The 56,394-nt window shown below is 71.4% G+C and carries 53 protein-coding genes, 2 pseudogenes and 1 riboswitch (2 of these 56 cut by a window edge); of the genes and pseudogenes, 24 read left to right on the forward strand and 31 right to left on the reverse strand.

Translation table 11 applies throughout. The features are described 5' to 3' along the window. On the forward strand, window positions 1–487 hold the final stretch of the coding sequence (locus QFZ58_RS25610) for a HEPN domain-containing protein (protein ID WP_307127241.1). Its footprint begins 893 nt before the window's first position; the window shows 487 of its 1,380 coding nt (coding positions 894–1,380); its start codon lies off the left edge, out of view; it ends in the stop codon at window positions 485–487. A 101-nt stretch (window positions 488–588) separates the two neighbouring features. On the opposite strand, the pseudogene QFZ58_RS25615 reads toward QFZ58_RS25610, so the two are convergent. Further along, window positions 589–1,263: pseudogene (locus tag QFZ58_RS25615) on the reverse strand (tyrosine-type recombinase/integrase); the annotation flags it as partial. 265 nt (window positions 1,264–1,528) lie between these two features. Between QFZ58_RS25615 and QFZ58_RS25620 the strand changes: the two are divergent. Then, a complete protein-coding gene (locus tag QFZ58_RS25620) occupies window positions 1,529–2,653 on the forward strand; it encodes a ParA family protein (protein ID WP_307127242.1) in 1,125 nt (374 codons plus the stop codon). Window positions 2,654–2,656: 3 nt separating this feature from the next. After that, on the forward strand, window positions 2,657–3,292 hold the full coding sequence (locus QFZ58_RS25625) for a HEPN domain-containing protein (RefSeq protein WP_307127243.1): 636 nt from the start codon (window positions 2,657–2,659) through the stop codon (window positions 3,290–3,292). A gap of 41 nt (window positions 3,293–3,333) precedes the next feature. Here the strand turns inward: QFZ58_RS25625 and QFZ58_RS25630 are convergent, their stop codons facing one another. After that, the gene (locus QFZ58_RS25630) at window positions 3,334–3,882 is read right to left on the reverse strand and encodes a flavoprotein (protein ID WP_307127244.1); all 549 of its coding nucleotides are present in this window, start codon (window positions 3,880–3,882) and stop codon (window positions 3,334–3,336) included. A gap of 475 nt (window positions 3,883–4,357) precedes the next feature. Between QFZ58_RS25630 and QFZ58_RS25635 the strand changes: the two genes are divergently transcribed. From QFZ58_RS25635 to QFZ58_RS25645, 3 genes are all read left to right on the forward strand, one after another. Further along, window positions 4,358–4,807, forward strand: coding sequence for a hypothetical protein (locus QFZ58_RS25635; protein WP_307127245.1), 450 nt, complete (start codon window positions 4,358–4,360; stop codon window positions 4,805–4,807). A 252-nt stretch (window positions 4,808–5,059) separates the two neighbouring features. Continuing rightward, window positions 5,060–5,551 (forward strand): DUF4265 domain-containing protein, encoded by a 492-nt coding sequence (locus QFZ58_RS25640; RefSeq protein ID WP_307127246.1) that lies wholly within the window; start codon window positions 5,060–5,062, stop codon window positions 5,549–5,551. A 617-nt stretch (window positions 5,552–6,168) separates the two neighbouring features. Further along, a complete protein-coding gene (locus QFZ58_RS25645; protein ID WP_307127247.1) occupies window positions 6,169–6,513 on the forward strand; it encodes a hypothetical protein in 345 nt (114 codons plus the stop codon). Between the two features lie 580 nt (window positions 6,514–7,093). On the opposite strand, the gene QFZ58_RS25650 is transcribed toward QFZ58_RS25645, so the two are convergent. Then, window positions 7,094–7,738 carry a LysE family translocator gene (locus QFZ58_RS25650; protein WP_307127248.1) on the reverse strand — a complete coding sequence of 215 codons (645 nt, stop codon included), beginning with the start codon at window positions 7,736–7,738 and terminating at the stop codon, window positions 7,094–7,096. A gap of 899 nt (window positions 7,739–8,637) precedes the next feature. Further along, complete coding sequence (locus QFZ58_RS25660; protein ID WP_307127250.1) at window positions 8,638–9,024, reverse strand: SHOCT domain-containing protein; 387 nt, start codon at window positions 9,022–9,024, stop codon at window positions 8,638–8,640. 88 nt (window positions 9,025–9,112) lie between these two features. Between QFZ58_RS25660 and QFZ58_RS25665 the strand changes: the two genes are divergently transcribed. From QFZ58_RS25665 to QFZ58_RS25695, 6 genes are all read left to right on the forward strand, one after another. Continuing rightward, window positions 9,113–9,487, forward strand: coding sequence for a hypothetical protein (locus QFZ58_RS25665; RefSeq protein WP_307127251.1), 375 nt, complete (start codon window positions 9,113–9,115; stop codon window positions 9,485–9,487). Window positions 9,488–9,941: 454 nt separating this feature from the next. Beyond that, window positions 9,942–10,385, forward strand: a complete 444-nt coding sequence (locus tag QFZ58_RS25675) for an SRPBCC family protein (RefSeq protein WP_307127252.1) — start codon at window positions 9,942–9,944, stop codon at window positions 10,383–10,385. A gap of 353 nt (window positions 10,386–10,738) precedes the next feature. Continuing rightward, window positions 10,739–10,954, forward strand: a complete 216-nt coding sequence (locus QFZ58_RS25680; RefSeq protein ID WP_307127253.1) for a hypothetical protein — start codon at window positions 10,739–10,741, stop codon at window positions 10,952–10,954. Between the two features lie 545 nt (window positions 10,955–11,499). Next, window positions 11,500–11,934 (forward strand): hypothetical protein, encoded by a 435-nt coding sequence (locus tag QFZ58_RS25685; RefSeq protein ID WP_307127254.1) that lies wholly within the window; start codon window positions 11,500–11,502, stop codon window positions 11,932–11,934. A 1-nt stretch (window position 11,935) separates the two neighbouring features. After that, window positions 11,936–13,321 carry a DUF1254 domain-containing protein gene (locus QFZ58_RS25690; RefSeq protein WP_307127255.1) on the forward strand — a complete coding sequence of 462 codons (1,386 nt, stop codon included), beginning with the start codon at window positions 11,936–11,938 and terminating at the stop codon, window positions 13,319–13,321. A gap of 42 nt (window positions 13,322–13,363) precedes the next feature. Beyond that, window positions 13,364–13,585 (forward strand): DUF2277 domain-containing protein, encoded by a 222-nt coding sequence (locus tag QFZ58_RS25695; RefSeq protein ID WP_307127256.1) that lies wholly within the window; start codon window positions 13,364–13,366, stop codon window positions 13,583–13,585. A gap of 36 nt (window positions 13,586–13,621) precedes the next feature. On the opposite strand, the gene QFZ58_RS25700 is transcribed toward QFZ58_RS25695, so the two are convergent. The 4 genes from QFZ58_RS25700 to QFZ58_RS25715 form a co-directional block, all read right to left on the reverse strand. Continuing rightward, window positions 13,622–14,281, reverse strand: a complete 660-nt coding sequence (locus QFZ58_RS25700) for a DedA family protein (RefSeq protein WP_307127257.1) — start codon at window positions 14,279–14,281, stop codon at window positions 13,622–13,624. 218 nt (window positions 14,282–14,499) lie between these two features. Then, a complete protein-coding gene (locus QFZ58_RS25705) occupies window positions 14,500–14,958 on the reverse strand; it encodes a DoxX family protein (protein ID WP_307127258.1) in 459 nt (152 codons plus the stop codon). Between the two features lie 107 nt (window positions 14,959–15,065). Beyond that, the gene (locus QFZ58_RS25710) at window positions 15,066–16,754 is read right to left on the reverse strand and encodes an alkaline phosphatase D family protein (RefSeq protein ID WP_307127259.1); all 1,689 of its coding nucleotides are present in this window, start codon (window positions 16,752–16,754) and stop codon (window positions 15,066–15,068) included. A 193-nt stretch (window positions 16,755–16,947) separates the two neighbouring features. Beyond that, complete coding sequence (locus tag QFZ58_RS25715; protein ID WP_307127260.1) at window positions 16,948–17,592, reverse strand: HNH endonuclease family protein; 645 nt, start codon at window positions 17,590–17,592, stop codon at window positions 16,948–16,950. 274 nt (window positions 17,593–17,866) lie between these two features. Between QFZ58_RS25715 and QFZ58_RS25720 the strand changes: the two genes are divergently transcribed. After that, a complete protein-coding gene (locus QFZ58_RS25720) occupies window positions 17,867–18,601 on the forward strand; it encodes an ABC transporter permease (RefSeq protein ID WP_307127261.1) in 735 nt (244 codons plus the stop codon). Window positions 18,602–18,766: 165 nt separating this feature from the next. Here the strand turns inward: QFZ58_RS25720 and QFZ58_RS25725 are convergent, their stop codons facing one another. Next, window positions 18,767–19,429 (reverse strand): HAD-IA family hydrolase, encoded by a 663-nt coding sequence (locus QFZ58_RS25725; protein ID WP_307127262.1) that lies wholly within the window; start codon window positions 19,427–19,429, stop codon window positions 18,767–18,769. A 215-nt stretch (window positions 19,430–19,644) separates the two neighbouring features. Next, window positions 19,645–20,736 carry a peptidoglycan-binding protein gene (locus QFZ58_RS25730; protein ID WP_307127263.1) on the reverse strand — a complete coding sequence of 364 codons (1,092 nt, stop codon included), beginning with the start codon at window positions 20,734–20,736 and terminating at the stop codon, window positions 19,645–19,647. A gap of 138 nt (window positions 20,737–20,874) precedes the next feature. Here QFZ58_RS25730 and QFZ58_RS25735 point away from each other — a divergent pair. Then, window positions 20,875–22,918, forward strand: a pseudogene (locus tag QFZ58_RS25735) (DHA2 family efflux MFS transporter permease subunit). Between the two features lie 193 nt (window positions 22,919–23,111). Here the strand turns inward: QFZ58_RS25735 and QFZ58_RS25740 are convergent. Together QFZ58_RS25740 and QFZ58_RS25745 are read right to left on the reverse strand one after the other, a co-directional pair. Next, window positions 23,112–23,588: a GNAT family N-acetyltransferase gene (locus QFZ58_RS25740; protein ID WP_307127264.1), complete on the reverse strand. Its 477-nt coding sequence runs from the start codon at window positions 23,586–23,588 to the stop codon at window positions 23,112–23,114. A 124-nt stretch (window positions 23,589–23,712) separates the two neighbouring features. Beyond that, window positions 23,713–24,816 (reverse strand): DUF2330 domain-containing protein, encoded by a 1,104-nt coding sequence (locus tag QFZ58_RS25745; protein WP_307127265.1) that lies wholly within the window; start codon window positions 24,814–24,816, stop codon window positions 23,713–23,715. Window positions 24,817–25,062: 246 nt separating this feature from the next. On the opposite strand from QFZ58_RS25745, the gene QFZ58_RS25750 reads away from it, so the two are divergent. Beyond that, window positions 25,063–27,129, forward strand: coding sequence for a bifunctional glycosyltransferase 87/phosphatase PAP2 family protein (locus QFZ58_RS25750; protein ID WP_307127266.1), 2,067 nt, complete (start codon window positions 25,063–25,065; stop codon window positions 27,127–27,129). Window positions 27,130–27,257: 128 nt separating this feature from the next. Here the strand turns inward: QFZ58_RS25750 and QFZ58_RS25755 are convergent, their stop codons facing one another. The 6 genes from QFZ58_RS25755 to QFZ58_RS25780 form a co-directional block, all read right to left on the reverse strand. Continuing rightward, entirely contained in the window at window positions 27,258–27,962 is a 705-nt protein-coding gene (locus QFZ58_RS25755) for a hypothetical protein (RefSeq protein WP_307127267.1), read from the reverse strand. An 84-nt stretch (window positions 27,963–28,046) separates the two neighbouring features. Further along, window positions 28,047–28,892, reverse strand: a complete 846-nt coding sequence (locus QFZ58_RS25760; RefSeq protein ID WP_307127268.1) for an ECF transporter S component — start codon at window positions 28,890–28,892, stop codon at window positions 28,047–28,049. Then, entirely contained in the window at window positions 28,889–30,619 is a 1,731-nt protein-coding gene (locus QFZ58_RS25765; protein ID WP_307127269.1) for an ABC transporter ATP-binding protein, read from the reverse strand. The genes QFZ58_RS25760 and QFZ58_RS25765 overlap by 4 nt, the downstream gene beginning before the upstream one ends. Beyond that, window positions 30,616–31,755: an energy-coupling factor transporter transmembrane component T gene (locus tag QFZ58_RS25770; protein WP_307127270.1), complete on the reverse strand. Its 1,140-nt coding sequence runs from the start codon at window positions 31,753–31,755 to the stop codon at window positions 30,616–30,618. Before QFZ58_RS25770 ends, QFZ58_RS25765 begins: the two co-directional genes overlap by 4 nt. Beyond that, window positions 31,752–32,450: an SCO2322 family protein gene (locus tag QFZ58_RS25775; RefSeq protein WP_307127271.1), complete on the reverse strand. Its 699-nt coding sequence runs from the start codon at window positions 32,448–32,450 to the stop codon at window positions 31,752–31,754. Before QFZ58_RS25775 ends, QFZ58_RS25770 begins: the two co-directional genes overlap by 4 nt. Further along, window positions 32,447–33,700, reverse strand: a complete 1,254-nt coding sequence (locus QFZ58_RS25780) for a prenyltransferase/squalene oxidase repeat-containing protein (RefSeq protein ID WP_307127272.1) — start codon at window positions 33,698–33,700, stop codon at window positions 32,447–32,449. The genes QFZ58_RS25775 and QFZ58_RS25780 overlap by 4 nt, the downstream gene beginning before the upstream one ends. 127 nt (window positions 33,701–33,827) lie before the next feature. Continuing rightward, a riboswitch (cobalamin riboswitch) is annotated at window positions 33,828–33,902 on the reverse strand. Between the two features lie 213 nt (window positions 33,903–34,115). Between QFZ58_RS25780 and QFZ58_RS25785 the strand changes: the two genes are divergently transcribed. Next, window positions 34,116–34,607 carry a hypothetical protein gene (locus QFZ58_RS25785; RefSeq protein WP_307127273.1) on the forward strand — a complete coding sequence of 164 codons (492 nt, stop codon included), beginning with the start codon at window positions 34,116–34,118 and terminating at the stop codon, window positions 34,605–34,607. Here the strand turns inward: QFZ58_RS25785 and QFZ58_RS25790 are convergent. Next, entirely contained in the window at window positions 34,589–36,073 is a 1,485-nt protein-coding gene (locus tag QFZ58_RS25790) for a PHB depolymerase family esterase (protein ID WP_307127274.1), read from the reverse strand. The genes QFZ58_RS25785 and QFZ58_RS25790 overlap by 19 nt on opposite strands. 263 nt (window positions 36,074–36,336) lie before the next feature. Between QFZ58_RS25790 and QFZ58_RS25795 the strand changes: the two genes are divergently transcribed. Together QFZ58_RS25795 and QFZ58_RS25800 are read left to right on the forward strand one after the other, a co-directional pair. Beyond that, entirely contained in the window at window positions 36,337–37,122 is a 786-nt protein-coding gene (locus tag QFZ58_RS25795; RefSeq protein ID WP_307127275.1) for a 3-hydroxybutyrate dehydrogenase, read from the forward strand. 45 nt (window positions 37,123–37,167) lie between these two features. Next, entirely contained in the window at window positions 37,168–39,156 is a 1,989-nt protein-coding gene (locus QFZ58_RS25800; RefSeq protein WP_307127276.1) for a GAF domain-containing protein, read from the forward strand. A 26-nt stretch (window positions 39,157–39,182) separates the two neighbouring features. Here the strand turns inward: QFZ58_RS25800 and QFZ58_RS25805 are convergent, their stop codons facing one another. From QFZ58_RS25805 to QFZ58_RS25835, 7 genes are all read right to left on the reverse strand, one after another. Then, entirely contained in the window at window positions 39,183–40,067 is an 885-nt protein-coding gene (locus tag QFZ58_RS25805; RefSeq protein ID WP_307127277.1) for an alpha/beta fold hydrolase, read from the reverse strand. Beyond that, the gene (locus QFZ58_RS25810; protein ID WP_307127278.1) at window positions 40,064–41,170 is read right to left on the reverse strand and encodes a branched-chain amino acid ABC transporter permease; all 1,107 of its coding nucleotides are present in this window, start codon (window positions 41,168–41,170) and stop codon (window positions 40,064–40,066) included. The genes QFZ58_RS25805 and QFZ58_RS25810 overlap by 4 nt, the downstream gene beginning before the upstream one ends. Further along, window positions 41,167–42,054, reverse strand: coding sequence for a branched-chain amino acid ABC transporter permease (locus QFZ58_RS25815; RefSeq protein WP_307127279.1), 888 nt, complete (start codon window positions 42,052–42,054; stop codon window positions 41,167–41,169). Before QFZ58_RS25815 ends, QFZ58_RS25810 begins: the two co-directional genes overlap by 4 nt. Next, complete coding sequence (locus QFZ58_RS25820) at window positions 42,054–42,803, reverse strand: ABC transporter ATP-binding protein (protein ID WP_307127280.1); 750 nt, start codon at window positions 42,801–42,803, stop codon at window positions 42,054–42,056. Before QFZ58_RS25820 ends, QFZ58_RS25815 begins: the two co-directional genes overlap by 1 nt. Next, the gene (locus tag QFZ58_RS25825) at window positions 42,800–43,591 is read right to left on the reverse strand and encodes an ABC transporter ATP-binding protein (RefSeq protein WP_307127281.1); all 792 of its coding nucleotides are present in this window, start codon (window positions 43,589–43,591) and stop codon (window positions 42,800–42,802) included. The genes QFZ58_RS25820 and QFZ58_RS25825 overlap by 4 nt, the downstream gene beginning before the upstream one ends. Window positions 43,592–43,594: 3 nt before the next feature. Next, window positions 43,595–44,830: a substrate-binding domain-containing protein gene (locus QFZ58_RS25830; protein ID WP_307127282.1), complete on the reverse strand. Its 1,236-nt coding sequence runs from the start codon at window positions 44,828–44,830 to the stop codon at window positions 43,595–43,597. Window positions 44,831–44,957: 127 nt separating this feature from the next. Beyond that, the gene (locus tag QFZ58_RS25835; protein ID WP_307127283.1) at window positions 44,958–45,563 is read right to left on the reverse strand and encodes a TetR family transcriptional regulator; all 606 of its coding nucleotides are present in this window, start codon (window positions 45,561–45,563) and stop codon (window positions 44,958–44,960) included. Between the two features lie 326 nt (window positions 45,564–45,889). Here QFZ58_RS25835 and QFZ58_RS25840 point away from each other — a divergent pair, with 326 nt between their 5' ends. Genes QFZ58_RS25840 through QFZ58_RS25850 form a run of 3 tightly spaced genes read left to right on the forward strand, consistent with a single transcriptional unit; the run spans window position 45,890 to window position 49,057 of the window. Further along, a complete protein-coding gene (locus QFZ58_RS25840) occupies window positions 45,890–47,203 on the forward strand; it encodes a glycosyltransferase family 4 protein (protein ID WP_307127284.1) in 1,314 nt (437 codons plus the stop codon). 52 nt (window positions 47,204–47,255) lie between these two features. After that, window positions 47,256–47,987 carry a class I SAM-dependent methyltransferase gene (locus QFZ58_RS25845; RefSeq protein ID WP_307127285.1) on the forward strand — a complete coding sequence of 244 codons (732 nt, stop codon included), beginning with the start codon at window positions 47,256–47,258 and terminating at the stop codon, window positions 47,985–47,987. Next, entirely contained in the window at window positions 47,984–49,057 is a 1,074-nt protein-coding gene (locus tag QFZ58_RS25850; protein WP_307127286.1) for a prenyltransferase, read from the forward strand. Before QFZ58_RS25845 ends, QFZ58_RS25850 begins: the two co-directional genes overlap by 4 nt. 55 nt (window positions 49,058–49,112) lie before the next feature. On the opposite strand, the gene QFZ58_RS25855 is transcribed toward QFZ58_RS25850, so the two are convergent. Then, the gene (locus QFZ58_RS25855; protein WP_307127287.1) at window positions 49,113–49,406 is read right to left on the reverse strand and encodes a hypothetical protein; all 294 of its coding nucleotides are present in this window, start codon (window positions 49,404–49,406) and stop codon (window positions 49,113–49,115) included. A gap of 140 nt (window positions 49,407–49,546) precedes the next feature. On the opposite strand from QFZ58_RS25855, the gene QFZ58_RS25860 reads away from it, so the two are divergent. Together QFZ58_RS25860 and QFZ58_RS25865 are read left to right on the forward strand one after the other, a co-directional pair. Next, the gene (locus QFZ58_RS25860) at window positions 49,547–50,101 is read left to right on the forward strand and encodes a hypothetical protein (RefSeq protein WP_307127288.1); all 555 of its coding nucleotides are present in this window, start codon (window positions 49,547–49,549) and stop codon (window positions 50,099–50,101) included. Window positions 50,102–50,164: 63 nt separating this feature from the next. After that, window positions 50,165–50,944: a maleylpyruvate isomerase family mycothiol-dependent enzyme gene (locus QFZ58_RS25865; protein ID WP_307127289.1), complete on the forward strand. Its 780-nt coding sequence runs from the start codon at window positions 50,165–50,167 to the stop codon at window positions 50,942–50,944. Between the two features lie 96 nt (window positions 50,945–51,040). Here the strand turns inward: QFZ58_RS25865 and QFZ58_RS25870 are convergent, their stop codons facing one another. The 4 genes from QFZ58_RS25870 to QFZ58_RS25885 form a co-directional block, all read right to left on the reverse strand. Continuing rightward, window positions 51,041–51,865: a DUF5336 domain-containing protein gene (locus tag QFZ58_RS25870; RefSeq protein ID WP_307127290.1), complete on the reverse strand. Its 825-nt coding sequence runs from the start codon at window positions 51,863–51,865 to the stop codon at window positions 51,041–51,043. 186 nt (window positions 51,866–52,051) lie between these two features. Beyond that, complete coding sequence (locus tag QFZ58_RS25875) at window positions 52,052–53,005, reverse strand: N-acetylmuramoyl-L-alanine amidase (RefSeq protein ID WP_373428588.1); 954 nt, start codon at window positions 53,003–53,005, stop codon at window positions 52,052–52,054. A 22-nt stretch (window positions 53,006–53,027) separates the two neighbouring features. Beyond that, a complete protein-coding gene (locus tag QFZ58_RS25880) occupies window positions 53,028–53,615 on the reverse strand; it encodes a class I SAM-dependent methyltransferase (RefSeq protein WP_307128990.1) in 588 nt (195 codons plus the stop codon). Between the two features lie 436 nt (window positions 53,616–54,051). Then, entirely contained in the window at window positions 54,052–55,596 is a 1,545-nt protein-coding gene (locus QFZ58_RS25885) for an MFS transporter (RefSeq protein ID WP_307127291.1), read from the reverse strand. 289 nt (window positions 55,597–55,885) lie between these two features. Between QFZ58_RS25885 and QFZ58_RS25890 the strand changes: the two genes are divergently transcribed. Next, window positions 55,886–56,394, forward strand: partial view of an MFS transporter gene (locus tag QFZ58_RS25890; RefSeq protein WP_307127292.1) — the start only. 925 nt of this gene lie beyond the right edge of the window; 509 of the gene's 1,434 nt are visible here — the first part of the coding sequence; the start codon lies at window positions 55,886–55,888; its stop codon lies off the right edge, out of view.

Here is a 56,394-nt window from a genome sequence, read left to right on the forward strand (position 1 = left end):
TATCGAAAATCAGTTCTTCAATAGGGTGTCGGCTGCGGAAACGCTCCACAGGATGGAATTCTCGAACGAGCTTCGCCCGGCGGATGAGTACAAACATTTCCGTAAGATGCTCGTTCGCTACGTGCCCAAGAACTACAGAGGATGGCTGAGTCAGCAGATCGTTTATTCCAACGAGCCGAGGTTGCGTGATCGCCTCAGGGAACTCGCGGAGTTCGCTGGGATCGTAGATCTCCTTGGATGTGATGCTCGTCGGTGGGCGTTGGAAATTACTAACGCTCGAAACCGGATGGTGCATCACGATAAAGGGAAAGGTGAGGGTGCTTCGACCGTAGAGCTTTATTGGCTGGGGGAGTCACTCAAGGTCGTAGTGCTTGCCTCTCTTGCTAAGTTTTCCAACTTTTCAGAAGGGTCGCAACGGCGCCTGAGGGAGTCAGAGGATATGCGTTTCCTTGCAGAGAAGATGCGAGAGATCTTCTCTGCGAAATGACCTGCCCAACTGTTTCGAGCGATATCTACTTGACTCCGAAGGTAAGGGTGGCCGTGGCTCCGAACCTAGGACTGATTCGAAGCCACGGCGTCCCGCTGCAACTAAATGCGACGTTTTAGGAGCCGGTCCATGTGGCTCATCGCTTCACGTCGGTTCTGGTCGGAGACGTGTGTGTAGATGTTCATCGTGACGGCGATCTGCGAGTGACCCAGGATCTCCATCACGACCCGCGCCGGCACACCTGCGGCGAACAGGAGCGTCGCGCAGCCGTGCCGAGCGTCGTGCAGACGAATGCGGCGCAGTCCCGCATCCTCCGTGAGCCGCTCGAACGACCTGCTGAGGTTTCTCGGCTCGATCGTTCGCCCAGTCCTGGTCGTGAACACGTAGTCGCTGTCATGCCAGGCCTGCCCTGCGTGGCGGCGCTGCGCGGCTTGACGGAGACGCTGCCAGCGCAGCGGCGCCACGCACATGAGCGGTACGGGGATGGCGCGCGTGCGGCGGTTCTTCGTGGAGTCCGCGTACAGCTCCTTCTGCACCCGCTGAATCTGATTCCGCACGGTGAGCGTGCGGCGCTCCAGGTCGATGTCTGACCAGCGGAGTCCAAGGACCTCACCCCGCCGCAGTCCCAAAGCCACGGCGAGCACGAACGCCGCGTACAGAGGATCTTTCCTCGCAGCCTCCAGGAAGGTCGTCGTCTCCTCCAGGTCCCACGGCTTCAGCTCCCGCGACTGCACCCGAGGGGCAGGAACGAGCTTGACCACGTTTCTGGTGATCAGAGCGTTGTGGGCTCCCATCCCGACCACCTTCGACCCAGGCAAAGCCGAGCAGGCGAGGCCCAGGGCGTCAAGGTCGTTCGTACAGTGGCGCGCTCCACCTTGACGCCCTGAACCACGCCTGCTCCACGGTGTGTGGGTCGAAGGCGGACGGGATGGGAGCTGGGGTGAGTGGTGGGTGGGCCTGACCAGAGCGGGTTCATCCTCCGCCGGTCGTCTCTGTAAGAAGTCGGGACTAACGCAGCCTCCTTCTGCCATGCTGTGCCACATGACAACCAATCAGAACAGTCTTACCAGAATTGCCTTTTTCAACCACAAAGGGGGTGTCAGTAAGACAACAAGCGTGTTCCACGTTGGGTGGATGCTCGCTGAACGCGGCCACACAGTGCTGATGGTCGACACTGACCCCCAATGCAACCTAACGGGCATGGTAATGGGGTTCAGGGGGGCCGGAGAACTTGAGGAGTTCTACAGAAATCACGGCGACGCTACCGTCCGTTCTGCAGTTGCTCCGGCGTTTGAAGGACGACCGCGGCCGATCGAACCTGTCACGACAGTGAAGGTGCCAGGAAGAGAGGGCCTCCATCTTATGGCTGGCGACATCAGGCTAGCGGAATATGAGGTGACCCTCGGAATTGCGCAGGAGCTTTCTGGGTCAATCCAGGCACTACAGAATGTCCCCGGAAGCCTTTCCTATGCAATTGACGTCACGGCTAACTCTATTGGGGCAGACTATGTCCTAATCGACATGAGCCCCGGATTGGGTGCGATCAATCAAAACCTTGTAGGCATTAGCGACTACGTAATCGTCCCCGTGGCTCCTGACTTCTTTTCTCTTATGGCAATTGATTCACTTTCACGCGTTCTTCCGCGTTGGAAGAAGTGGGCTTCCCAAGCATCAAATATGGGGATTTTGGCAGAAGCGGCTTACCCATTCCCCGATCGTCAAGTAAAGGTTCTCGGAACCATCGTTCAACGTTTCCGCCCTCGCGCCGGAAAGCCTGCATCTGCGTTCCAACGATGGATCAATGAGATCGGCCAGGCATTTGATTCAAACCTGCGTCCGGCGCTCCTAAAGACCGACCAGCTCCTGCCCGCCGCAACCTACAGGGCTGCAGGAATTGGTCAAGACATGGCATTGGCCTACATCGCTGACTTCAACAGTCTCATCGGCGTATCTCAAGAGCGCAGCACTCCAGTTTTTGCCCTAACTGAGGATCAGATTCCCAACGTCGGCGTCGTCCTAGAGACGAATATCGAGTCCACCGAACGATTCCATGCCGAATTTTCCGAATTGGCGCTAAGGATTGAAAAGTTGGTAACCGCGGCAGAGGGGAACGTTATCGAAGCCTTGCCGCCAGTGGTGGCACCTACGGAAGAGCCCGGGGCGTAGGAAGTGCAGAGTGTTGCTTTCGCAGAATTCGGTAGGCATATCACCGCGGCCCGTCACTCGCTGGGAACCGCTGCCGTCTTGCGCGCGCAAGTTACCAGCGCCCTGCAACTTGACGATCTAGTTCGTGGCGCTCTGGTACAGGGTGTCAGTGCTCTGGATAGGTATGTCCATGAGGAAGTTCGGATACGACTGCTTCGTCTATTTGATTCGGATTCCTTCCCGGCGGCAATGCTTCGATTCCAAGTTCCGCTATCAGCGGTCTTGAAATACAAGGACGAGGGAGGTGTGGGGTGGCTAGAAGACGTAGTGCGTTCACGGCATTCGTTTCTCTCATTCCAGGCTCCTGATAAGATCGCTGATGCGATACGCCTAGTGAGTGACGGCGAGCTATGGAGTGAAGTTGCCGTATTTACAGGTAAGCCCGTCAAGGGCATTAAGCAAGAATTGAAGCTTATCGTGACGCGAAGAAATGCAATCGCACACGAATCCGATATTAGTCCCATCCCTCCATTTGAGCAAAATGAGATTTACGCAGACGATGTAAATGCCGCCTTGGACTTCATCGAAAGCATCGTATCTGCGATACATCACTTCCTCCATCAAGGCGGTCATTCATCCGGCAGTGGGCAAACTGCTTGATTTGTCGCCCGGATCGGTTAGCCGTTGTATCGGCGTGCCCGCTACGAGCCCGCCCCAGCGGGCAGCCGCGGTGAATGGACAGACTGCAAAATTGCGGTCCAGGGGAGTTCTCGATCTGCGGGCCCCTCGCGGGGTTCGTACAGCGGCCAGACGTCAGGTCCATAAACCAGCTTCACGTTTGCCTTCCGCAGGCTCGCGATATGACGCCCCCACGCCGGGTGCCGGGCATGCGCTGCGTTGACTTGAGGGAACACCACCACGGACACACCGGTTGTGCCGAGCGCCTCGCCCATCTGAGTCAATGCTTGGTTGTCGGCGATGCCCGTCGCGAGCTTGGCGACGTAGTTCGCGCTTGCTGGAGCGACGACGTAGCAGTCGGCGACAGGGTGCGGTCGCGGCTCAGTTGGCAGGCGCGGCGTATCCCGCACCGGCAGACCGGTCAGCGCCTCCAGTCGGTCGAGCTCGCCGTTCTCCCTCATCCATCGGCCGGCATTCGGCGTCAGGGTCACGGCTACCTGCCAGCCGAGGGCGATGGCTGGCACCACCAAGCCGGTGCGTAGCTGCTCGACTCCATCGGCTGCTGTGCCCACGACTCCCAGCACTCCGCGTCCGCCTGCACTCACGGTTCCACCACCCCGTATTGGTCTATCCCCACGGCCAGCAGTACAGCAGAGAAGTACCGCAACCACAGCGACTATCAGCAACCGCTGCGGGTCCCCATCCCTCGCGTGGACAGGCCGACAGACCTCAGTGACCGTCGTGCCGATAGTTCGCATCGAGGGGCTCGGTTCACTTTTGCACCATGTGGCCGGATCGCTCCCTTGCCCCTGCTTCGTGTGCCTGTCACACAGTCATCAGTAGATGGGGCGATCTGGGAGGGGATGATGTATGTCCGTGTTGGGTGGGGAACAGGCGGTGCCCTCGGACTGGGCAGTTGAGCGATTTGGGCGAAGTGCCGCCAAGCTTGCCGCTGCGCTTCCGGTTCAACTGGCTCGGGCGCATGCTCGGGCCCACGCCGTGCACCTCACGGCCGGACTGAAGAAGCGGAGCCCGTATGGTTCCACTTTGGCCGAGGCGGTGCGCGAGAACCTGGCAGACGCGGCGCGTGAACTGGGGGAGTCCGTGAGAGACGTTCGGGGATACGAGTACGCCGTGATCAACGATCACGCCCTCTTCCCATACAGGTACGCGGACCAGCCAAGGCCGCTTGACCGGGCACGTCTGGCCTCCAACACTTCCCCTACGCGGCGCCGTCTCTTTAGAGCACACGGCCCGGAACCTGCGGATGCCCTCTTCGAACTCGATGACGACCTGACAACGGAGGACTACCTCGAATTGCACGAGGCATTCGAGGAACTGGGTGCGTCTACGAAGCTCGTGTGCGTGTTCTTCACAGCAGATCCGGAGAACGGCATCCATGCGATCCATTGGGGAGATGCGCGCCTTGAACCTGACCGGACCTTTACATGGCCCAACAAGGAACAGCTCCCGGTTGCTCTTCAGCCGCTCGAGTGACCAGTCTGGGCACTGACTGAGCGGCTGATGTCGCCGTGCCAGTTGCGTGCCAGATGGGGCGGTCAGTGACGGTCACTTGGGGTGCAAAGAGGGCCAGCCTCCGCAGTCCGTCCATGCACCGCGGCAGAGTTTCTGACCTGGTGGGACTGTCTTAGGGCAGAGGCCAGGCTTACAAAGCAGCGATCCATTCTCCCAAGCTCGGAGCCCAGGGGCGGCGGCCGGCGGGACGGTCGTATCGTGCACTCTGTCGTGATGACGACGATCGAATCGAATCACGTAAAGGTCAGCTTTCGCCTCGAGGTTGACGAAGACGGGTGGCCCCCGGTTGGCGCGGAGAACGTGTGGGCCGTCGACCTGGGTGATGGGACAGCGTGTCTGGCCAACACCCCGTGGTTCGTTCGTGGGACAGCGAATGGCGATGTGGTACGCACGCATGCCGACGCTGACGGCCGGCTCTGGGCCGGAGAAGTGGTCCGGAGCTCTGAGAACTGCACGATCCGATTGATCGTGCTCCGGGACGGCGGCTCCGCAGCAGCGCGGCAGAGCGTGCTCAACGCCTTCTGGGAACTCCGGGTGGGTGGCGAGGGAGTGGATCAGTTCAGCATGATCGCTCTGAATGTGCCTCCGGAGGTTGATCTCCTTAAGGTGCAACAGCTGCTGGACCACGGCGAGGGCAAGGGTTGGTGGCACGTCGAGGAGGGATGCGTAACCCTCGCGTGGAGGACAACACGGGAGACGGCCTGACATCCGCAACTGACATCAACGACCGTGGACAGCAACGGCACCGAACGACCGTCACCAGCGGCATCTCCCAAGGAGCGAACGGGTAGGGCGGCCGTCCGGCCGAACTTGCAAAGCAGATGTCGGCGGTTCGAAACCGTCCGCGCCCACCAGCCAGAACGCCCCCGCAGCGAGCCGCTGCGGGGGCGTTGACGGTAGTAGGTGACGACAGAGCTCAGGACCAGGACCCTGTGCTCTGGCCCTTGGCGTTCGCCGCGCCCAGGCCTTGTGCGAGACCTTGGTCCGCTGCCCCACGCTCCAGTGCCCCGCGTTCCCCCGAGCCGCCTCGGCGCCGCAGTGCGACCAGGCACCCCCCGATCGCGACCGCAGACACGACCGCCATGGAAATGATGAAGACCATGTTTCCCCCGTTTGTCTGGCGGAACCGCCCTGTGGTCCCTTGTTTCTCTGCATTGTCGCTGGCCGCCTGTTCACAGGGAAGCCCAGTTCTTGCTTGGGCTCTGCAGATACGCAGTCATCCCGTGAGGGCTATGGGGTGAAGGCGGGCGGGGCCTGATAGCCGCATGCTCGGGTGTTCGTGGCAGAGGTTGACTGTCAGAGCCTGGTGGGAAGGTGTTGTCATGCAGGACGCACTCTTCGACTGGCCGGACGAGTCTCCGGAACACGCCGTGGTCGCTCGCTTCTCGCTGGGCGGCGACGACTTCGGTGAACCTGACCAGAGGTCATTGGTCTTTGAAGCCGAGCGGTCCATCGGGGCCGCCGTCGCAGCCGCTGGTGTTGGTGAGGTCGACGGCAATGAGTTCGGCGGGGGAGAGGTTGTGATTTACGCCTATGGCCCTGATGCCGCAGCTCTGTTCCAGGTGATGGAGCCTGGCTTGCGTACGCTTCCGTTTCGGCCGGCACATGTCGTGCTGCGCTATGGGGAGCCTGCTGACGACGTCGTGAGCGAGCGTGTTGAGCTTTGAGCATCGTGTCGGATACGTGCCAGATCGAGCGGTCAACTACGGCTATTTGAGGAGCGTCATTTCACGGCGTCCGCAGCCCGGGTCAACCGTCACAGCGCACAGACGGGCTGAGCTGCGGTGATGAATCGGATGCCGCTGCCAGGCCTGCAAAGCAGACGTCGGCGGTTCGAAACTGTCCGCGCCCACAAGTAGTTCACACGAGAAAGGCCCAGGTCACCGGCGGTAAGCAGGCGGCCTCGCGTCTTACCGGTACGTGCGCACGTTCATCAAGCCCGTCGAGGGCCCGGCGGTAACCGCGCCGTCCAAGGACCTGTCGGACTGAGTGACAGGTCTGCGGGTCTCGCCAACTACCTTCGGCGTCGGATGAACCAACCCGCTACCAGCACGATGAGAATGGCGACCACGAAGGCCCACACGGTCGTTGCGCCGTGGTGCGAGCGGTAGGCCACTGAAGCAAGCATGCTCATGTCCATGCGGGTACCCCGCTGCGCAGGGGTGCATCCCGGCATTCACGGGTGCCGTCGATGCCCCCATATCGGCGCTAACAGCGTGACTGGTATCACAGGCACGCGGGCTTGGCTCAGGTGGAGACAGGCGTGCGGGACAGGGCGGTGCGCAGCGCGAAGGCGCCGAGCAGACCGCCTGCCGTGAACCGCTGGGCGGTCATGGCGCGGGGCCGGGCGGCCAGAAATCCCGACACCCGTGCTGCGCCCAGCATGATCAGGCCGTTCACGGATATCCCCACGATGATCTGCACACCACCGAGCTGGAGCAGCTGCCCCCAGGCCGGGCCCGCGTGCGGGTCCAGGAACTGGGGCAGCAGGGCGGCATACATAAGAGCGATCTTGGGGTTGAGCAGGTTGGTCAGCAGCCCCATCGAGAACAGGCGGGCGTCGGAGACCGGAGGCAGGTCCTGGGCCGGGGCGAAGGGCGAGCGGCCGCCGGGCTTGAGCATGCCCCAGGCGAGGTAGGCCAGGTAGGCGGCCCCGGCGAGCTTGACCACCGTGAACGCCACCGGCACGGCGGCGAACAACGCGGACAGACCCGCAGCTGCGGCCAGGAGATAACACACGAATCCCACGGCGGTCCCGCTGAGGCTGACCAGGCCCGCCCTCCGGCCTTGGGTGATCGCGCGAGAGGCGAGGTGGATCATGTTCGGTCCCGGAGTCAGGGCCATGCCCAGTTCGACCAGCGCCACTCCTCCCACTGCGGCCGGAGTGATCACCGGTCAACCTCCTGGTTGTTAACGGGCACTTGGTACCCGGAGTGTGGCGTCGTTCGGCTGCAACGCCCGGCTGTGACGCATCAGCAGCGCCTGTCTGCCTGCTGCAGGATACGGCCCTGCAGCGCGGCGTTCCCATGTACCCCAGCCCCCTTTACGGCCCGCCGATGACATCGACGGCAGCCGACACCACCCCAGTTTCCGTCTCACGCAGCGCCATTCATGGCCGTTTGGACAAGACCGAGGGTGGTGAACCGCGCCCCACCACAGTCGGCGACCGGGTGGGGGCGGGGCTCAGTCGGCAGGTGAGGCGCGTTCCACACCGGCAGGCCGGTCAGTGCTTCCCGTCGGTCCAGCCGCCGTTCCCGTAGCCATCGGCCGGCACTCGGCGGCAGAGTCCACGGTCACCTGCCGGCTGTGGGGATGGCCGGGTCCACCGGTCCGCTGCGCAGCTGCTCGACTCCATCGCCTGCTGTGCGCGAAACCCCCAGCACCCAGCGGCTATCGAGACTCACGACCCCGTCGTTTTGATTGTCGTCCTGGACGTCGACGAACCGTGAAGAGGCAGGCGAGCATCCCCAGACCCCAGGCGATCAGCAGGGCACCCCACAGCGGCATGGTCACCTCTGGGATGAGGAGGCGAATCCTGACGCTCGTGCGATTTTCAAAAATGAAAATCAGAGCGACTGCGGTGATCAGAGCGAACGGAATAAGTCGGCGGACGCCGGGGCGGGAAAAGAACGGGGTGGCGGCCCTCTGGTCCTTGCCGGTCCGATCCATTCCAGTGCCCTTCCATGACGGTGCCCGTAACTCTTCGCGTACTCCGTCGCCAGATGGCTCGATGCCGGATGACCTGGGGGAGTAGGTCGCGACATGTGGCGACGAGGGATCCGGGCGAGGATCTAGGCCAGCAACTTGGTCTTGGCGCGCTCGAACTCTTCCTGGGTGATGTCACCCTTGTCCTTGAGCGTGGAGAGCTTTTCCAGCTCACCCATAGGATTCCCGCCTCCGGCCGTCTGCTGGATGTACTGACGGACGGCTTCCTCGTGCTCCTTGAGCTGCTTCGCGTCCCTTTGGCCCATGCTCTTCCCGCGGGCGATGAGATACACGAAGACGCCGAGGTAGGGCAGCACGAGTGTGAGGACAAGCCACCCTGCTTTGGCCCAACCGCTGAGGCTGTGGTCCCGGAAGATATCCGTGACGACCTTGAAGAGAAGGAAGAACCACATGACCCACAAAAAGAGCCACAGCATGGTCCAGAACAGGTTGAGGAGGGGGTAGTCGTCCATCCTTCTCTCCGATCCCTATACGCCACCACCTTTTATACAGACGGCCCGGTGAGGCCGCACCTGGAACGGACGTCGACGCATCTCCTGCATGCGCGACGACGTAACAGATGACAAGAAGGGCCTGTACAGGGACCTCTTGATCGGCCTCTACGGTTGGCATGACTCACTGGTCTCCGTCCTGAAGGACGAGGACGACGGGAAACTGTCCGACAACCGGTCGGCCGCGTGCAAGTGGATCGTTGAGACGTCCCTTGTATCCAGCGATGCGGTTCGCGCCGCTGTGCGCGATGTCCACCGAGCTCCGTTCCGCGCCCAGCCGGTGATCCACGGTGGTACCTCGACGACGGACGAGTGGCCACTCCAGGGTGTGCAGGAGGGCCTCTCGGCACTGGAAGACGCGTTGGGGGCCGAACTGGTCGCTCCGGCACGTGCGGCCTCGCGGCCTTGGTTGCGCCACCGTTGAGGAACGGCGAGCTATCGCAACCGTGAGGAGTGCGCAACCGCACGGACTTGTGGAACGCGGTGTGCGGCACGACCCGCACGCCCCGCACGCCCCGTACACCCGTACATGGTGCGTCGACCGGGACCGTCGGGCAGCCCAGCGAAACGGGCCTGCCCCTCCGGGCGTTCGAGAGCTTCGGCACGGCGGTCCACGGAACCGATGCACGGGCGTTCGTCGTGCGGGCGATCGACGCGCTCGGCCGGCTGGACCGGATCAAGGACACCCACCTGATGCGCCGGCTCCGCTCCCGCATCGCCGAGTGCCGCGAGACCGTCGTCGCCCGGCGGTCCGCACATCCCCCACCCGGGCCTGGTCGGTGCCCGTCTCAGGGGGAGACAGGCGTGCGTCGGCGACTGCCGGGTAGTCGGCAGCGCGAGTCGTTGTCGCGTAACCGAGAGAAAGCAAGGTGAGCACCATGTCCTCCTCCCTCGTCGAGACCGTCGACATCAAGGCGCCGGTCGCTGTCACATGGGCTCTGTGGAGCGATGTCACCCAGTGGCCGAAGTTCCTGAGCCATGTCCGGCGGGTCGACCCGATGGACGAGCGCCGCTTCTCCTGGCAGCTCTCCCTGCCGGGTGCCGACAAGGGCTTCGTCGCCGAGCTCACCGAGGTCGTCCCGCAGGACAGGATCGCCTGGAAGACCATCGAGGGCGTCCACCACGCCGGTGTCGTCACCTTCCACCGGCTCGATGACACCTCGAGCCGGGTCGCCCTGCAGATCGAGTACGACCCCAAGGGGTTCGTGGAGCACCTGGGTGCTCTGACCAACCTCGACTCGACGCTGGCCAACTACGACCTGGGTGAGTTCAAGAAGCTGGCCGAGACCTCGGCGGCCGGTGAGGGCCCCAGGGGTATCTGAGCGGCCCCGGGTCGTCCGTACGGGCCCACTGGTCATCCCCGCCGCGGCCGTCTGCCCGGAGACCCCGCTGCAGTGCCCCTGCGCGCGGTGCTCGATGGGGATTTCCCGGGCGTCGCCGAGTACGCCGCCGATGGTGTGCAGCTCCACGCAGTAGTGCGGGTGGGCGGGGTGGGCCGGGGCTGTCCCGGTCCATGGCGGGCGACGTCGGGGAAGGGCTGGGCCGTCCGTTCGCACACCCTCGTTCTGCCGGTCATGCGGCGGCGCCCGGTCGGGGAGCCGTCGGTGAGCCGAGCCCTTTGGCCTCGCGGCATCCCCAGGATGCGTTCCGGCAGTGGCCGGGGGACCGTGGTGGCATGGCCGGGCACCCACCTGTGATCGTGTTCCCGCCCTCCTCGACCGGTGGACGGCGGGTGACCGTGCACGGGCAGATCGTCGGGCTGGCGCACGGGCGCGGTGACGTGGCGTCCTTCCTGCGAAGGGCGGGGCTGGCCGAGGGGGTCGAGGGGATCGATCTCGACCGGCCGGAGTTGATCGAGTGGCGAGGCGGGGACCTCGACACCTGGAGGTGACGTGGCGGACCTCGACACCTGGAGGTGACGTGGCGGGGACCTCGGCACCCGGAGATGACGTGGCGGACCTCGACACCTGGAGATGACCCGATGAGGCCTCGTCGAGCGGCCCGTGGTGAGTCGTCCCCGCAGCATCCTCGGCGTCCTACGCGGCCGGCGGGCCGGCACCTGACGAGACGGCGGCGGGCGCTCGTCCCGGACCCGTGGTGAACCGGCTGAGTCGCTGCTGGCGGCGGGTGAGTACGGCCCGGCTTCCGGAGCGGTACTCCGCAACTCCCTGTGCCGCACGCCTTCCTCACGGTTTCACCCTTCACCTGCTGTGTCCGGGCCGTCGTCCGGGCGGCCCCGACTCCGACGAACAGGGTCGAGCGGGTGGCGCCCACCGTCGACGCGCAGGGCAGGGGCAGGTCGTCACCGTGGGAGCACCCCTGTGCAGGTGGTGTGTCACCCGTAGGGGCGCGCCCGGGTGGTGGCCTCCGGCGTCGTCGCACAGGGTCGGATCTGCCCGCATCGGTGCGGGGCCGTCCGTCGAGTGGAGAAGTCCCATGGCCCAGTCAGCATCCGCACCCGGATCCTCCCGGCCCCCCGCTTCCGACCCGCGCAGTCCCTGGGCGGCCAGTGGGGTGACGTTCGCCGGGGTCCTGCTCCTGGTCGACGGCATCCTCGCCGTTGTCAAGGGGATCGCGGGTATCGCGTCCGACGACGTGTACACGCGCATCAACAACTACACGTTCAAGTTCGACGTCACCGCCTGGGGATGGATCCACCTGGTCCTCGGGGTGATCCTGGTGTGCGTCGGATGGGGCATCCTCAAGGGCGCGGCCTGGGCCTGGGGCGTGGGCATCGGGCTGGCCGCGCTGAATCTGATCGCCAACTTCATCTGGCTTCCGTACCAGCCGGTGTGGGCGGTCATCTCCGTCGCGATCGACGTCTTCGTGATCTGGGCCCTGTGCACCAACCGGTCGAAGCCGGTCATCTGACGTGCAGCCGGGGCGAGGCGGCCGGGAGCCGGACGCGATCACGGCGCTGGCGGCCGAGGCGTACGTCTACGGGTCCCCGCTCGTCCGCCAGCTGTCGGCCGTGCAGGCCCGTCTCCAGGAGGGCTTCGGGGCACTGGGGCCCGCGCCGTTCAACGACTTCGCCCACGCGAGCGGGCCGGCCACTCCCGGCACACACGTCCCGTTGGCCCCGGCGGACCTCGTCGACGCGCTCGCCCAGCTCGACCTGTCCGGGGGGCCCGTCAGGTTGCACGTCCCGGATACCGGCGGGGCGTACTACGTCCTGCAGTTCGTCGACGCGTGGGGCAACGTCTTCGCCTACCTCGGCACCCGTGCCACCGGGACGGGCGAGGGGGACTGGCTGATCGTGCCGCCGGGCTGGGCAGGCACCGTGCCCGATGTCGTGTCGGGGGTGATCGACGCGCCCACCTCCGTCGTCTCCGTCGTCGGCCGCCTCGCGTGCGACGGGCCCGGGGACATGGTCCGGGTCAGGGCGCTCCAGCAGGAGCTCACCCTCACACATCTGGGCGACCGCGCCCACCGGACCGGGCTCCCGGCGACCGAGTCCGGGGTGCCCGGGGAACTGCGGTTCTTCGAGGAGCTGCGGGTGTGGATGGGTGACTTCCCGCCCGCCGCCGCCGATCGCGCCTACCAGGACCGCTTCCAGCCCCTGGGACTCCTGGAGGAGGGCATTTCGCCGTACGTGTCGGCCGGGGCCGGCCTCGTGCGCGCGCTGGGCCGGGGGCTCGCGCTGGGCAGGCTGCGCGTGGAGCAGGCGGCCCGCCGGACCGCGGTCGTGGCCGACGGGCCGTCGGGCAGCTGGCAGACGGTTCCTCACCTGCGCGACTACAACCTGGACCACTTCGGCGTCGGCACGATCGGCTCGCCGGAGTGGACCGTTCCCGATCGTGAGGCGTCGTACCTGGTCAGGGCGGTGGCGGCCCGGCGGGGGCGCTGGCTGCCCCATGGGTACGAGGCGGTGTACGCGCACACCTCCCGTGACTCCCGGGGGCGCCCGCTCGGCGGAGACCACAGTTATGTGCTGCGCCTCGCGGAGCCGCCACCGGTCCGGGCCTTCTGGTCGCTGACCGTGTACGACACCCCTGGGGGCCACCTGGTCGCGAACGCGGCGGACCGGTACGCGGTCGGGGACCGCACGCCCGGCCTCGTCCGCGGAGCCGACGGCTCGCTGGTGCTGCACCTGTCGGCGGAGCGGCCGGTGGACCCGGTCGGAGCGGCGAACTGGTTGCCGGTACCAGCAGGTGGCTTCCGGCCGGTGCTGCGGCTTCACCTCCCTGACCAGGCCGTTCTCGACGGTAGTTATGTCATCCCGTCACTCGAGCGGCTCGTGGACCGGCGGGAAGCGTAGGTCCGCAGGCGCGTTGTCAGTGGCGCGTCGCACAATTGAGGCATGTGCCGCAGCATCAAGACGCTTCGCCCGCCCGCCATCCCGGAAGAGGCCACCGAGGAGGACATGAGAGCCGCAGCTCTGCAGTACGTGCGCAAGGTGTCGGGCTTCCGCGCGCCCGCCGCGCACAACCAGGAGGTCTTCGACCGGGCCGTCGACGAGATCGCCGAGGCGACGCGGCGCCTGCTGGACGACCTGGAGGTACGGGGCGCCGCCCGGGTCTGACAGGGCCGGTTCAGGGGGCCGGGGACCGGCCGGGCGTCAGGAGCCCGCCGGGGCTCCGGCGGGTGCAGGCTGCCCGGAGTGGGCGGGCCGGCGGACGACGAGCGCCGCCAGGGAGCCCGCCAGGAACAGGGCGAGCACCGACACGGCCGTGCCCAGCCAGCCTGCGCCGAGCCACTGACCGCCGAAGTAGCCGAGGCCCACGCTGTACACCGCCCAGGCCACCCCCGCCAGGGCCGACCACGGCAGGAAGTCCTTCGCCCTGCGGTGAGCGGCGCCCGCGCCCAGCGACACGACCGAGCGCCCGGCCGGGGCGAAGCGGGCGATGACGACGAGGACACCGCCGCCACGGCTGAGGGCCGCGCCGAGGCGCTGCTGCGCGGTGGTCAGGCGGCGGGAGCGTGCGATGGCCCGCTCCAGGCGGTCGCCGCCTCGCCAGGCGAGGCGGTACGCGACGAGGTCGCCCAGTACGGAGGCGGTGGCCGCGCAGAGGGTCAGGGCGAGCAGGGAGGGCACCTGACGGGTGGCTTCGCCGGCCGCCGACGTGACCGTCGTCGTGCTCGCCGCGGCAGCCGTGGCCGCCGTGATCACCAGTACTCCGCTCGGCAGGACGGGCAGGAAGACGTCCAGAAGTACCGAGAGGGCGACCACTGCGTAGATCCATGGGCTGCCTGTGAGCGCACCCACACTCTCGAGCACTTTCTACTCCCCGTTCCCGTGTCACCGTGTCAACGCCGCGACGTCGCAGGGGAGCGGCAGGAGCGGCAGGGCCAGCGATCCAGAGTACGCCTCCGGTTCACCCGGGCTCTGCCCGGTGGCGGGCGATGTCGCGCAGGTCACGTGCCCCCCGGGCCGCACGCCCCGGCCCCTGGAGACGGGGCGCCGGGACGTGCGGGCCGGGGTGGTGCGCCGGCCGGTCAGACCGAGACGGCCGGTGCCTGTTCGTGGGAGGCCCTCTCCTCGCGCGCGGAGCCGTCGCGTGAGGAGAACAGCCGGTCGACGGCCAGGGCGCCGGGGCCGGTGAAGACCAGCAGGAGGAACGCCCAGCAGAAGACGGCCGAGGCCTCGCCGCCGTTCTGCAGGGGGAACAGCGATTCGGGCTGGTGAACCTTGAAGTACGCGTACGCCATCGAACCCGAGGAGATGAGAGCCGCGAGCCGGGTGCCGAGGCCGAGGGCGACCAGGGCGCCGCCGACGAGCTGGATCACGGCCGCGTACCAGCCCGGCCACGTGCCCGCGGGGATGGAGCCGCCACCCATGGCGCCGCCGAGAACCCCGAAGAGGGACGCGGCGCCATGGCAGGCGAACAGGAATCCTATGACGACACGGAAAAGGCCGAGTGCGTACGGTTGTGCCCGATTCAGATGCGTGAACATGGGGGAGGGCTCCTTCGGCTGGGGACATGAACCGATCGGGCCCTCAGGTTAGGGATGCCTCAGTAGTGCTTGCAACTTCAACATTCTGTTCAGTGGCCGGAACTCGCTCACTCGTCCGGGGTAAGCGTGCGCTCAAAAACCTTCTCCAACTGTGCGCCCGTTGGCCCTTGCTTGGCCTGTACCAATGTCAGCGCAGCTTTCCGGCCATCCAGGTCGAGGGTCATCAACTGGTTGCCGAACCACGGGCCGCCCGTCTTGCGCCAGCGCATCGCCAGGGGTTCGAGCCGCCCGTGGAAGGCGAGGGCGCGCCCGAACCACCGGCCCGCCCGGCTCCAGCCGAAACGGAAGCCGGCCTGTATGGACGTGGGGATGGAGTTATGGACGGGGGAGCAGGTCAGCTGCAGGACGCGCGAGTCGGGAGAGCCGCCCGGGGCGGAAGTGGGCCACTGGGGCTCCGCGATGTAGGCGTGGTGCACATCGCCTGATAGCACGCAAATGGTCGCAGGGGCGTCCGGGCCGCTGCCCGTCTCCCGCAGCAGCTCCGACATTTCCTTGAAGGACTCGGGGAAAGCCGCCCAATGCTCCAGGTCGGCGGCGCGCCGCACCTTTTCCCCGATGCGCGCCCAGCGGCCTTCGGGGCCTCCACGCTCGCCACGGCACAGGGCGGCGTTCCAGGCCTCCGCGTCGTGGATGAGCGGCGGTAGCAGCCACGGCAGAGACGTACCGATCAACAGGTGGTCGTACGATCCAGGGTCGGCGAGGGCTTCCTCGCGCATCCACCGGGCCTCCCCGGCGTTGAGCATCGCCCGCCCCTGTTCGTCGAGGACGCGGGCTGCCCGGCTGTCCACCATCAGCAGCCGTACTCGGCCGAAAACACGTCGGTAGCTCCACCGCGTGTACGCCGGGTCGGCGTCCGCGGCGGTGGCGTGCCGGCGCAGCGTCTCGGTGGCGTCCGGGGCGGCGCACACGGCGGCGTAGACCGGATCGGCGGCCAGGGCCTCGGGCGAGAGGTTGCCGATGTGCTGATAGACCCAGTACGACATCAGGCCGCTGGCGATCCGCTTCTGCCACCACGGGGTGCGGCGCATGTCCTCGAGCCAGGCCTCGCTGGTGTTCCAGTCGTCGATGACGTCGTGGTCGTCGAAGATCATGCAGCTGGGGACCGTGGACAGCAGCCACCGCACGTCCGGGTCCCGCCAGGACTCGTCGTAGAGGTAGGTGTACTCCTCGTAGTCCGCGACCTCGGCCCCGGGCGCCTCGTCGAGGTCGCGGCGGGCCGCGAGCCGATGCCGGGTGGCCTCGGACGTCTCGTCCGCGTACACCTGGTCGCCGAGCAGGAGGAGCACGTCGGGGCGTGCGGCTCCGGGGTCGGCGGCGAGCCGGGTGGCCAGGGTGTCGAGGGCGTCCGGGCCCACGGGGTCGTGTTCCTGTGCGGGCGGGGCCGCCCAGCGGCAGGAGCCGAAGGCGACCCGCACCGGACCGGCCTCCTCCGGCCGCTCCGGCATGGCGGGCGTGGTGATCGTGCTTGCCGGGAGGAGGGAGTCCTCCAGCGGCCAGACCCGGCGGCCGTCGAGCAGCACCTCGTACGCCGTGGTCGAGCCGGGGGTCAGGCCCGTCACCACCACCAGGGCGTAGTGGTGGCCGCCGACCGTGAAGGTGGGCGAGGAGCCCGAGGCGCCGTCCGCGCAGCGGACCTCGGCCGTGCAGGGGTGGCTCGCCTCCACCCAGACGGTCGCCCGGGAGCCGGACTCCCAGTCGACGTACCGCAGCAGTGGTCCCAGGCGCAGCCCAGCCATGTGTGCCCTCCTCGCGTCGCCGTGACCGGTCACTCCGAACGGGCGGTTGCCGTGGCCGGTGGCTCCGGCGGCCGCTTCGTGACCGGTGGCTCCGTAGGGTACGGAACGACGGAGGAGGGCGGGTAGCCGCCACCGGGTGGTCCCGGTGTCCCACTGAGGGACGGGGTGGACCGCGAGGCGGGCCGGTGGCGGATCAGCAGCCGTTCAGCACGGACTGCAGGGCGCTCTTCTCGGTGGAGTCGACGCTGAGGCCGTAGTAGTGCTTCACGTGCACCCAGGCGCGTACGTACGTGCAGCGGTAGGCGGTGCGCGAGGGCAGCCACTCGCCCGGGTCCTGGTCGCTCTTGGACTGGTTGACGTTGTCCGTGACGGCGATGAGCTGAGGCCGGGTCAGGTCGTTCGCGAAGGACTGGCGCCGGGCCGTGGTCCAGCTGCTCGCTCCGGAGCGCCACGCCTCGGCGAGCGGGACCATGTGGTCGATGTCCAGATCGGCCGCGGCCGTCCAGGTCGCTCCGTCGTACTGCGAGTACCAACTTCCGCCGGTGGCGGCGCAGGCGGAGTCCTGGACGACGCCGGTGCCGTCCCGCTTCAGCACCACCTCGCGGGTGTTGCAGGCACCGGACTGCGTGATCCAGTGCGGGAACTTGTCACGGCTGTAGCCGGACGAGGAGCCCTCGGTGGCGACGGTGAGCTCGCCCAGATACGTACGGGCGGTCGAGGCGCTGACCGGAGTGGGCATCGCGGCCTGGGCGGTCGGGGCCGTGAGGAGCCCGGTGGTGGCTGCGAGTGCGGCGGAGGCGGCGGCGACGGCTATGCGACGCGCGTAGATACCGGACATGCGAACTCCCTTGACGTGGGGGGATGTCGAGCGGACGACCAGCGACCGCGCCATCGTGTCGGCGCAGGGTTTCCGCCGCATGGTCGTCAGGTAACAGAGTGGCGACATGCGCACGTCACATCAAGGGGTAGGACGATGGCTCTGACGTTCAGTCCGAAGACTGTTCGATCAGGCGAACTGACGAGCCCGCAGGTGAGGGGCGGAGGACCGTACGGTGACGCGTCCGGCGGGTGGGCCGGGGCGTGGGTGTCCCCAGCGGTCCTATGGTGGCCGCGTGCTGCTTCCGGTCACCCTCACGCTCGGCACCGTGCTCGCCCTCCTCCTGGCGTTCGCCGCCGCCGTGGCCGCAGCGGCCTCGCTCGGCCGGTCGCGCGAGATCGTCGTCGCCGGTGTACGGGCAGCGGTCCAACTCGCCGCCGTCTCCCTGCTCATCGGCTGGGTGGTGCGCTCCCCGGCGCCGATGCTCGGCTTCCTGGCGCTGATGTTCACGGTCGCGGTGCGGACCGCCGGGCGGCGGATCACGTCCAACCGGACCTGGTGGTGGGCCGCGCTACCGATCGGCGCCGGAGTCGTGCCCGTGGTCGTCGCGCTGCTGCTCACCGGGCTCGTCCCCGTGACCGGGATCGCGCTGATCCCCGTCACGGGAATCCTCATCGGCGGCGCGCTCACCGCGACCGTGCTCGGCGGGCGGCGTGCGCTGGACGAACTCGGCACCCGATGGGGCGAGGTCGAAGCAGGTATGGCGCTGGGGCTGCTGGACCGGGACGCCCGGCTTGAGGTCACCCGCCCGGCGGCGTCCGACGCGTTGCTGCCGGGCCTGGACCAGACCCGGACCGTGGGGCTCGTCACCCTGCCCGGCGCGTTCGTGGGCATGCTGCTGGGCGGCGCCTCGCCGGTGGAGGCGGGCGCCGTGCAACTGTTCGTCCTGGTGGCGCTGATGGCGGTGCAGGCGGTGGCCGTCGCGCTCGTGCTGGAACTGGTGGCGCGAGGGCGGCTGCACCGGCGGTGAGGGGTGTGCGGGAGAGGAGCGGCCCGGTCAGGTGCGCGCAGGTGCCTTCGGGTGCCGTACGGCGGCATGGCGCGGGGCTGCCGTACGGCGGCAGGCGGGAGCTGGTTCGGGCTGCCGTACGGCGGCAGACGGCCCGGGGTCGCGTGTGGCGGCCCGGCAGACTGCCTACCGTGCGGCGACGTGCAGGCGGATCGAGCCGTCCGCGACCGCCTCCACCCGCAGCTGCGTCAAGTCGTCGACGTGCGCGTCGGGGGAGAGGGCGGCGGCGCGGGGGCCGACGCCCACGATCCGCATACCGGCCGCCCGGCCCGCCGCGATGCCCGCCTCGGAGTCCTCGAACACGATGCAGTCCGCCGGGTCGAAGCCCAGCTCGGCCGCGCCCTTGAGGAAGCCCTCGGGGTCCGGCTTGCTGGCGCCGACCAGTTCGGCCGTGACGCGCGTCTCCGGCATCGGGAGGGCGGCGGCCGTCATCCTGGCCTGGGCGAGCGCCTCGTCGGCCGAGGTCACGAGGGCGTGCGGCAGCGCGGCGATCGCGGCCATGAACGCGGTGGCGCCGCCGATGGGTACGACGCCCTCGGTGTCCGCGGTCTCCTCCGCGAGCATGATCCGGTTCTCCGCGTGGTTCTGCTCCATGGGGCGGTCCGGCAGGAGGGCGGCCATCGTGGCGTACCCCTGGCGCCCGTGCACCACCTTGAGGGCCGCCTCGGGGTCGAGCCCCTGGCGCAGCGCCCACCGGCGCCAGCAGCGCTCCACCACCGCGTCGGAGTTCACGAGGGTGCCGTCCATGTCCAGCAGGAGGGCACGGGCTTCGAGGACGGTGGCCGACATCGGCAGGCTCCAGGGCGCGGGGGGAGTGCGTACGGACACGCGGGTGCGGGGCTGAGCGGGCACACGGGTGCGAATCGGAAAACAAGCAGCCCCGCCCGCCGGTCAGGGAGAACGGGCGGAGGCTACTTTGTTTCTCTACGGTACAAAAAGGTGCGCCGGAACGCCAATCCCGCAGGCCGGGACCCCTTCGGCCCCCTCGGAGGCGGGCGCTTCCCTCAGGACCGGCGTCCCGTTCCCGTCGTCTGCGCCTCCAGTGCGCGGCGGGTCTCCGGCCCGTACACGCCCGGCGGGTCGCTCCGGACCGAGACCCACCGCTGGAAGTCGCTGACAGCGGCCTCCACCCGGCTCGAGTAGTCGGCGTCCGCCGGCCCCCGGTAGACCCAGATCTCCTGCATCCGGCGCTGGAGCTCGGCCACCTCGGGCCCGCTGTCGCCGCGCCGCAGAGTGGTCCCGGTGTCCGGGGCGGGTGGCGGCGTGACCGGTGCCGTCTCGGGGGCGGCCTGCGACGCGGACGCCGAGGGGGACGGTGTCCTGGGAGTGGTGGCCGAGGGGGATGCCGACGGGCTCGTCGACGGTGAGGCGGAGGCGGAGGCCGACGCCGACGCGGAGGCCGAGGGGGACGGGGTGGGCGAGGGGGAGCCGGACGGGGTCCCGGACACCGAGGCGGCCGGTTCGTCGCTCGTGTCCGGAATGCTCGTGCTGAGCTCGGGCAGGGCCTCCTCGTCCCGGTCGCCGCCGTCGAAGAGACCGCCGGCGAACGCCGCCGTGCCCACCACCACGGCGAGGGCCGCTCCTGCGGCGACGGCGGCGAACGGCCGTCGACGGCGGGGCCGGACGGGGTCGGGGCCGGTACCCGCGTAGTCCACGGCGCTGCGACGGCGCGTCTCGTCCGCGGCGGCTGCGGCGCCGGGCAGCGGAGCCTGTGCGTATGACGCGGCACCGGTACCGCCCGCCGTGCCATCACCGTTCGCGCCGGTTCCGCCCGCCGCACCGCCACCGTTCGCGCCGGTTCCGCCCGGCGCGCTGCCGCCGCCCGCGGGGTCGCCCAGATGGATCGGCATCGTCGTGGCCGCGGCAGGCGCGGAGTAATCCTGCGTGTCGTCGCTCGTCAGCGTCACGTACGGCCGGATTCGCAGGGGATCGAAGTCCTCCGCCGCGGCCGTCTCGGCCGAGCGTGCGGCCCGGTACTCCTCACCGGCAGACCGGCCCGAACGGGCCCGGCAGGCACACCTGGGCCCCGTGCCCTCCCCGGGCTCCGGTCTCGCACGCTGCTCGCCGCCGCACTCCGGGCACATATGTCCGGTCATCGTGGGTTCCCCTCCCCTTTGAACTGCCTGCGATTATGCAGGCCGCCAAGAAGGACCCCGACGCCCGCACCGCCGCTCGGCAGGCCATAACGGGGCACAGCGGCCAGGATGGGGTGAAGCGGATCCGAGGAGATGTCCATGGCCCAGCAGCTGAGCCCCCCGCCCCTCGCCCCGGGCGAGGGGCGGTCCCGACGGGGTGTCCTGGTGGCCATCGGTGCGCTGCTCCTCGGCATGCTGCTCGCCGCACTCGATCAGACCATCGTGTCCACCGCGCTGCCGACGATCGTCAGCGAACTGGGCGGCCTCGACCACCTGTCGTGGGTGGTGACGGCCTACATGCTGGCGGCGACGGCCGCCACCCCGCTCTGGGGCAAGCTCGGTGACCAGTACGGCCGCAAGAAGCTCTTCCAGACGGCCATCGTGGTCTTCCTCATCGGCTCCGCCCTCTGCGGCATGGCCCAGAACATGCCCCAGCTCATCGGTTTCCGTGCGCTCCAAGGGCTCGGCGGCGGCGGACTGATGGTCCTGTCGATGGCGATCGTCGGCGACATCGTCAGCCCGCGCGAACGCGGCAAGTACCAAGGGCTGTTCGGTGCGGTGTTCGGTGTGACGAGCGTCCTGGGGCCGCTGCTCGGCGGCTTCTTCACCCAGCACCTCAGCTGGCGCTGGGTCTTCTACATCAACCTGCCGATCGGGGTCGTCGCCCTGCTCGTGATCGCCGCCGTCCTGCACATCCCGGTCCGCCGCACCAAGCACACCATCGACTACCTCGGCACCTTCCTCATCGCCTCCGTCGCCACCTGCCTCGTCCTCGTCGCCTCGCTGGGCGGTACGACATGGGCCTGGGGCTCCGTCCGGATCATCGCCCTGGCCGTCCTCGCCGTGGTGCTCCTCGCGGCGTTCGTCGCGGTCGAGCACCGGGCGGCAGAACCCGTGCTGCCGCTGCCGCTGTTCCGGCTCCGCACCTTCAGCCTCGTCGCCGCCATCAGCTTCGTCATCGGCTTCGCGATGTTCGGCGCGATGACCTACCTGCCGACCTTCCTGCAGGTGGTCCACGGCATCACACCGACCATGTCCGGCGTGCACATGCTGCCCATGGTGTTCGGCATGCTGATCACCTCGACGGGCTCCGGCCAGATCGTCAGCAGGACGGGCCGCTGGAAGGTCTTCCCGATCGCCGGTACCGCCGTCACCACCATCGGCCTGCTGCTCCTGCACAGGCTCACGGAGACCAGCTCCACCTGGGAGATGAGCCTCTGCTTCTTCGTCTTCGGCGCCGGGCTCGGTCTGGTGATGCAGGTGCTCGTGCTGATCGTGCAGAACGCCGTGAGCTACGAGAACCTCGGTGTCGCCACATCCGGAGCGACCTTCTTCCGGTCCATCGGCGCCTCGTTCGGCGTGGCGGTCTTCGGCACGATCTTCACCAGCCGGCTCACCGGCAAACTCGGCGAGGCACTCGCCGGCCGGCCACTCACGCCCGGCGTCGACGCCGAGGCCCTGGCCGCGGACCCCCGGGCCGTCGGCCGGCTCCCGGCGGACCTGCGCTCCTCGGTCCTCGGTGCCTACTCGGCATCGATCACCGACGTGTTCCTGTACGCGGCCCCCGTCGTCCTCGTCGCCTTCTTCCTGGCCTGGTTCCTCAAGGAGGACCGGCTGCGCGGTTCGGTGACGGCTCCCGACACGAGCGAGACCCTGGCCTCCAATCCCGTCCACCGGTCCTCGTACGACGAGTGCGCCCGCGCGCTGTCCGTCCTGGCCACGCGTGAGGGGCGCCGGGAGATCTACGAGAAGATCACCGCCAGGGCAGGGTACGACCTCCTGCCCGCGTCCAGCTGGCTGCTGTTGCGCATCAGACGGCACGGTGCCGTCGAACCCGCGAAGCTGGCGGAGGTCGCCCCCGTGCCGCTGAGCGTCGTGACGGCGGCGGCCCGCGAGGTGGAGGGGCGCGGCTTCGCCCGGCGCGAGGGCATTCAGCTGGTCCTCACCGAACGGGGCGCGGAGGCCGTGGTCGCGCTCGCACACGCCCGGGAGGACTCCCTGGCCGAGCTGCTGGGCGACTGGTGGGGGCCCGGACCGGCCGACCGACCTGGTCCACCTCGTGACGGAGCTGACCACCGAGGTGAGCGGGTCGAGCAGGGAACGGCCCCACATGCCCGAACCGCGACGCGACCACTCGGCCTGACCCGCGGGCCCTCCGTACGAGGATGGCAGCCGGGCGCAGAGGAAGCCCCTCGGGGCGGGCTCATGCGCCCGATGAGCCGCGCGGGATGAGCTGCGCCGGATGAGCAGTGCCGAACGAGCCGTGCCGAACGAGCCGTGCCGGAGAGCGGCCCGCGTCGCGTCAGCCCGCGCCGCGGGCCGCTCCCCGGGCCGGTTCACAGCTCCTTGGCGAACCAGTGCTCCGCGTACGGCCCCCGGTTGAACGCCGGGACCTCCCCGTACCCGTGCTTGGCGTACAGCCCGCGCGCCTCCACCAGGTCGCCACGGGTGTCGAGCCGCAGGCGCCGCACGCCGAAGTCCCGCGCGGCGCTCTCGACCGCCGCCAGCAACAGGCCGCCGCCGCCCGTGGCACGGAACGCGGGGCGCACGTACACCCGGGTCAGTTCAGCCGTCGTCCCGTCGACCAGCAGCAGCCCCGCGCAGCTCGCCGGCTTGCCCTCGAAGCGGCCGACGAAGAACCCGCCCGTGGGCGGGGCGAGTCGTTCGACACCGTCACCGGCCAGCCCTTCGTCGATCTCCCGTGCGGTGGCGGGCCGCTCCCAGTAGCGGCTCGCCACCTCGTCGTAGTAGTCCCGTCGCAGCAGCGCCGCGTCCGGGGTGTCGAAGCGTTCGGGAGCCACGGTCCAGGTCATCGGGCCATTCTGGCGCCCGCGCGATCGTGTGACGAACGAATTGACGGGCGCCACGTGCCGGAGGTCGCGAGCATGCGTGCGTGCCGGGGGCCGAGGCCGGCGCCCCCGGGCGCGACGGCCGGCGTCAGGCCGGCCGAGGGCGCCGGCGCCGCCGCACCAGCCACACCGCGGCGGCGGCCGCGGACAGCGCCGCAGCGAGCACGCCCAGCAGCCAGACGGGGATCCCGCCCGCGGTCAGCAGCGCATCGCGGTAGCGGACCGTGCGGTACGGGGTGTCGGCGCCGGCCGCACGCAGTTCGTGGTCGCCGTCGATCCGGGACGGCTCCGGGAAGTCCTGGTCGATCGCGGTCAGGAACGCGGGCCCGTCGCCCACCAGCCGGCCCACGGCGCCGTCCCTCGCCGTGGGCCCCAGGCGGCCCGCGAAGGTCACCTCCGGCTCCCGGCCGCCGATCCGGCCGCCGGTCTCCATCCGGTGCGCCGCGATCACGTACAGGCCCAAACTCTGCGCGGTCCGGGCGAGCTGCGACAGGCGCATCGGGTAGACCGGCCGGTCGGCGGCGAAGCTCAGCCGCAGCGGGTCGAGCGCGCCCCGGAGGACGGCGCCTCGCTCCTTCGGAGCCAGGCGCACCGCGACGTACTCCCACTCCTGGGCCACGTAGGGCCGCAGGGCGGTGGCCAGCCGGTCGGGCAGCTCGAAGCCGTTGTCGTCCAGCCAGCCCCGCAGCGCCTCCGGGTCGGTCGCCGTCAGTCGAGCCACGTCGAACGGCCCCAGCTGCCGCCGGTCCACGACGCCGACCGGCGCGCCCGCCCGCGCGCCGGGGGCAGGGGCACCCGCACCGTCCGTCCGCCCGAACGGCCAGTCGCCGTCGCGCGGCCAGAAGTGGTGCCGCGTCTCGTACACCGGGGCGGTGATCTCGCCCAGCTCGTCGAAGAGGGCCGGATCACCCAGCTCGACGGAGGCGCGGTGCGGCACGGGCATGACCCATGCCGCCTCCCTGGCGTCGCCGCCGACCGTGAGCCGCATCACGATCTGCTCGGTCCGTCCGTCCCAGTGCACCACCGAGGTCTCCCGGCCGACCGTGACGCTCGACCTCTCCGCCGGGATCATCGCCCCGCACCCGCAGGCGTACGCCGGAGCGGCCAGCGAGCCGATCTGGAGCGCCGCCAGGACGAGCAGCAGCGACCACGTCCTTCCGTACCAGGCACCGCCCGGCCTCCACCCACGCATGACCGCTCCCCTCGACGCCGGCGCACACGGCCGGACACGAGTGCGGACGCCCGTGCCGATCACCCGGTTCCGCCCGCCGGGCGGCGGGGTAGTCCGGGCCCCCGGGCAAACTTCCGCCGAAGCGGGGTGACAGTCAGGCGAAGAGGGGGTTGATTGTGTCTACCTCATAGGGCAATGCGAGGCTTCATCCGCACATACCCGGGCCAGAGGGACAGTGCACGGAAACGGTGGGAGGGGCGGCGCGGCGTGGCAGATGCGGAGCGCAGTGTGCGGGGGAACGTGGCAGCGGACCCGGGGACGAGGGCCGCGACGGCCCGTGCGGTCCTCTGGGTGCTCGTTGCCGTACTGGCGGTACGGCAGATGGCGGCGGTGCTGCGGCAGCCCCCCGGCGAACGCCTGACCGACCTGGAGACCTGGACCGGTGAGGACGGCATCCTGCATGTCGCGGGGTCCCTGTACGACCCCGGCCGGTTCACCGGGTCACCTTTCGCGGGGCTGGTGCTGAAGCCACTGACGGCTTCGGCCGAGCAGGCCCTCGGCGTCGTGTGGACCTTCGGGTCCCTGCTGCTCGTCGCCGCTCTCGGCTTCGTCGCCGTACGGGCCCTGCCGTCGCCCGTGAGCCGCCGCACCACGTTCCTCGCGGCCCCCTTCGCGATCGCCCTGCTCATGGTGTCGTTGCCCGTACGCAACACCCTGTTCCTCGGCCAGACGAGCATCCTGCCCGTCCTGCTGGTGCTCCTCGCGTGCTTCGTGGCACGCGGTGAACGCCTCCCGGGCGTGCTGACCGGCATCGCCGCGGCCCTCCAGCCGACCATCCTGCTGTTCGCCGTCCTGCTCTGGCTGACGGGGAGACGGCGGGCCGCCGCGACGGGCGGCGTCACCTTCGCCCTGTGCACGGCACTGGCCTGGGCGGCCATGCCACGCGACTCCTGGACGTACTGGGTGCACCACCTGGCGGGCGCCGGGCTCGGCGAACGCCCGGACGGCCTCGCCAACCAGTCGCTGCACGGGGCGCTGCTGCGTCTCGGGCTCGAAGGCCCGGTGGAGATCGCACTGTTCCTGGTGCTCGCCGTCGCCGTCACCGTCCTCGGGCTGCGGCGCGCCGCCCGCTACGCACGGGACGGGCAGCTTCTCCTCGCGGTCGCCGTCACCGGATGCGTCGCCGTCGCCGTCTCGCCCACCGCGTGGCAGCACCAGCTGCTCTGGGTGCTGCTCGCCGTCGTCGGCCGGGTCGGCACCCGGGCCTCGGACCGGCTGGTCTGGCCGGCCGTCGTGGTGCTCGTGCTCACCCTGCCGGGGAAGATGCTGCTGCCGAACGTCGGCGCGCTCCTGCCCGTGCGCGACAACGTGCTGCTCGTCGCGGCGCTCGGCGCGGCCTGTGCGGCGCCGTTCCTGCCGCGGACCTCGCCGTACTGGCAGCGGCCGGTCGCGACCGACTACGCCCGGCCGGTCGCGTCCCGCTTCGCCTGGGTACCGCTGCTGCCGTTCTGGCGGCGGGTGCTCAGCCGACCGAACCTGCTGCTGGAACTCCTGCTCATCCGGGTCGTCTACTCCGCGTACGCGAAGGTCCGGCTCGCGGCGGCCGTGGGGCGGCCCACCGCCGAGGAGCACGGGCGGCAGGTCCACTCCCTGGAGCAGTGGCTGCACATCGACGTCGAGCACTGGGTCAACCACACCGTCGTCGGCATCTCCTGGCTGCGGGACTTCTTCGACTACTACTACTCGACGTTCCACTTCATCGTGCCGCTCGCGATCCTGGGCGTGCTGTACGTGCGGCGGCCCTCGGACTACCGCTGGGCCCGCAGCTCCATCGGCTTCGCCACGGTCCTCGCCCTGGCCGGCTTCTGGCTCTACCCGCTGGCCCCGCCGCGCCTGATGCCGGGCCTCGGCTTCATCGACACCGTCCACGGCGCGCAGGACCTCGCGAGTCCCGACTTCGGGGCGCTGACGGCGGTGACCAACCAGTACGCGGCGATGCCGTCGCTGCACTTCGGCTGGTCGCTGTGGTGCGGCGTGGTGATCATGGTGCTGGCGCCGAAGGCGTGGATGAAGGCGCTGGGCATGCTGCACCCGCTGTTCACGGTCTCGTGCATCGTGGCCACCGGCAACCACTGGGTGCTGGACGCGGTGGGCGGGGCGACCGTCGTGGGCCTGGGCTTCGGGCTCACGTACGTCCTGGCCGGGCCCCGGAGGCTCGAAGCGCCGGCCGTCCCGGCGCAGCCGCCGGGGCCCGCGGCACAGCGGCCGGACCGGGCGGGGCAGCAGGACGACGCCGGGGAACCGGCCGCCGAACCGGTGGGCAGCAAGGGCTGACGCCCGGGCGCGTGGCGACAGGGGCGCCGGACCGGATCCCGCCGCCCGGGCGCCCGCCGGCGGATCACCGGCTCCCGGGGGGCCTGCCCGCCGAGCGACGCCCTCGCCTCCGGGACGGCGTACCGCGCTCAGTACGACGCGTAGTCGGGGAACATGGTGGCCGTGGCGAACACGGAGGTCGTCACGTCATCGGAACGCCGGCGGTGCTTCCCGGACCGGACGGGATCCACGGCAGGCGAGGCGAGGGAGATCGCCCCGTTGTCGGCGAGAGCCTGGACGCGCATCAGCAGCGCCCGAACGGTCACGCCGAGCTCGCCCGCCACGGTCTGGAGGTCGACGCCGGACTCCCAGCTCCACAGCAGCACCGAGTCCATGCTGGGTGTCCAGGGGACGACGCCCTCGGGCTCGGGGGAGGGAAGAGCGGGCGCCGCGGCTGACATCGGCGCGTCGGCGGGAAGGACCATGGCCGGCCGGCCGGCGGTGTGGGGCAGTTCGTCCCGGGGGTGCGGCAGGCACACCTCGGGGGTGGCGGCCGGCTCGACCCCGGTCGCCGCCACCTCGGGCGGTGCGCCGTTGAGCAGGGCCTCGGCGACCGTCCGGGCGTCGCCGCGCCCCACGGTGCGCCGGGCCAGGCGCACCTCCCGTTCGTTCAGACCGAGCATGTCCGCGATGGCGCCGTCGTCCCCGACGGTGACGGCGAACGCCGCCAGCGTTCGGCTGCGTTCGGCCTGCGCCTCGTCGAGAGTCTCCTGAGCCTTGTGCATCCGCTCGTCGCTGGTGCAGAAGGCTTGGGCCAGGATGGTGTTCCGGTCCCAGAATTCACGTGGTTCCACGCAGGGACAACGCGCCGACGTGGAAACAGAACGTACATGGGAGCCAAAAAGAGCCAAATGGCCTATCGAGTAGTTATCCGCATTTTATGACTTGTTCGTTACGGGGGTGGCTTCCGCCTCGAAGGTGGCGGGGGCCTCGAAGGTGGCGCGGGCCTCGAAGGCCGCACGGCGGGTGGCCCGCCGCAGAGCCCTGAGCAGGGCGGGGGCGACGGCGAACGTCAGGGCCACGGTCAGTACCGCGCGGCCCAGGTCCCAGCCGAGCGACGTGGTCACGCAGTACGCCAGGAAGCGGACCAGGTTCTCCTGCAGCGGGTCGCCCGCGACGAAGGAGATCCCGGAGGCCTGCCCCGGCACGATCGTCCAGCCGTAGAGGTTCATCACCGTGCCGTACGCGAACGCCGCCACGAAGCCGTACGCGGCGAGCATCAGCAGCTCGCCCCGGCCGCGCAGCCGCTCCGGGCCCGGCAGCAGACCGGCGCCCATGGTGAACCAGCCCATCGACAGCATCTGGAACGGCATCCAGGGCCCCACCCCGCCCGTCAGCAGCGCCGAGGCGAACATCGTCACCGAGCCGAGCACGAAGCCGAAGCCCGGACCCAGTACCCGGCCGCTCAGGACCATCAGGAAGAACATCGGCTCCAGGCCCGCCGTTCCCGCGCCCAGCGGGCGCAGCGCGGCGCCGACCGCCGCGAGGACACCCAGCATGGCCACGGCCTTCGCGTCCAGGCCCGAATCCGCGATCGTCGCAACGACGACACCGACGAGCAGCACGAGGAGCGCGGCGAACAGCCAGGGGGCGTCCTGGGCGTGGGCGCGGCCGAAATCGGCGCCGGCCAGGAGCGGCCAGCCGAAGGAGAGCACGCCGACCGCGCCGACGAGGACGAGCGCGGCGACGGCACGGGGTCCGAGGCGCACGGGCCGTGCCGTCATGCGAGATCTTCCGGGGCGGCGAGATCCTCCAGGGCATCGTGCACCTGCCCCACGGTCAGCCACCCCTGGGGCGCGAGGATCTTCGAGGTCTGCGGGGCGAACGCGGGCGAGGAGACCACGACCTGCCGGGTGGGGCCGTCGGCGACGACCTCCCCGTCGGCGAGGATCACCACCCGGTGGGCCAGCTCCGCCGCCAGTTCCACGTCGTGCGTGGCCAGGACGACGGCGCGGCCCTCGGCGGCCAGCCGCCGCAGCACGCCGACGAGCCTGGCCTTCGCCGCGTAGTCCAGGCCGCGCGTCGGCTCGTCCAGCAGGAGCAGCGGGGGCCGGGCGGTGAGCACCAGGGCCAGGGCGAGCGCGAGCCGCTGGCCTTCGGAGAGGTCACGGGGGTGGGTGCCGTCCGGCACCCCGGGAAGCAGCTCGCCGACCAGCGCCCGGCAACTGCCCGCGGGCGCGCCCGCGTCGGCGTCGGCCGCCGTGCACTCGGCGGCGACCGTCTCCGCGTACAGCAGGTCGCGGGGCTCCTGCGGTACGAACCCGACCCGGCGCACCATGTCGCGCGGGGGTGTCCGGGACGGCTGCAGACCGCCGACGAGGACGGAACCGGTGGTCGGCTCGATCATCCCGACGAGAGCCGTCAGCAGGGTCGACTTGCCCGCCCCGTTGCGGCCCATCAGGGCCATGATCTCGCCCGGCGCGACGGACAGCGTCACTCCGCGCAGTGCCTCCACCCGCCCCCGCCGCACCCCGAGCCGCTCGGCCCGGGCCACGGGGCCCCGCACGGGCACCGGCACGGCCCTGGCCGGCCGGCGGCCGAGCAGGCGGCCGAGCCGTCCGGGCCGGGTGGCCGCGGGCGCGGGGGGCGGGGACACGACGGTGTCCGCCGACGGCTCACGCGACGGCGGCCCGGTCCGGGCCAGGCGCTCGCGGAGGTCTCCGGCCCGGCGCCGGGCGTCGCGCACCGAGAGGGGCAGGGGCTCCCAGCCCGCCAGGCGACCCAGGGCCACCACGGGCGGGCGGACGGGCGAGAGGGCCATGACGTCCGCCGGCGCCCCCATCACCGGGGCCGTGCCCGGCGACGGGAGCAGGAGCACCTGGTCGGCGTACTGCACCACGCGCTCCAGCCGGTGCTCGGCCATGAGCACGGTCGTGCCCAGGTCGTGCACCAGCCGCTGGAGCACCGCCAGCACGTCCTCGGCCGCCGCCGGGTCCAGGGCGGACGTCGGCTCGTCCAGGACCAGGACCTTCGGATGCGGGGTGAGGACCGAACCGATCGCGACACGCTGCTGCTGACCACCGGAGAGCGTGGCGATCGGCCGGTCGCGCAGCCCGGCAAGACCCAGCAGGTCCAGCGTCTCCTCCACGCGCCGCCGCATCACGTCGGGAGCGAGGCCCAGGGACTCCATGCCGTACGCCAGTTCGTCCTCGACGGTGTCCGTGACGAAGTGGGCGAGCGGGTCCTGTCCCACCGTGCCGACGAGGTCGGCGAGTTCGCGCGGCTTGTGGGTCCGGGTGTCCCGGCCGTCGACCGTGACCCTGCCGGTCAGTACACCGCCCGTGAAGTGCGGAACCAGGCCGGAGACGGCGTTCAGCAGAGTCGACTTGCCGACTCCGGACGGGCCGACGAGCAGGACGAGTTCGCCCTCGGGGACCGTGAGGTCGACCCCCGACAGAGTGGGGTGCGCGGCGCCCTCGTACCGCACGGAGACCTGCTCGAACCGGATCACGGGGTTTCCTCGGGGTCGGAAGGGGAGACGGGCACGGGTGCCACGGCGGCGGGCAGCAGACCGATCAGCACGGCGGCGGCGGGCAGGAGGGGCAGCAGGGGAGCGGTCAGCGGCACCACACCTGGGTGCAGGGCCTCGGAGCCGGCCGCCCGGATCATCGCCGCCGCGACGGCCACCCCCGAACCGGCGACCAGCCAGGCGCGCACGCCCCACCGGTCCGGGCGGTAGCGGGTGCGGACCGAGCGGCGGCCGCCGAGTCCCAGCCCGGCCAGGGCCGCGAGCAGTCCGGCCAGCAGCAGGGGCAGCCCGTACACCGCCCCCTGTGCGGTGAGCAGGCCGTACGTCCCCACGCAGACTCCCAGCAGCCCGCCGAGCGTCAGCACGGCCGTGGTGTGCCGGACGGCGGGCGGGACGGGGGCCGTGCGCCCGTATCCCCGGGCGTCCATGGACGCCGCCACCGCGACCGATCGCTCCAGCGCACCTTCGATCACGGGCAGACCGATCTGGAGCACGGCCCCGATGCCGCCGGTCGGACGGCCGCGCAGCCGGCGGGCCGTCCGCAGCCGCACCACGTCGGCGACCATGTTGGGGGCGAACGTCATCGCGACGACGACGGCGACCCCCGCCTCGTAGAGCGCGCCCGGCAGCGACTTCAGCAGCCTGGCCGGGTTGGCCAGCGAGTTGGCCGCACCGACGCAGATCAGCAGCGTGGCCAGCTTCGCCCCGTCGTACAGGGCGAAGACCACCTGCTCGGCGGTGACCCGGCCGCCGATCCGGATGCCCTGCGCCCAGTGCGGCAAGGGTAGTTCGGGGAGCGTGAACAGGGTGTGCGTCCCCGGGAGCGGGGAGCCGAGGACGACGGAGAAGACCAGCCGCACGCCGACGACGAACAGCCCCAGCTTGACGAAGGCCCCGTAGGAACGGGCCCACGGCGCGTCCGTACGGCGCGCCGCCACCACATAGCCGGCCACGCCCACCAGCAGCCCGAGCAGCAGCGGGTTGGTCGTACGGGAGGCGGCGGTGGCGAGGCCGAGCGCCCACAGCCACCAGGCCCCGGCGGGCAGCGCGTTGGCGCGGGTGGCCGCGGGCGCGCGCAGCGCACGGTGGAGCCGGGCCGTGCCGGTGGAACGGGTCATCGGCGCCGGCGGGACCGCACCACTGCGGCGACGCCGAGCAGGAACACCGCACCGATGCCCGTGAGCACCCCGGCCGACGGACCGCCGCTCGTGTCGGAGCCCTGTGCGGAGGGGGGAGTCCCGGCGAAGGGTGAGCCGGCGGGGTCGGCGGACGCGGTGATGGACCCGCGCGACCCGGTGCCGCCGGAGACCTGCTCGCCGCAGCCCGACGCGGGATAACCCGATATCGCGCAGAGCATCGCCGCGCTGTCGTACCGCAGCGGCTTCGCCACCGCGGCGAGAGCCTCGGCCGTACTCGCCTCCGGCGCCACCTGCGCGCAGGCCGTGCGCAGTGCGGGCGGCCGCTCCCCGTCCGGGGCGTCGGCCGCCGTCCCCGCGTCGATGACCAGCGCTATCCGCTTGAGGCCGTCCTTCACCGGGGTGTCCGCACAGATCGCTGCGAAGGCCGGCGCACGCCGAGGCTGGGCGGCGTCCTGGGAGTCCTGGCTCACGGCGAACCGGAAGCCCTGCACCGCCCCGTCGTCCGGCCGGACCAGGGACGGGCCCTGCGTGGCGTACGTCCAGCTCTTCCCGCCGTCGCCCTCCCAGAACGACCAGTAGCGGTAGCCGGCCGCCTGCGCGCTGCCGGCGCCCAGCACGGTCAGGGCGACGGCCACGACGAGGAGCAGCGCGGCCGTGCCCGAGGGACGCCTCACAGCTGCTGGTTCTTCCGGCGCCCGCTGAGCAGGAAGCCGATGCCCGCGCCGAAGGCGAGACCGATGCCGACGAGCCACCAGACACCCAGCCCTCCGTCGTCGCTGGTGGTGTCCTCGGGCTCGTTCGCCGTCGCCGTCGGCGAGGGCGCGGCGGTGGCGGCGGGCGCGGGGCCCGTCGCGTTCAGCTGCTTCACGAGGTCGACGCCGCCGAAGTGACGGGCGTCGGCCCCGGTCGCGTGCGCGGCGAGCACCAGCTGGGCGGTGGCGGCGGGACCGCCCGCCTCGGCCCAGGCCTTCGCGTTCTTCTCCAGATACGCGACGGCCCCGGCCGCCTTGTCCTTGTGGCCCGACGCCGCCAGCGCGACGACCGCGTCGGCGGTGTTGCCGAAGTCCGGCTGCGGCGAGGAGTCCTCGGCGCCCGGCATCGGCGCCAGTTCCAGGTGGCCCGAACCGGCGAGCGCGTTGGCGAGGTAGGAGGCACCGTTCTGCGCGGACTGCTCGGCGGTCAGGCCGCTGCCCTTCGTGCACGTGGGGGCCTTCACGGCGTTGGAGTTGCCCGCGGCCATGCCCTTGCCCATCGCGCCGAGCACCGCCGCCGCGGTGGCGTCCGCGTTGGCGGCGAGCTTGCCGTCCTTGTCCGGCTGGTACGCGAAGGCACCGCCGTCCTTCCCGCCACAGGGCAGGGCGAAGGCCTGCAGCGCCGTGTACGGGGTCCTGCCGTCCTTCGTGGTGATCTCGGCGACCGGCACACCGGCGCGGGCCAGCGCGCCGATCACGACGCCGGTGGAGTTGGCGTCGCTCGGGCTGCCCGGGTTGTAACCCCAGCCGCCGTCCTCGTTCTGGACGGACTTCAGCCAGCTGACCGCGTTGGCGACGGTCTCGCCGTGCACTCCCAGCTCGACCAGGGCCTGGACGGCGGCGGCGGTGGCGTTCGTGTCGGCCACCGTCTTCGCGTCGCAGGGCTCGGAGGCGTCGCGGTAGGCGGGGAAGGCTCCGCTGTCGCACTGCTGGCCCGCGAGCCAGTCCACCGACTTCCCGGCGGGCGTGACGAGCTCGACCTTCTGGGCGAGGAAGGCCAGCGACTGGCGCCACACGCCGTCGTAGGTGGGGTCGCCGGTGCCGTACAGACCGGGCGGAAGGGCCGCCGACGGGGACGGTGACGGGCTGGGGACGGCGACCGCCGCGGGGGCGGTCCCGGCACAGAGCACGGCGGTGATCGCGAGCGCTGCCGCGCGGCGGCTTACGGTCATGGCGGGCTGGGCCTCTCCTGCGAGGACCGGGCACAGGCACACGGATGCACCGGGCTCCGGCCCCGTATACCTCGACGGTGCCGGCCACCGGGGCTTCGGTGGCACGAGCCGGTCACGCTCACGTACAGGGCATTCCGGCTCACCACCTGGGACGGTGACTCACGGTTGCGGGTCAGCGCCGGATTCGCACCGGCTTCCCCCTGCAGGGGCATGATGACGACCCGCCCACTCTACCGGGGCGCTCCCGGCCCTTTCGGGGCGGACGGTGGCCCGCGCCGGAAAAGGGCCGATGAAAGGGCTTCCCAGCAGGTCAGACCCCATGCGAAACTCCGGCGGGGGAGCACGCGGGCACTTGCCCGTGGGGAGGAACGAGCGGGGCGGAACAGCACCTGTGCGCAGAAGTGGGACGGCGGCCGTGACCGCCGCTGTGAGTGTGTTGGTGACGATGGTGGCGGGCTGCGACCTCGTCGGCGGGAGCGAGGCCGCGCCGCCGCCGCCCTCGCCGTCGCCCCTTGCGCCGTTCACCCGGGAGACGGCGGCCGCCGAGATAGCGTCCGTCACCGCGGCCTCGGGGCTCCCCGCCGGTGACACGTCCACCGCGGGCAGGCCGGAAGGCGCCTGGCAGCAGTGCGTCGCCCCCTGGACGGCGGACGCGCCGGCGGCCGACGCCGCCGAGGGGTTCGAGGCGGCCGTGAAGCGGCTCCGGCAGCAGGACTGGGAGATCGTCTCCAGCCACGCGGAGCAGGACGTCACCTTCCGCACCCTCGTCAAGCGGGGCTGGAAGGTGTACGCCCGGCACCACGCGCCGCGGGCTCCGGGCGACGAGCAGCTCGTGGCCTTCACCGCCGTGGAGGACGGCTGCGAGCTGCCCGGGCCCGTCAGGGGCGACTACGAGGATCCGGCCTGACAGTTCGAGTCCGCGACGACGAAGTACCCCGCCGGTGACTCCCGGAGCGTGTGGGTGACGAACACGTTGTACAGCCCCATGGTCTGCCCGGACCCGTTCGCGTAGACGTAACCGCCCGCGGTGTGCGCCCGTCCCGCCGCCACGTGCGCGTAGTTCGTCGCGGAGAAGCAGGCGGCGGGGGCCGTACCGCCCGCCGTGGTCGCGGTCACGGCGGGGGAGAGGGTGCCCGTCGCGCCCGAGGAGTCGACCGCCGCCACGGTGTAGCGGTAGGCGGTCCCGGCGCTCAGCCCCGTGTCGGTGAAGGATGCCGAGGTGGGCGAGCCCACCTTCGTGCCGTCGCGGTGGACGGCGTACGAAACCGCGTTCCCGACCGCGTCCCAGGTCAGGGAGGCGGTGCTCGCGGTGACCCCGCTGACCTTCAGACCGGAGGGTGCGGGCAGTGCGTCACCGCCGCCCGGTGTGTCCCCGTCCAGTCCCCAGAACACGCCCGTGTGGTACGTCGAGCAGATGGTGTCCAGGAAGTAGGCGGCCGTCGAACCGCACTGCCCGGCGCCCGAACCCGGATCGACGGGCAGGCCGTGCCCCATGCCGGAGACCGTGAACGTCTCCACGGCGGGCCGGCCGGAGGCGTCCTCGTAGACGCTCCGCGTGGTGTTGCCGGGCAGACCGCTCGTGCTGGACGGGGTCTGCCCGATGCCCCAGACGTCGGTCCACTGGTCGCGCAGGGCGGTGGCGTTGGCCGGGTGGACCGTGTAGTCGGAGGTGCCCTGCCAGATGGCGACCCTGGGCCAGGGACCGGTCCACCCCGGGTAGGAGCCGCGTACCTTGTCGCCCCACTGGGACGGTGACAGCTTCTGCGGGCCGGTCTGGCATCCCGAGGCGCCGGCCTGGCTGGTGGCGCACTGCGCGGGCAGCCCGGAGGCCACGGACCCGCCCGCGAACACGTCCGGATACGCGGCGAGCAGGTCCGCGGTCATCCCGCCGCCGGCCGACAGCCCGGTGACGTACACGCGGCGGCCGTCGGTGCCGTACGTCCGCTTCGCGTACTCGACCATCTGGACGACGGACGCCGCCTCGCCCCTGCCGCGGGTGTCCTCGGCCGGGTCGAACCAGCCGAAGCACGAGAGCGGGTTGTTGGCCGAGGTCGTCTGCGGGAAGACGACGTCGAAGCCCCACAGGTCGGCGTAGGCGGGCCAGCCCGAGTTGGCGTAGTACGCGCCGGCCGTCTGGGTGCAGCCGTGCAGGGCGACGACCAGGGGCGCGCCCGCCGGCAGGCCGTCGGGGGTGTACGCGAACATCTGCAGGTTGCCCGGGTTCGAGCCGAAGCCGGTGACCTGCTGGAGACCGGCGGCCGCCGCCGTGGGGGCGGCGGTGGCGACCGGCTGGGCGGCGAGCACCGCCAGCAAGGAGCAGACGGTGACGGAGGCGACGCGTCGGAACAGGCGTCGCAGGATCGGTGGGCGCACGGTGGGGCCTCCCTCGTCGGACGTGCGGACGGACGTGCGAACTGCTGCCGGAACCTATGAGCCAGGAGCGGAGCCGCCCATGTGGCAGGCGGACATCCGCCGCGTCCCGCTGTGTGCGGCGCTCCTCTTGTGCCGCTTCCCCGGCCCCGGCCGCGCGCGGAGCCCGCCGGGCCGCACCATGTACGCCGCCACCATGCCGACGCCCCCGGGTGTGTGAACCGGCCCCGTGTGATGCGGACGGCGACGTCCTTACGGTGACGCCCATGCAGACTTCCGGGACCCCTCAGCACGAACCGCTCGCCCCCGCCGCCCTCACCGGACGCACCGCCCTGGTCACCGGCGCGGCGAGCGGCATCGGCCTGGCCTGTGCCGAGGCACTCGCCGCCGCCGGCGCCCATGTGCACGTGGTGGACAAGGCGGGCGACGCGGCCAAGAGCCTGGCCGAACGGATCGGCGGGACCGCCTGGGTGGCCGACCTCTCCGTCGCCGAGGCGGTGGACGCGCTGCCCGCCGACGCGGACATCGTCGTCAACAACGCGGGGCTGCAGCACGTGGCGCCCGTGCACGCGTTCCCGCCGGACCGCTTCGCGCTGATCCACCGCGTCATGGTGGAAGCGCCGTTCCGCATCTTGCGCCGCACCCTGCCCGGCATGTACGAACGCGGCTGGGGCCGCGTGGTCAACATCTCGTCCGTGCACGGGCTGCGCGCCAGCCCCTACAAGTCGGCCTACGTCTCGGCCAAGCACGCACTGGAGGGGCTCAGCAAAGTGGTCGCACTCGAAGCGGCTCCGCACGGGGTGACGAGCAACTGCGTCAGCCCCGGCTACGTCCGCACGCCCCTGGTCGAGAACCAGATCGCGGACCAGGCCCGCAGCCACGGCATCTCCGAGCAGGACGTGGTGGGCCGGGTCCTGCTGGAGCGCAGCGCCATCAAGTCACTGATCGAGCCCGGCGACGTCGCCGGGGCCGTCCTGTGGCTGTGCGGCCCGGGCGCGGCCCACATCACCGGCAGCTCCGTCGCCATGGACGGCGGCTGGACCGCCAACTGACCCCGCCCGACCGCCCCGACCGTCCCCGGAAGAACGCTGGCCGCCATGCCCGAACCGTCCCCCTCCGCAGCCCCCCTCCTGGCACGCCTCCTCGACCTGCTGGCCGACGACGCCCCCGCCGAGGCGCTGGGTGCCGTCACCTCGGAGGCCAGGGCCACGGGCGTGCCCGCGGCCGACCTGGCCGAGGTGGAGAGGGCGGCCGCCACCGCCCTGCGGATCAGGGGCGCCCTGCGCCAGCACCGGCGCAGGGAACTCCAGCTCACCGCCCTCTTCGACACGGCGGGCGACCTGGCGGCCTCCCGGGATCTGGACGACGTGCTGAAGGCGATCGTGCGGCGGGCCAGGATGCTGCTGGGCACCGACACCGCCTATCTCACGCTCCCCGACGAGGAGGCCGGGGACACCTACATGCGGGTGACCGACGGATCGGTGTCCGTGCTGTTCCAGCGGCTGCGGCTGGAACTGGGCGAGGGCCTCGGCGGACTGGTGGCGCAGACCGCCAGCCCGTACGCGACCCCCGACTACCGCACCGACGACCGCTTCCACCACACCCGCAACATCAACGCCGGTGTGCTCGACGAGGGACTCGTCGCGATCCTGGGTGTCCCCCTGCTCCTCGGCTCCAGCCGGGGCGGCACGGGAAAGGTCATCGGCGTCCTCTTCGCCGCCGACCGTGCGGCACGGGTCTTCAGCCCCGACGAGGTGGCCCTGCTCTGCTCGCTCGCCGCGCACGCCGCGATCGCGATAGACACGGCCCGGGCGCTGGACGACACCCGTGCCGCCCTCGCGGAACTCGCCGGGGCGAACGCGGAACTGGCCGAGGCCAACGCCGCCGTACGCGCGCACTCCACCGCCATGCAGCGCGCGGAGGAGGCCCACGACCGGCTCACCGACCTGGTGCTGCGCGGCGGCGACGTGCAGGACGTCGCCGTTTCCGTCGCCGGGCTGCTCGACAGCCCGCTCGTCATCCACGACCCAGGAGGGCGCCCGCTGGCGGCCGTACGGCCCGACGGCTCAGGATTCGCCGACGACAGCACGGACGCCGGATGGCTCGCCGGGACCGCCGAGGAATCCCGCCACGGGGCGCGTGCCGTGCACCGCGACGGCCGCTGGATCTGCGCCGTGCTCGCGGGCCAGGAGCTGCTGGCCGGTCTGGTCCTGCACCGGCCCGACCGGCTGGACGACTCCGACCGGCGGCTCTTCGAGCGCGCCGCCGTCGTCACCGGCCTGCTCCTGCTGCTGCGCCGCACCGTCGCCGAGACCGAGAACCGGATCCGGGGCGAGCTGATCAGCGACCTGCTCGCCGACCCGGAGCACGATCCCGCCGGGCTCGCCGAGCGGGGCCGCAGACTGGGCATAGACCTGGACCGCCGGCATCTGCTGCTCGTGGCGGAGGCGGCGGCCCGCGAGAAGCTCGGCGGCGCCGCCATGCGCTACCTGTTCGGCGGGGACATCCGCGGGGTCAGCGCCGAACACGCGGGCACGATCGTGATGCTGATCGACTGCGACGGCCGCTCCGGGGCGTCCGCCACCGCCGCCGGGGACGCGGCGCGTGCGGCGGCCGTCCAGCTCGGCCACCTCGTCCAGGCACCCGTCACCGTCGCCGGTACGGGACCGGCGGGAGGGGTGCGCGAACTCGCCGCGGCCTACGCGGAGGCCGCGCGCTGCCTGCGTGCCATGCGGGTGCTGGGGCGGGAGGGCGAAGGGGCCTGCGTCGGCGAACTCGGCTTCCTGGGCGTGGTGCTGGGCAACGCGAAGGACGTGGACGGATTCGTGGACGCCGTGCTGGGACCGCTGCTCCGGTACGACGAGCGGCGCGGCACGCACCTCGTGCGGACGCTGCGGGCGTACTTCGGCGCCGGGGGCAGCCTGATCCGGGCCAAGGACGAACTGCACGTGCACGTGAACACGGTGGTGCAGCGCCTCGACCGGGTCCAGGTGCTGCTGGGCCGTGACTGGAGCGAACCGGACCGCGCGCTGGAACTCCAACTGGCGCTCCGCCTGCACCTACTGTCGGGCGACCGGGAAGGCTGAGCCCCGGCCGCCCGTCGCCGGCGGTCTCAGGGCGCGGCCCGCAGCAGCGCGCGGACGACCTCGCGGGCCCCCTTGTCGCCCGTCAGCACCGTGTAGTGGTTGACGCCCTCCACGCACACCGCCCGGACCGCCGTGCCGGGCCGGCCGGCCGCCGCCAGCCTGGATTCGTCGTACAGACCCTGTTCCTCGTCCATCAGGCCCCGTCGCGCCCACACCAGCGTGGCGGGCACCGGGAGTTCGTGAACCGCCGAGAGCACCTCCTCCCGGAACAGGCCCACTCCGTCCGTCCGGACCGCCTCCAGGCGGCAGCCGGAGCGCATGGCGGGCTCCTCGCCCGTCAGGTCGCGCTGGATGTACGCGTCCACCTCCGGCGACCAGGCGTCGCCCGCGAACGCGGGGTGGGCCTGCCAGAACGACCGGTACGCGGCCCGGTCGGCGAAGGTCATCGACAGCCGGTCCATGGCCGGGCCGATCACGGCCGTCATGAGCTCGTCCGCGGACAGGTGCGTGGGCGCGGGGAAGCCGAAGCCGCCGTCGACGAGCACCAGCGGCCCGAAGCGCCCCGGATGCCGTACGGCGGCCAGGGCCGCCACGAAGGCGCCCATCGAATGCCCCGCCAGCACCACCCGGCCCGGGGAGAGCGCATCGGCGAGCGCCGCCGCGTCGTCCGCGTGCGCCGCGATGCCGTACGGGCCCGGCAGTGCGGCACTGGCCGCCCGGCCGCGCAGGTCCGGGGCGACCAGGGTGGCCCGGCCCGCCAGCAGCCGGGCCACCGCGCCCCAGGACAGCGCGTTGGCCGTGATGCCGTGCAGGGCCAGGACCACCGGCGCTCGCGGGTCGGGGGCCGGCCAGCGCAACGCGGCCAGTTCGCCGCCGGCGACGGGCACGCGCAGCTCCTCGTACGGGATCATCGGTTCTCCTCACGGGGCCGGCGCAGGCGGGACGGCAGGCGTGCCAGGCCACCCGGCAGCAGGTGCACCACGGCGACGAACAGCACGCCGAGCAGGAACAGCGGCTGGGAGAGCGGCACGCGCAGCACCGCGGGCAGGCCGGCCACGGCACCCGATCCCGCGAGGTCCCCGAGCCGGTGGTCGGCCCAGGTGTACAGGATGCCGCCGATCATCGGGCCCCAGCGGGTGCCCGACCCGCCCAGCACCACCATGACCAGCAGCGACAGGGTGAAGTCCGAGGTCGTCGTCTGGGGTGTGGAGCCGCCGGTGAGCAGCAGGTGGACCAGCCCGCCCACCGCCGCCAGCGCCCCGGCCAGGACGAAGGCCGTCAGCTTGAACCCGTACGGCTTCAGGCCGAGCACCTCCACCCGGCGTTCGTTCTCCCTGATGCCCTCCCAGACCCGGCCGGTGGGGGAGCGGACCGCCCACCGGACGACGACGAGGGTCAGGACGAGGTAGGCGAGGGCGATCCAGTACAGGTTCGCGGTGTGGTCGATGCCGACCAGCCAGGACGGCAGCGCATCCGCGGGCGCCGCCCTGCCCTCCTCGCCGCCGGTCCGGCCGCCCGGGTTCCGGGAGACCAGGATGGAGCCGGCCTGCGCGAAGGCGAGCGTCACCATGGAGAAGCCGATGCCGGTGACCCGCAGGCTCACCGAACCCAGCACCAGGGCGAGTACGGTCCCGGAGCAGAGCCCGAGCACGGCGGCGGCGGCGAACGGCAGACCCGCCTCCAGCAGGAACATGTTGGTGGCGTAGCTGCCCGCGGCGAAGTACAGCGCGTGTCCGAAGGAGAGCAGTCCGGTCCGGCCCAGCAGCAGGTCGTACCCGGTGGCCAGGGCGCCGAACATCAGACAGGTCGCCAGGAGTTGCAGACTCCCCGGGCTGCCGACCGGACCGTCCAGGAGGCCGGGCAGCGGAAGGGTGCTGTAGGGCGCGACGACCAGGAGCACGAGGGCGGCGGCGGGCCACCGGCGCAGCAGCCGGGTCATGGCGCCCGGGGCGGGGGCCGCCGCGGCGGCGGGCGCGCCGTCCGTGCGGCCGGGTGTCCGAGTGGCGGTGCTCACGCGAGCCTCCCTGTCAGTCCGCGCGGCCGGACGAGCAGCAGCACGGCGAGCAGGACGACGACGGCCAGGTCGCCGAGGCCCGCTGCGGTGTAGTAGTTGGCGAACTGCTGGACCAGGCCGATGACGACGGCCGCGACGGCGGCGCCCGTCACCGAGCCCATGCCGCCGGTGACGACCACGACGAACGCGAAGATCAGCAGAGAGGTGCCCTGCCGGGGGTCGACCGAGCCGAAGTACAGCCCGCCGAGTGCCCCGCCGAGTGCGGCCGCGCAGCCGCCGATCGCGAAGACGAGCGTGAACGCCTTGCGGACGTCGATGCCGAGCGCCGTCACCATCGCCCGGTCCTCGACGCCGGCCCGGACGACGAGCCCGTGCCGGGTCCGGCCGAGGAACAGGCGCAGGGCCACGAGGACGACGAGCGCCGCGGCGATCAGGACGAGGCGGTCGACGGGCACGTCGGCGCCCAGCAGCCCGAAGGTGCCGGACAGGGCCTCGGGCCCGGGGAAGGTCCGGGCGTCCGGTCCCCAGACGCCCGACAGCAGGGCGGGCACGGCGAGCCCCACACCGACGGTGGCGAGCACCTGCTCGCGGGGCCGGGTGTAGAGCGGGCGTACGACGGCCAGTTCCAGCACGACGGCGGCCAGCGTGCCCACCGCCGTACCGAACAGCACCGCCAGGACGAAGCCCCAGCCGCCCGGGCCCGCGCCGGGCAGATTCCCGGACGCCGCCCACCAGGTGCCGTACGCGCCGACGGAGAGCAGCGCCCCGTGCGCGAAGTTGAGCACGTCCATCAGGCCGAAGATCAGGGACAGTCCGGACGCGATGAGGAAGTAGAGCGCCCCCAGACCGAGACCGGTCATGGTGAGCAGCACGACGGTGGACATCAGGAATCCGCCTCCGCGGGGTATGTGGTGAGCGGCCCCTGCCCGACACCGAGCAGCCCGCGCGTCGCCTCCGCGTCGCCCAGCAGGTCGTCCGCCGGGCCCTGGTGGGCCGTGCGGCCGTCGGCGAGCACCACGCAGTGCGCGGCGAGCCGGCGTACGACGGCGAGGTTCTGCTCGACGAGGAGTACGGGCACCGCCTCGGCCGCGCGTTCCAGGACCTGGGCGACCTCGGTGACGACCCTGGGGGCCAGGCCCTTGGTGGGCTCGTCGGCGATGATCAGCCGGTTGGTGTTCAGCAGGGTGCGGCCGATGGCCACCATCTGCTGCTGGCCGCCGGAGAGCGTCCCGGCCAACTGCCGTGAGCGCTGTTTCAGTTCGGGGAACAGCTCATGGACCAGGGCGTACGCGGGCCCGCCCGCGCCGGGGCGTTCGGCCAGCCGCAGGTTCTCCGCCACGGTCAGGCCCGCGAAGATCCCGCGGTCCTCGGGGGCGTAGCCGATGCCGCGCCGTACGAGGGAGTGGGTGGGCAGTGCCACGGTCTCCTCGCCGTCGAGCCGCACGCTGCCGGTGCGGGGGACGAGCCCGAGGACGCCTCGCACGGTCGTGGTCTTCCCGGCCCCGTTGCGGCCGAGCAGCGCCGTCACTCCGTGCGGCGCGACGTCCAGGTCGACGCCGTGCAGGATGTGCCGGCCGCCGATGAGGACCCGCAGGTCCCGGACGGCGAGCAGGGGACGCGGGGGCGGTGTCACAGTCCCTCCCCGAGGTAGGCCTGCTGGACGACGGGGTCGGCGGTCACTGCCTCGGGGGTGTCCAGGGCGAGCAGCCGGCCGTGGTGCATCACGGCGAGCCGGTCGGCGAGACCCAGCAGGACGTCCATGTGGTGCTCGACCATGAGCACCGTGCGGCCCTCGTCGCGGTGCAGGGTGCGGATCAGTTCGGTGAGCGCCGGGACCTCCTCGGCGCTCACCCCGGCCATCGGTTCGTCGAGCAGCATCAGCCGGGGCTCCGTGACCAGCAGCACCGCGAGCTCCAGCTTGCGCTTCTCGCCGTGGGAGAGCTCCGCGGCCGTGGCCCCGGCACGGTGGCCGAGCCCGGTGCGCTCCAGTACGCCGGTCACCTCGGCGGTGTACGGGGCGGCGCGCCGCCACAGCCGGTACGAGCCGCCGCTCCCCGCCTGCGCGGCCAGCCGGACGTGCTCGGCCACCGTCATCCCCGGCCAGAGGCTGGAGGTCTGGAACGTCCGGCCGATTCCGAGCCGGGCGCGGGTGTGCACGGGCAGGGCCGTGAGGTCCCTGCCGTCCAGGGCGAGGGTCCCCTCGGTCGGCGGGACGATCCCGCTGATCAGGTTGAACAGGGACGTCTTGCCCGCCCCGTTGGGTCCGATGAAGGCGAGGAACTCGCCCTCGCCGACGCTCAGCGTGACGTCCTGGACGATGGTCGCGCCGCCGACGCGCCAGCCGAGCCCGTCGAGTCCCAGCACGGGTGCGCGTGTGCGCCCCCCGTCGTCCTGTGCGGTGGTGGTGCCGGGTGCGGTCACCGGTCAGCCCGCCGCGGGCTTCGCGGGCGGTGCCACCTCGTCCATCGGCAGGCTGTTCACCAGTTCGGGCCGGGCGGTGGCCCCCTTGCCGTTCAGCCGGGCCACGAACATCGGCTGGACCAGGGCGTGGTCCTCCGCCCGGATCCGCTCCTGGCCCTTCACCCCGTCGAACGTCCAGCCCTCCAGGGCCTTCACCATGGCGTCGGTGTCGGTGGCGCCGCCCTCCTCGACGGCGTGCACGATCATCTGCGCCGCGGTGAAACCGTCCACGGTGAACAGGTCCGGGGTACCGCCCGCCTTGCGGACGCCGTCGAGCATGGCCTTCTCCACCGCGTTGCCGCCGCCCGCGCCGGGGAAGTAGTGGGCGAGGAAGGAGACCTTCGCGCCCGCGGCGCCGAAGACGGGGTACGAGGCCGTGCCGGCCAGTCCGGTGACGACCTTGCTCGCCGTCAGCACGCCCTGCTGGTCCAGCGCGGTCCACAGGGCGGGGGCGGTCGCGCCGGCCCAGGCGACGAAGACGAGGTCGGGCCCGCCCGCCCTGACCTGGCGGGCGAAGGGGGTCAGGTCCGTGGCGCTGGGCGGGGCCAGTACGGAGCCGACCCGCGCGCCCCTGGCCTCGAGGACCGCCTTGACGGCGGCCACGTTGGCCTGCCCGAAGGTGGAGTCCTGGGCGAGGACGGTGACCTTCTTCCCCTCGGCGTCCGCGAGCAAGGTGGCCGCGGTGAGGATGTCCTGGTAGGACTGCCGGCCCGAGCGGAAGGTGTAGGGGTTGATCCCGGTCAGCGCGTCCGTGGCCGCCGGGCCGTTGACGTACAGCACCTTGTTCTGGGCGGCCAGGGGGGCCATCTGCAGGGCGACGCCGGAGTCGGTGGTGCCCGCGAGGATCCTGTGGCCCTTGCCGATCAGGTTCTTCGCGGCGGAGACCGCCTTGCCGGGGTCGCCCGCGTCGTCCTGCTCGGTGACCTCGACGGGGTGGCCGCCCGCCTTGCCGGTGCCCTTCGTCGCGTGATCGAGGCCCGCCATGAACCCGTCGCGGTACTGCTTCCCGTACGCGGCGAGGAGCCCGGTGCGGGAGTAGACCAGGCCCACCTTCACGGCCTCGTCCTCCCCCTTGCCGGACGCGGAGCCGCTGCCGGCCTGCCCGGCGGCTGTGCACCCCGCCAGGAGCAGGCCGGCCGCGGCGAGCACGGCCGCGGTCAGTGTTCTGTGCTGGACGGTGCCTACGGCTCTGCGACGCATGGTGACCGGCTCCTCGGCGTGGTTCGGTGATGTGGGCCGAACCGTACGAACACCGTGGCGCCGTCGACATGGTGCAGGGCGCCCCACCTGGGCGGGTGCGGGTGTGGGCACCGCACATGGGCACGCCTCAGCGGGTGTCCGCCCCGAGGCCGATCAGCCCGCACACCGTCTCGATGTCCCGTTTCACCTGGGCGATCGACTCCCGTCCCGACAGCCAGGTGATCAGCGCCGAATGCCAGGTGTGCTCGATGACGCGCACCACGGAGAACTGCTCCTGCGTCGGCTCCTCCAGCCCCATCGCGTCGAGCACGATCGCCGTCGTCACCCGCGAGACGGCGTCCACCTCCGCGCTCGCGCCGCGGTCGGCGAAGGTCAGCGCCCGCACCATCGCGTCCGCGAGGTGGGGCTCGCGCTGCAGGGCCCGGAACGCACGCATGAGGGTCTCGGCGACCCGGCCTGCCGCGTCCTCCCCGGCGGGCGGGTGCCTGCGGAGCGCCCGGTGCAGGTCATGGAGCTGGTCCTCCATCAGTGCGACCAGCAGGTGGATCTTCGAGGGGAAGTAGCGGTACAGCGTGCCCAGGGCGACCTCGGCGGCCTCCGCCACCTCACGCATCTGCACGGCCTCGAAGCCGCCCCGGCCGGCGAGCTGGGCGCCGGCCCGCAGAATGCGGCGGCGGCGGGCCTCCTGGCGTTCCGTCAGGGGAGGCTCAGCCCCTCTGGCTTCCGCTGTCATCCGTCCCATCCAAGGCTTCCGGGCGCCCGTCGGGGCGCCCGTGACGTCCGCGCCGGAAATCCGTGCGGATCCATGCCGGAGGCACATGCCCGCCGACCCCGCGCCGGCTGGACGGGAACCGGTTCCCTGTCCGGCGGGCCGTCGGCCCCCGGGCGCGCACAGCATGGCAGGACGGCCCCCGTGGCGCGAATCACCTGATCCGGTCGTCACGTCGACGCTACCTGCCGGTAGATTCGGTCCGTGCTGAACGCACCAGTCTGAAACTTGTTCTAGATTAGCGCGACCGGTTACTCTCCGGCGAGAACGCAGCGAGAAGGGGGCCGAGTGTGACCGCTGAGGCCATAGAGACGGGCCCCTTCGCGGGCGGCGGCGCATCGGACACCCGCGGGGACCGGCCGTTGCGCATCGCACTCCTGACCTACAAGGGCAACCCCTTCTGCGGCGGTCAGGGCGTCTACGTACGCCACCTCGGCCGCGAGCTGGCCAGACTGGGCCACAGCGTCGAGGTGATCGGTGCCCAGCCCTATCCCGTACTCGACGAGGGCGTCCCGCTCACCGAACTGCCCAGCCTCGACCTGTACCGCCAGCCCGACCCGTTCCGCACCCCGGGACGCGGCGAGTACCGGGACTGGATCGACCTCGCCGAGGTCGCCACCATGTGGACCGGCGGCTTCCCCGAGCCCCTCACCTTCAGCCTGCGGGCCCGTCGCCATCTCCTCGCCAGGCGTGGTGACTTCGACGTCGTGCACGACAACCAGACGCTCGGCTACGGCCTGCTCGGCGACCTCGGCGCGCCCCTCGTCACCACGATCCACCACCCCATCACCGTCGACCGGCAACTGGACCTCGCCGCTGCGGAGTCCCGGGTCCGGCGCCTGTCCGTACGCCGCTGGTACGCCTTCACCCGCATGCAGAAGCGCGTCGCCCGCCGGCTGCCGTCCGTGCTCACCGTCTCCGGCTCCTCCCAGCAGGAGATCGTCGAGCACCTCGGGGTCCGCCGGGAGCGCATCCGGGTCGTGCACATCGGGGCCGACACCGACCTCTGGTCGCCCGACCCCTCGGTCGCCGAGGTGCCCGGCCGGATCGTCACCACCTCCAGCGCCGACGTCCCCCTCAAGGGACTCGTCCACCTCGTCGAGGCACTGGCCAAGCTCCGCACCGAGAACCACGAGGCGCACCTCGTGGTCGTCGGCAGGCGGGCCGAGGACGGACCCGTCGCCCAGGCCATCGAACGCCACGGACTCCAGGGAGCCGTCGAGTTCGTCAAGGGCATCAGCGACGCCGAACTCGTCGACCTGGTCCGCAGCGCCCAGATCTCCTGCGTCCCCTCGCTGTACGAGGGCTTCTCGCTGCCCGCGGCCGAGGCCATGGCCACCGGGACGCCGCTCGTGGCCACCACGGGCGGTGCCATCCCCGAGGTGACCGGGCCCGACGGGGAGAGCTGTCTGTCCGTGCCGCCCGGCGACGCGGGCGCCCTGGCCGCCGCGCTCGGCCGGCTCCTCGGCGACCGTGAACTGCGCGCCCGTCTCGGCGCGGCGGGCCGTGAGAGGGTGCTGGCCAACTTCACCTGGGCCAGGGCCGCCGCCGGTACCGCCGAGTTGTACCGTCAGGCGATCGCCGCCCGCGGAGCGCGCAGGTGACCCCTCCCGTCGCTCCCGCGACCCCCACCCCCGACCTCGAAGGCAGGCACCCGTGCTGACCGTCGACTTCACCCGTTTCCCGCTCGCCGCAGGCGACCGGGTGCTCGACCTGGGCTGCGGCGCCGGACGCCACGCCTTCGAGTGCTACCGGCGCGGCGCGCAGGTGGTGGCACTCGACCGGAACGGCGAGGAGATCCGCGAGGTCGCGAAGTGGTTCGCCGCCATGAAGGAGGCGGGGGAGGCCCCCGAGGGCGCCACCGCCACCGCGATGGAGGGCGACGCGCTCAACCTGCCGTTCCCCGACGACTCCTTCGACGTCGTGATCATCTCCGAGGTGATGGAGCACATCCCCGACGACAAGGGCGTACTCGCCGAGATGGTCCGCGTGCTGCGGCCCGGCGGCCGGATCGCGATCACCGTGCCCCGCTACGGCCCCGAGAAGGTCTGCTGGACGCTCTCCGACGCGTACCACGAGGTCGAGGGCGGGCACATCCGGATCTACAGGGCCGACGAGCTGCTCGGCAAGATCCGCGAGGCCGGGCTCAAGCCCTACGGCACCCACCACGCGCACGCCCTGCACAGCCCGTACTGGTGGCTGAAGTGCGCCTTCGGCGTGGACAACGACAAGGCGCTGCCGGTGCGGGCGTACCACAAACTGCTGGTCTGGGACATCATGAAGAAGCCTCTGGCCACCCGGGTCGCCGAGCAGCTGCTCAACCCGGTCGTCGGCAAGAGCTTCGTGGCGTACGCGACCAAGCCGCACCTGCCGAAGGCCGAGGCGTGAGCACGCCGGAGCGCACCGAACACCTCGTCCTGCCCGGAGTCCTCACCGACGCGCAGGCCGCCGAGACCGTGGCCGCGCTGCTCGCCGTGCAGCGGGAGGACGGGGCGCTGCCCTGGTTCCGCGGCCACCACCTCGACCCGTGGGACCACACCGAGGCCGCCATGGCCCTCGACGCGGCCGGTGAGCACACGGCCGCCGCCCGCGCCTACGCCTGGCTGGCCCGCCACCAGAACGAGGACGGTTCCTGGTACGCGGCCTACCACGACGGCGACCCGGAGCAGCCCACCGACCTCGGCCGCGAGAGCAACTTCTGCGCCTACGTGGCCGTCGGGGTCTGGCACCACTACCTCGCCACCGGTGACGACGCGTTCGCCGACCGGATGTGGCCGACGGTCTTCGCCGCCATGGAGTTCGTCCTGCGGCTGCAGCAGCCCGGCGGCCAGGTCGGCTGGAAGCGCGAGCCGGACGGCACCCCCGTCACCGACGCCCTGCTGACCGGCTGCTCGTCCGTCTACCAGGCGCTGCGCTGCGCCCTGGCCCTGGCCGAACAGCGTGAGGAGCCGCAGCCCGACTGGGAGCTCGCGGCCGGAGCGCTCGGCCACGCGATCCGCAGCCACCCCGAGCGTTTCCTGGACAAGAGCCGCTACTCCATGGACTGGTACTACCCGGTCCTCGGCGGAGCGCTCACCGGGCCTGCCGCGACGCGGCGGATCGAGGCCGGCTGGGACCGTTTCGTGGTCCCCGGCCTCGGCGTGCGCTGTGTCGTTCCCAACCCGTGGGTGACGGGCGGCGAGAGCTGCGAACTGGCCCTGGCGCTCTGGGTCACCGGGGAGTCCGACCGGGCGCTGGAGATCCTGCAGTCCGTCCAGCACCTGCGCGCCGAGGGCGGCCTGTACTGGACGGGGTACGTCTTCGAGGGCGAGCGGGCCATATGGCCCGAGGAGCTCACCACCTGGACAGCCGGTTCGCTGCTGCTGGCGGTGGCCGCGCTCGGGGGGGACGAGGCGACCACCGCGGTCTTCGGCGGCGAACGGCTGCCGACCGGTCTGGAACCCGACTGCTGCCGTTAGCCGTCGGACGCCGGCTAACGGCCGGGGGCGGTGACGCCCGGCCGCGAGCCGGGCGTCAGAAGCGCCGGACCCTGCCCGCCACCGCGTGACCGATGAACAGGTAGACGACGGCGGCCAGACCGTATCCGGCGACGACCCGGGCCCACGCCGCGTCGAACGTGAACAGGTCGTACGACCAGCCGGCCAGCCAGCGGGCGGACTCCTGCACGAACTGCACGAGGTCGTTGGCCCGGTTGGCGTCGAGCAGGTACATCAGGATCCACAGAATGATGATGAACGCCATGACGTCAGCAATCACGGCGATGACACGTGCGGCGGTACTGCTTCCTGTGCCTGTTCTGGGAGACATGTTCTCCGGATTGCCGCTCTACGGTGAGTGAAACCCGTACGGCGTGCGCCGAGTGGCGGCGGGACCCCGCACGGGCGAGCCTGGCGGCGAGTCCCGAACTCCGTCACCCACCGTGACAAGCCTGGCCAGGGAGGCCCGCCGTGCCCCGAACCGTCCCGCTCCGCAGGCTCGTCGTCGCGCTGCTGCTGTCCTGCACCCTGCTGGTGGGGACGACGGCCTGCGGTGGGGACGACGACGGCACCCGGGCGAGCGCCTCCGCGAGTGCGGGGCCCACGAGTTCGGCGCAGAAGCAGAAGTACGCCAAGACCCGCTTCGTCGCCAACGCGGGCCTGGCCGCAGGTGCGGCGTACCAGTGGATCGTGAAGCCGTACCGCGCGGGGAAGTTCAAGAAGGGTGCGGACGGGCGGACCTTCGCGATGGTCAAGGCCGGTCTGGCCGGGGCCTTCGCGTACAACAGGCTGAAGGCCGCGGCGGACAACGCCAAGGGCGATCCGCTGCTCTCCAAGGCCGTCGCTCCCCTCACCGCCGGGATCGAGTCGCTCAAGGGAGTGGCCGCCAAGATCGGCAAGGGCGAGGCGGGCGCCGGGAACGTCGGCGCCTTCGAGGAGGTCATCAACAGCGTGAAGGACGCCGGGAAGAGTGCGGGCGCCGAGGTGAGGAACAAGGTGCCCTCCAGCTCGGAGCTGGGCGGTTGACGAGCTGAGGCCGGGCGCGGGAACTGGGTGGAGACCGCTCGCCGCGCCACCTACAGTCTGCGGATGACCCTTCTCGCGCACGAGCGCTACTGCGACGAAATCCTGCTTCAGACCGACCTGTTGAGAAGTGCCGTCGCGAACGCGGACCTCACCGCGGGAGTTCCCACCTGCCCCGCCTGGACGCTGCGCGACCTCGTCGTCCATGTCGCGGGGGCACACCGCTGGGCCGGTGAGATTGTCCGTACCCGGGCCACCGAAGCACTCCCCGACGAGCAGGTGCCGGGCATGGACGGCGCGTCCGGTGACGACCCCGCGGCCCTCGGAGCCTGGCTGGCCGAGGGTGCCGCCGCGACGGTGGAGGCGCTGCGCGAGGCCGGTCCCGACACCGCCATGTGGACCTGGGCCGGGGAGCGGCGGGCGGCCTTCTGGGCCCGCCGCATGGCGCACGAGACCGCCGTCCACCGGGCGGACGCCGTCCTCGCCACCGGTGGGGAGTACACGGTGGCACCCGACCTGGCCGCCGACACCGTCACCGAGTGGCTGCAGATCGTCGCCCACGCCCAGGCGCAGGGCGACCCGGAAGCGGCCGAACTACGCGGCGGAGGACGGTCCCTGCACCTGCACGCCACGGACGTACCCGGGGCGGAGTGGCTGATCGAGTTCGGCGAGGACGGTTTCACCTGGCGCCACGCCCACGAGAAGGCGACCGTGGTGCTGCGCGGCCCGCTGACCGGCCTGATGCTCGCGTTCAACCGGCGTCGGAAGCCCGACGAGGGAGGCCTCGAAGTGCTGGGCGACAGAGGGCTGCTGGACTTCTGGCTGGAGCGGTCCTCGTTCGGCTGAGCGCGGCCCCCCGCACCCGCGACCGCAGCGGCCCCCCGCCCCGCGACCGCAGCGGCCCCCCGCCCCGGAGGGCGAGGGGCCGCAGGATGAGCCGCGTCAGCCGCGCTGAATACCCGTGGTGTCCTGCAGCACGCCGCGACGGCCGTCCTGCGTCTGGGCGATGAGCCCCGGGCCGCGCTGCTCGACGGCCAGGTACCACGTACCGGGCGCGAGTTCGGCGATCGGGTTCGGGGCGCCGTCCTCGCCGTACAGCGGGCGGGCGACCGGTACCGCGAACCAGAAGGGCGTGAAGTCACCGGCCGCCGCCCCACCGCCGGGCGGGGCCTGCTGCGCGGACTGCTGGGCCTCCGGCTGACCGGGTTGGCCCGGCTGCGCGCCGTACGGCTGGGGCTGGCCGGGCTGCGCGCCGTACGGCTGCTGCTGGGCACCCGGGTAGCCATAACCCTGGCCGGCCTGCTGGCCGTACGGCGGCTGTACTGCCTGCGCCGGGCGCGGGGCGCCCATGAGCGGAGCCTTGAGTGCCGGGACCAGCGGGCCGGCGACGGCACCGCCGGCCAGCACGATGGCGGCCAGCAGCCCGAGGATCAGGCCGGCGCCCGCGTCACCGGCGTCGATGGTCGTCCAGAAGACGGTCCAGAGCGCGAAGACGGTGAACGCGGCGCCGAACTGGCCGAGTTCGAGCCCCGCCACCTTGCGGCCCGGCATGGCACGTGCCACGACCAGCAGCACCGCGCCGATGATGCCGGCGAGGTAGATGCTCATCAGGAGCGGAAGCGAGTCCCAGGCGTTCGTGCTGTAACCGGAACAGTCGACGCCCGACGGGCAGTCGAAGCCGGAGAGGTCGAGGAAAGAGGCGATGAACAGCACGACCGCTGCTCCGATCACCACGCCGTCGCCTCGAGTGAGGGAGCGGATATTCACGTGAAGGTCCTTAGTCGGTCGTCTCGTCGGGGCGGTCGTCGATGCCGCCTGTACGGCGGGTACGGCGCGAAGCTCGGGGGCGGCTCCCCATCGTACGGATGAATCTATCGTCTGCCCGGGCGGGTTGTACCCGTGCCCGGGCCTCGGACGGGCTATCCCCCCAAGGTCGCCACCATCACCCCAGAACTACCTCTTCAGGTAGCTGCTGATGCCCTCGGCGATACCGAGGGCCGCTCTCTGACGCCAGTCCGCGCTCATGAGCAGGGCGGCATCCTTCGGATCACGCATATTGCCGCATTCGATGAAGACTTTGGGCACGGTCGACAGATTCAGGCCGCCGAGATCCTCGCGGGTGTCCAGTCCGGTATTGCCGCCGATGTAATTGGAGGGGGCGCTTCCGGTGGCCCGTACGAATTTCCCGGCGATGCGTTCGCCGAGATCGCGCGAGGGGGCGACTATCCCCGCGGTGTCCGCGCCGCCCCCGCGCACCCGCGCGGGGAGGATCACGTGGAAGCCCCGGTTGCCGGCCGCCGAACCGTCGGCGTGGACCGAGACGACGGCGTCGGCGTGGGCCGCGTTGCCGATGCGGGCCCGCTCGTCGACGCACGGGCCGAACGGGCGGTCGTCGTCCTGGGTGAGGACCACCTTCGCCCCCCGGGCCTCCAGCAGCGTGCGCAGCCGGCGCGAGACGTCGAGGCTGAAAGTGGCCTCGGCGTAACCGGAGTCGGTGGCGGTGCCGGTGGTGTCGCACTCCTTGTGCCCGGTGCCGATGTCCACCTGGCTGTTGATCTCCCGGGTGTGCTCTCGGTTGCGCGGGTTGTGCCCGGGGTCGACCACCACCGTCCTGCCCGTGAGCGGGCCCCGCGGCAGCGGCTCGGCGGACGTGGGCGCCGCCGAAGGGCTGCTCCCGGAGGGGGTCACCGAAGGGCTCCGGGACGGGGCCGGCGAGGCGGGCCGGGACTCCGGCGCGGAGGCCGTGGCCGCGTCGCCGCCGGGGTGGGGCCGCGCCTGACCGGAGCCGCCGTCACCTCCGCACCCCGCGGCGGCCAGGCAGACGGCCGCCAGGAGTGCTACGGCCGGTACCGCCCTGTGGAGGGCCGTACCGGGCGGGGTGAGGGGAGGGCTGTTGTCGTCACGCACGTCGTGATGCTATCCGTGGCCCTCAGATGCCCGTTCCCGAACGCCGCAGGACCCGCAGCGAGTCCGTCACCGAGACCTCGGTGAACGCGCCGGAGGCCAGGGCGCGTTGCAGCACGCGGTAGGGCGCCTGTCCGCCGTCGGCCGGGTCGGGGAACACGTCGTGGATCACGAGCAGCCCGCCCTCGGCGACCTTCGGGGCCCAGCCCTCGTAGTCCCCGCCGGCGTGCTCGTCGGTGTGACCACCGTCGATGAAGACGAGGCCGAGCAGCCCGCCCCACACGGCGGCGACCTGGGGGGAGCGCCCGACGAGTGCCACCACGTGCTCCTCCAGGCCGGCCGCGTGCAGCGTCCGGCGGAAGGTGGGCAGGGTGTCCATCCGGCCGACCTCGGGGTCCACCACCGACGGGTCGTGATACTCCCAGCCGGGCTGCTGCTCCTCGCTGCCCCGGTGGTGGTCGACGGTGAGCGCCGTCACCCCGGCCGCCCGGGCGGCATCGGCGAGCAGGATCGTCGAGCGCCCGCAGTAGGTGCCGACCTCCAGCAGCGGCAGCCCGAGCGCACCGGCCTCGACGGCCGCCGCATACAGGGCGAGCCCTTCGTGGACCGGCATGAAGCCCTTGGCGGCCTCGAAAGCGGCGAGAATCTCCGGCGTGGGCCCGGCAGCGGACTCGGCAGCGGACTCGGCGGCCACGGGGTTCCTCCTGGTGGGACGGTGCGATCGGGACGGCGCCCCATCGTGCCGTACGCCCGCGCCGGAGGGACCGGCGGGGCCGCCCCCTTCCGGCCGCTCGACGCGTCGTGGCGCACGGGGCTCCGCCGGCCGGCCCGGGACGGCGTACGCGGCGCACCGCCGTACACGGGCGCCGGCGCGGGGACCGGCACGGCAGCCCCCACGCCCCGGACCTCCCACGCGTGCCCGTCGTGCAGCCGCCCGCCTTCGCGGCACCCGCCCGCCCGCCTTCGAGGCACCCGCCCCGCCCGGCTGTTCACCCGCGGCACCCGGCCGAGGGAGCTCGCGGCAGGGCCGGAGGTGTCCCGGCCGCCGGCTACGAAGCCGAGTCCGACGTCCGGCGCTCCGGTGCGCTGACGGGGGCCGCGACCGGCGCCCCTTCCGCTCCGGACCGCGAGGCCGCCAGGGCGTCGTCCGCGCTGCTCGCGAGCAGCACCGGACGCGCGGGGCCCTGCGACGGCAGGAAGGCGGCCAGCACCAGACCGACCAGCACGGCACCCGTCGCGATCATGAACGAGGTGCGGAAGCCGTCCATGCTCGGTACGTCCACCGCGCCCATCCGCACCGACGTGTTCGCCAGCACCATGCCGATGACCGCACTCGAGAGCGAGGTGCCGATCGAACGCATCAGTGTGTTCAGGCCGTTGGCCGCACCGGTCTCGGACGCGTCGACCGCGCCGATGATCAGAGCCGGCAGTGAGGAGTACGCGAGCCCGATACCGGCCCCGAGCACCACCGCGATCACCACGGTCTGCCAGGCGGCACTCATCAGCCCGAGTCCCGCCCCGTAACCGATCGCGATGACGAGCATGCCGAGCATGAGGGTGGTCTTGGGGCCACGGCGGGCGGAGAGCCTGGCGTACAGCGGGGCCACGAACATCATCGTCAGGCCCAGCGGCGCCACGCAGAGGCCCGCCATGACCATCGACTGTCCGAGCCCGTAGCCGGTCGAGGTGGGCAGCTGGAGCAGTTGCGGCAGAACCAGGGACACGGCGTAGAAGGCGACCCCGACCATGATCGAGACCAGGTTGGTGAGGAGCACCTCGCGGCGGACGCTGGTGCGCAGGTCGACCAGCGGCGCCGGGCTCCGCAGCTCGAAGAGCCCCCACAGCACCAGGATCAGCAGCGACGCCCCGAACAGCCCGAGGGTCGTGGGCGAGGACCAGCCCCAGTCCCCGCCCTTGGTGACGGGGAGCAGCAGGCAGACCAGCCCGAGGGAGAGGCCCAGCGCCCCCACGACGTCGAAGCGCCCGGGGGCGCGCAGGGCGGACTCCGGTACGACGAGGAGGGTGAGACCCATGGCCAGCACCCCGAGCGCGGCCGAGGCCATGAACAGCGCGTGCCAGTCGGCGTGCTGGGCGATGACCGCGGCGGCGGGGAGTGCGAGTCCGCCACCCACCCCGATCGACGAGCTCATGAGAGCCATCGCCGAGCCCAGCTTCTCGCGCGGCAGCACATCGCGCATGATGCCGATGCCCAGCGGGATGGCGCCCATGGCGAAGCCCTGCAGCGCACGCCCGGTGATCATGATCACGAGGTCGTCGGTGGTGGCACAGATCAGCGAGCCGATCACCATCACGGCGAGGCTGGCCAGGAGCATCCGGCGCTTGCCGTACAGGTCACCGAGCCGCCCCATGATCGGGGTCGAGACGGCTCCGGCCAGCAGGGTGGCGGTCATCACCCACGTCGCGTCGGCCGGGGCGGTGCCCAGCAGCGCGGGCAGGTCCTTGATGACGGGGACGAGCAGGGTCTGCATCACCGCGACGGTGATCCCCGCGAACGCGAGCACGGGGACGATGCCACGGCCGCCGCGTGGACCGGGGAGCTCTCCGGCGTGCTGTTCGTTCGTCGTCCGTTGCATACGTGGGGCCTCCGGGGGCGGGGAAGGAGTGGAACATCACAGGGTCGGACAGGCGGGAACACCCCCGGCAGGCGGCAGCGTCCGCCGGATCGGGGTGGGGACAGCCCCACGCCCGGTGCGGACAGTGCCGGTGCACGGAAGTGTGTGCACACTGAACACTTCCGCACACGCGAGGTATTCCGGCGAACGGACCTGGAACGCGGGACGTCCGCGGTCGAGGTCCTACGCCTTCCGGCCGGGTCCCCGCCCGCCCGGAAAACGATGTACGCACCACAGGACGCCTGGGAGGATGACTCCCATGGTTGACGTCTCCACGCCCACGCGGCTGCCCGCCCGATCGAGGACCCGCACGTGGGCCGTGGTCGCGGCGGCCTGCACCGGCCAGTTCCTGGTTGTCCTCGATGTGTCCGTCGTCAATGTGGCACTGCCCTCCATGCGAACCGACCTCGGCCTGAGCGCCCCCGGGCTGCAATGGGTCGTCAACGCCTACTCGATCGCCTTCGCCGGCTTCATGCTGCTCGGCGGGCGAGCAGCGGACATATACGGCCGCAAGAGAATGTTCCTGACCGGGCTCGGCCTCTTCACCGCCGCTTCGCTGGCGGGCGGGCTCGCCCAGGAGGGCTGGCAGTTGCTGGCCGCCCGTGCCGCACAGGGGCTCGGCGCCGCCGTACTCTCCCCGGCGACGCTCACCATCCTCACCGCCGCCGTGCCCGAAGGCCCCGCCCGCAGCAAGGCGATCGGCACCTGGATGGCGGTCGGGGCCGGCGGTGGCGCCGCCGGCGGGCTGATCGGCGGGGT

The sequence above is a fragment of the Streptomyces sp. B1I3 genome (genome assembly GCF_030816615.1).
Lineage (GTDB): Bacteria > Actinomycetota > Actinomycetes > Streptomycetales > Streptomycetaceae > Streptomyces.

Excerpts from the sequence above, each read along its gene's own strand:
- QFZ58_RS25620 (WP_307127242.1), top strand. The coding sequence starts at position 1,529 with ATGACAACCAATCAGAACAGTCTTACCAGAATTGCCTTTTTCAACCAC.
- QFZ58_RS25640 (WP_307127246.1), top strand. The coding sequence starts at position 5,060 with ATGACGACGATCGAATCGAATCACGTAAAGGTCAGCTTTCGCCTCGAG.
- QFZ58_RS25645 (WP_307127247.1), top strand. The coding sequence starts at position 6,169 with ATGCAGGACGCACTCTTCGACTGGCCGGACGAGTCTCCGGAACACGCC.
- QFZ58_RS25660 (WP_307127250.1), bottom strand. The coding sequence starts at position 9,024 with ATGGACGACTACCCCCTCCTCAACCTGTTCTGGACCATGCTGTGGCTC.
- QFZ58_RS25665 (WP_307127251.1), top strand. The coding sequence starts at position 9,113 with ATGCGCGACGACGTAACAGATGACAAGAAGGGCCTGTACAGGGACCTC.
- QFZ58_RS25675 (WP_307127252.1), top strand. The coding sequence starts at position 9,942 with ATGTCCTCCTCCCTCGTCGAGACCGTCGACATCAAGGCGCCGGTCGCT.
- QFZ58_RS25680 (WP_307127253.1), top strand. The coding sequence starts at position 10,739 with ATGGCCGGGCACCCACCTGTGATCGTGTTCCCGCCCTCCTCGACCGGT.
- QFZ58_RS25685 (WP_307127254.1), top strand. The coding sequence starts at position 11,500 with ATGGCCCAGTCAGCATCCGCACCCGGATCCTCCCGGCCCCCCGCTTCC.
- QFZ58_RS25695 (WP_307127256.1), top strand. The coding sequence starts at position 13,364 with ATGTGCCGCAGCATCAAGACGCTTCGCCCGCCCGCCATCCCGGAAGAG.
- QFZ58_RS25705 (WP_307127258.1), bottom strand. The coding sequence starts at position 14,958 with ATGTTCACGCATCTGAATCGGGCACAACCGTACGCACTCGGCCTTTTC.
- QFZ58_RS25710 (WP_307127259.1), bottom strand. The coding sequence starts at position 16,754 with ATGGCTGGGCTGCGCCTGGGACCACTGCTGCGGTACGTCGACTGGGAG.
- QFZ58_RS25715 (WP_307127260.1), bottom strand. The coding sequence starts at position 17,592 with ATGTCCGGTATCTACGCGCGTCGCATAGCCGTCGCCGCCGCCTCCGCC.
- QFZ58_RS25725 (WP_307127262.1), bottom strand. The coding sequence starts at position 19,429 with ATGTCGGCCACCGTCCTCGAAGCCCGTGCCCTCCTGCTGGACATGGAC.
- QFZ58_RS25730 (WP_307127263.1), bottom strand. The coding sequence starts at position 20,736 with ATGACCGGACATATGTGCCCGGAGTGCGGCGGCGAGCAGCGTGCGAGA.
- QFZ58_RS25740 (WP_307127264.1), bottom strand. The coding sequence starts at position 23,588 with ATGACCTGGACCGTGGCTCCCGAACGCTTCGACACCCCGGACGCGGCG.
- QFZ58_RS25745 (WP_307127265.1), bottom strand. The coding sequence starts at position 24,816 with ATGCGTGGGTGGAGGCCGGGCGGTGCCTGGTACGGAAGGACGTGGTCG.
- QFZ58_RS25760 (WP_307127268.1), bottom strand. The coding sequence starts at position 28,892 with ATGACGGCACGGCCCGTGCGCCTCGGACCCCGTGCCGTCGCCGCGCTC.
- QFZ58_RS25770 (WP_307127270.1), bottom strand. The coding sequence starts at position 31,755 with ATGACCCGTTCCACCGGCACGGCCCGGCTCCACCGTGCGCTGCGCGCG.
- QFZ58_RS25780 (WP_307127272.1), bottom strand. The coding sequence starts at position 33,700 with ATGACCGTAAGCCGCCGCGCGGCAGCGCTCGCGATCACCGCCGTGCTC.
- QFZ58_RS25795 (WP_307127275.1), top strand. The coding sequence starts at position 36,337 with ATGCAGACTTCCGGGACCCCTCAGCACGAACCGCTCGCCCCCGCCGCC.
- QFZ58_RS25800 (WP_307127276.1), top strand. The coding sequence starts at position 37,168 with ATGCCCGAACCGTCCCCCTCCGCAGCCCCCCTCCTGGCACGCCTCCTC.
- QFZ58_RS25805 (WP_307127277.1), bottom strand. The coding sequence starts at position 40,067 with ATGATCCCGTACGAGGAGCTGCGCGTGCCCGTCGCCGGCGGCGAACTG.
- QFZ58_RS25815 (WP_307127279.1), bottom strand. The coding sequence starts at position 42,054 with ATGTCCACCGTCGTGCTGCTCACCATGACCGGTCTCGGTCTGGGGGCG.
- QFZ58_RS25830 (WP_307127282.1), bottom strand. The coding sequence starts at position 44,830 with ATGCGTCGCAGAGCCGTAGGCACCGTCCAGCACAGAACACTGACCGCG.
- QFZ58_RS25835 (WP_307127283.1), bottom strand. The coding sequence starts at position 45,563 with ATGACAGCGGAAGCCAGAGGGGCTGAGCCTCCCCTGACGGAACGCCAG.
- QFZ58_RS25855 (WP_307127287.1), bottom strand. The coding sequence starts at position 49,406 with ATGTCTCCCAGAACAGGCACAGGAAGCAGTACCGCCGCACGTGTCATC.
- QFZ58_RS25865 (WP_307127289.1), top strand. The coding sequence starts at position 50,165 with ATGACCCTTCTCGCGCACGAGCGCTACTGCGACGAAATCCTGCTTCAG.
- QFZ58_RS25880 (WP_307128990.1), bottom strand. The coding sequence starts at position 53,615 with ATGCCGGTCCACGAAGGGCTCGCCCTGTATGCGGCGGCCGTCGAGGCC.
- QFZ58_RS25885 (WP_307127291.1), bottom strand. The coding sequence starts at position 55,596 with ATGCAACGGACGACGAACGAACAGCACGCCGGAGAGCTCCCCGGTCCA.